Source organism: Pseudomonas sp. ES4 (assembly GCF_050586665.1).
Lineage (GTDB): Bacteria > Pseudomonadota > Gammaproteobacteria > Pseudomonadales > Pseudomonadaceae > Aquipseudomonas > Aquipseudomonas frederiksbergensis.
Genome location: NZ_JBOBDO010000004.1, coordinates 230687 through 288357 on the forward strand (window position 1 = coordinate 230687; position 57671 = coordinate 288357).

The following is a 57671-nucleotide window of genomic DNA, read 5'->3' on the forward strand; positions in this document are numbered from 1 at the left end:
CAGCTTCATGTGCATTGCGACGGTCATCAGCGGTTTCCGTGGTGATCTGAAAGTAACGCGCTTGCAGCGTCTGGTCTTCGTGCTGGTCATCGTCGGCACTGCGACCCTGATCGCGTTGCTCGGTCAGCACTCGTTCCTCGGTGCGTTCAAGTCCTTCATCCTGTTCTTGCTGGCTTTTTTCACGCCATGGAGCGCGATCAACCTGGTGGACTACTACTGCATCACTCGCGAGCGCTATGACGTGCCGGCGCTGGCCGATCCGAACGGTCGCTACGGCCGTTGGAACCCCCTCGGTATCAGCGTTTATGTCTTCGGTGTGCTGGTGCAACTGCCGTTCATCTCTACCAAGTTCTATACCGGTCCGCTGGTGGACGTTCTGGGTGGTGTGGATATTTCCTGGATCATCGGTCTGGTGCTTCCCGCCGGCCTGTATTACGTCTGCGCGAAAAAATGGCACAGCGCGGTACCCGATCACCTGATCCTGCCAGTCGAGCAGGACAGCGATGCAGCACCTATAACAAGCGGGGCCAGTCGCGCTGCGGCGCGGGCCTGATTGGACGTGGACAGGGCTGGATGCCTCTTGACTGCCGTAAGCCAACTCATGATTAGGAGCGTCACACAATGAAATCGAACAAGACCCTGCTGACCACATTACTTTCCATGGGCCTGCTGGCCGGCGCCGGAGCCACTCAGGCGGCGGGATGGTGCGAGTCGGGCAAACCGGTGAAATTCGCCGGCCTGAACTGGGAAAGCGGCATGCTGCTAACCGACGTGATGCAAGTCGTGCTGGAGAAAGGTTACGACTGCAAGGTCGACAGCCTGCCAGGCAACTCCATCACCATGGAAAACGCCCTGAGCAGCAACGACATTCAAGTGTTTGCCGAAGAGTGGGTCGGTCGTAGCGAGGTCTGGAACAAGGCCGAGAAGGCCGGCAAGGTCGTCGGTGTCGGCGCTCCGGTCGTTGGCGCGATCGAAGGCTGGTACGTGCCGCGTTACGTGATCGAAGGCGACGCCAAGCGCAAGCTGGAGCCTAAAGCCCCGGACCTGAAAGCGATCGCCGATCTGGGCAAATACGCTGCCGTGTTCAAGGATCAGGAAGAGCCATCCAAGGGCCGTTTCTACAACTGCCCGGCCGGCTGGACCTGTGAACTGGACAACAGCGAAATGCTCAAAAGCTATGGCCTGGAAAGCACCTACACCAACTTCCGCCCGGGCACCGGTCCGGCACTGGATGCCGCGGTGCTGTCGAGCTACAAGCGTGGCGAGCCGATCCTGTTCTACTACTGGTCGCCAACCCCGCTGATGGGCCAGGTTGATCTGGTCAAACTCGAAGAGAAACCAGGCGTGGACAAGAGCGTGACCATCAAGGTCGGCCTGTCCAAGACCTTCCACGAGCAAGCCCCGGAACTGGTGGCTGTGCTGGAAAAGGTCAACCTGCCAATCGACCTGCTGAACCAGAACCTCGGGCGCATGGCCAAAGAGCGGATCGAGTCACCAAAACTGGCGAAAATCTTCCTCAAGGAACATCCTGAAGTCTGGCACGCATGGGTGAGCGAAGACGCAGCCAAAAAGATCGACGCGGCCTTGTAGGTCGAGTGTCTCCGACTGTCGGCAGCGGCAGTCGGATGCTTGATCGCAACCCCTTGATTGAGAGTCTCTTATGTTTCCCGAAAGCTTTACCTTTTCCATCGCCGACTGGGTCAACAGTTGGGTCGATTCGCTGGTCACCAACTACGGCGATGTGTTCCGCAGCATCTCCGACACCCTGTTGTGGGCCATCGTCAATCTTGAAGGGCTGCTGCGTGCGGCGCCCTGGTGGCTGATGCTGGCGATCGTGGCGGGCGTTGCCTGGCACGCGACCCGCAAAGTCGTGACCACCGCCGTGATCGTTGGCTTGTTGTTCCTGGTGGGCGCGGTCGGCCTCTGGGACAAGCTGATGCAAACCCTGGCGCTGATGATGGTAGCGACGGTCATTTCGGTATTGATCGGCATTCCGCTGGGCATTCTCTCGGCGCGCAGCAATCGCCTGCGTTCGGTGCTGATGCCGCTGCTGGACATCATGCAGACCATGCCGAGTTTCGTGTACCTGATCCCGGTGCTGATGCTGTTCGGCCTGGGCAAGGTCCCGGCGATTTTCGCCACGGTGATCTACGCCGCGCCGCCGCTGATCCGCCTGACTGATCTGGGTATTCGCCAGGTCGACGGCGAAGTGATGGAAGCGATCAACGCCTTCGGTGCCAACCGCTGGCAGCAACTGTTTGGCGTGCAACTGCCGCTGGCCCTGCCGAGCATCATGGCCGGGATCAACCAGACCACCATGATGGCCCTGTCGATGGTAGTGATTGCCTCGATGATCGGTGCCCGTGGCTTGGGCGAAGACGTGTTGGTGGGGATTCAGACCCTCAACGTCGGACGTGGTCTTGAGGCCGGTCTGGCGATCGTGATTCTGGCAGTGGTCATCGACCGCATTACTCAGGCGTATGGTCGGCCACGGCATGAGGTGAGCAAATGAACAACGCAGCCATCAGCAAGATCGAAGTCAAAAACGTCTTCAAGATTTTCGGCAACCGTTCCAAGGATGCGCTGGCCATGATTGGCCAGGGCAAGACCAAAGACCAGGTACTGGCCGAAACCGGCTGCGTGGTCGGCGTGAACGATTTGTCCCTGAGCATCGGCACCGGCGAGATCTTCGTGATCATGGGCCTGTCGGGTTCCGGCAAGTCGACCCTGGTGCGCCACTTCAATCGCCTGATCGACCCGACCAGCGGCGCGATCCTGGTGGACGGCGTGGACATCCTGCAATACGACATGGAAGCCCTGCGCGAATTTCGCCGGCACAAGATCAGCATGGTGTTCCAGAGCTTCGGCCTGCTGCCGCACAAGACCGTGCTGGATAACGTCGCCTACGGCCTGAAAGTGCGTGGCGAGAGCAAGCAGATGTGCGCCGAGCGCGCGTTGCACTGGATCAACACCGTGGGCCTCAAGGGCTACGAAAACAAATACCCGCATCAACTTTCCGGTGGTATGCGCCAGCGTGTGGGCCTGGCTCGCGCCTTGGCGGCGGACACTGACATCATCCTGATGGACGAAGCTTTCAGTGCCCTCGACCCGCTGATTCGCGCGGAAATGCAGGACCAGTTGCTGGAGCTGCAAAAGACCCTGCACAAGACCATCGTCTTCATCACCCACGACCTCGACGAGGCTGTGCGCATCGGCAACCGCATTGCGATTCTCAAGGATGGCCGCCTGATCCAGGTGGGCACGCCAAGAGAGATCCTGCATTCGCCGGCGGATGAGTATGTGGACCGGTTCGTACAGCGGCGGGCTGCGGTGGTTTAAAGGCCGATCGTTCCCACGCTCTGCGTGGGAATGCATCCCGTGACGCTCCGCGTCACACATGCGCAGGGCTTGAGCCTTGCGCTGACAACGGGACGCGGAGCGTCCCAGGCGGCATTCCCACGCAGAGCATGGGAACGATCAAGTTCAAGAGGTTGAAGATGTCCCAGGCTGAAAAAATCGTTATCGCCGACGCCCCGTTGCGTTGGCAGGATGTGGTTGCCGTCGCTCGCCATGGCGCACAGCTTGAGCTGTCACCCCGGGTCTGGGCGCGGATCGAAAACGCCCAGGCCATCGTCCAGCGCATCGTCGTCAGCGGTGAGCGCGCCTATGGCGTCAACACCGGCCTCGGCGCGCTGTGCAACGTCTCGCTCAAAGACGAACAACTCAGCCAATTGTCGCGCAACACCCTGCTCAGTCACGCCTGTGGCGTCGGCGCCCCCTTGGCCGACGAACAGACCCGCGCAATCATCTGTGCCGCCATTCGCAACTACAGCCACGGCAAATCCGGCATTCATCGCCGGGTGGTCGAAGCCCTGTTGGCGCTGCTCAATCGCGGCATCACCCCGCAAGTGCCGTCCCAGGGTTCGGTGGGTTACCTGACCCACATGGCCCACATCAGCATCGCGCTGCTGGGTGTCGGCAATGTCAGCTATCGCGGTCAGATCGTTTCCGCGCAGCAGGCCCTGGCCGAAGAAGGTCTGCAACCGGTTCAACTGGGCGCCAAAGATGGCCTGTGCCTGGTCAATGGCACGCCGTGCATGACCGGCCTCAGCTGCCTGGCGCTGGCCGACGCGACGCGTCTGCTGCAATGGGCCGACGTGATCGGTGCCATGAGCTTTGAAGCCCAGCGCGGCCAGATTGCCGCGTTCGATGCCGAGATCATCGCGCTCAAGCCTCACCCGGGCATGCAGCAAGTCGGCATCAACCTGCGTGCGTTGCTCGATGGCAGTGAAGTGATTGCCAGCAGCAAAGGCATTCGTACCCAGGATGCGCTGAGCATCCGTTCGATTCCGCAAGTTCACGGTGCCGCTCGCGATCAGCTTGAGCACGCCAGAAAGCAGATCGAAACCGAACTCAACTCGGTCACCGACAACCCGATGTTGCTGGGCACGCCGGACGACTTCCGGGTGATGTCCCAAGCCAACCCGCACGGTCAATCGGTCGCGTTGGCCGCTGACTTGTTGGCAATCGCCATGGCCGAAATCGGGTCCATCGCCGAACGTCGCCTGGACCGCTTGATCAATCCGCATGTCAGCGGTCTGCCAGCCTTTTTGGTGGCGAATCCGGGAGTGAACTCCGGAATGATGATCGTCCAGTACGTCGCCGCTTCGCTGTGTGCGGAAAACCGCCAATTGGCGCAACCGGCGGTGCTCGACAACTACGTCACCTCGGGTTTGCAGGAAGACCATCTGAGCCTGGGCACCAACGCCGCGCTGAAGCTGCACCGCGCGTTGGAAAACTGCACGCAGATCCTCGCCATCGAGTACCTGTTGGCGGCTCAGGCGTTTGAGTTCTTGAAAGAGCAACGCTTTGGCGTCGGCACTGGTGCCGCCTGGCGTGTGCTGCGCGAGCGGATCCCGGCCTACGATCAGGACCGCTGGCTGGCACCGGACATCGCCAGTGCCGCCGCCGTTTTGAAAGACCCGATTTTGCTGAGCAAGGTATTACCGAACCTGAACTGATTCCCACCACACCAGCGTGCCAAGGCGCGGCTCCCCAAAAGGCGAGACGCGACGGACAACGGACATTTCCGGAGCGTCTGGTGAGTTAATAAAAGACTCTCAAAAGGAGAATGATGTGACTGCGCTTAATTTGATTCCCGGCCAACTGAGCCTTGCCCAACTGCGTGATATCTATCAGCAACCGGTCAAAATCACCCTCGACAACAGTGCCTCGGCGCAGATCGAAGCCAGCGTTGCCTGCGTGGAACAGATCCTCGCCGAGAACCGCACCGCTTACGGCATCAACACCGGTTTCGGCCTGCTGGCTTCGACCCGCATCGCCAGCGAAGACCTGGAAAACCTGCAGCGCTCGCTGGTGCTGTCCCACGCCGCCGGTGTCGGCGAGCCGATCAGCGACGCGCTGGTTCGCTTGGTCATGGTGCTCAAGGTCAACAGCCTGAGCCGTGGTTTCTCCGGCATTCGTCGCGTCGTGATCGACGCGTTGATCGCCCTGATCAACGCCGAGGTTTACCCGCACATTCCATTGAAAGGTTCGGTCGGTGCCTCCGGTGACCTGGCGCCGTTGGCCCACATGTCGCTGGTGCTGCTGGGCGAAGGCAAGGCTCGCTACAAAGGCGAGTGGATGGAAGCCACCGAAGCACTGAAAGTGGCCGGTTTGACCCCGCTGACCCTGGCCGCAAAAGAAGGTCTGGCGCTGCTCAACGGCACTCAGGTGTCCACCGCTTACGCATTGCGTGGTCTGTTCGAAGGCGAAGACCTGTTCGCCGGCGCCCTGGCCATTGGTGGCATGACGGTTGAAGCGGTATTGGGCTCGCGCTCGCCGTTCGACGCCCGCATCCACGCCGCTCGTGGCCAGAAAGGCCAGATCGATGCCGCTGCCGCTTACCGCGATCTGCTGGGCGAGCGTAGCGAAGTGTCCGACTCGCACCAGAACTGCGACAAGGTCCAGGACCCGTACTCCCTGCGCTGCCAGCCGCAAGTCATGGGCGCCTGCCTGACCCAGTTCCGCCAGGCCGCCGAAGTGCTCGCCATCGAAGCCAACGCCGTTTCGGACAACCCGCTGGTCTTCGCCGCTGAAGGCGACGTGATCTCTGGCGGTAACTTCCACGCCGAACCAGTCGCCATGGCTGCCGACAACATGGCCTTGGCCATCGCTGAAATCGGTTCCCTGAGCGAGCGTCGTATCTCGCTGATGATGGACAAGCACATGTCGCAACTGCCGCCGTTCCTGGTGGCCAATGGCGGCGTGAACTCCGGCTTCATGATTGCCCAGGTGACTGCTGCGGCACTGGCCAGTGAGAACAAGGCACTGTCCCATCCGCATTCGGTGGACAGCCTGCCGACTTCCGCGAACCAGGAAGACCACGTTTCTATGGCGCCGGCTGCCGGCAAGCGCCTGTGGGAAATGGCTGAAAACACTCGCGGCGTTCTCGCGGTGGAATGGTTGGCGGCCTGCCAGGGCCTGGATCTGCGTGAAGGTCTGAAGACCTCGCCAAAACTCGAAAAAGCCCGCGGGATACTGCGTGCCGAAGTGCCTTTCTATGAGAAAGACCGCTTCTTCGCACCGGACATCAATGCGGCGACCGAGTTGTTGGCGACGCGTTGCCTGAATGAACTGGTATCGGCGAAGTTGCTGCCTAGCCTCTAACCCCCCACCCACCGATCGTTCCCACGCTCTGCGTGGGAATGCAGCCCGTGACGCTCCGCGTCACTGGACGCAGAGCGTCCCTAGAGGCATTCCCACGCGGAGCGTGGGAACGATCAAAGACGAGGAACTCGGGATGAAAACTCTCTGGCAACACTGCCACGTCGCAACCATGGCGCAAGGCGTCTACTCGATCATCGAGGATGCGGCCATCGTGACGTCAGGAGCGCACATTGAGTGGATCGGCCCGCGTGCCGAACTGCCGGCGGGCGAGTACCCGGCAGTCAATGATCTTAAAGGGGCCTGGGTGACGCCGGGCCTGATCGACTGCCACACCCACACGGTGTTCGGCGGTAACCGCAGCGGTGAATTCGAACAGCGTCTGCAAGGCGTCAGCTATGCAGAAATCGCCGCGGCCGGTGGTGGCATCGCCAGCACCGTGCGCGCCACTCGTGCGGCCACTGAAGATGAACTGTTCGCCAGCGCCGCCAAGCGTCTGAAGAGCCTGATGCGCGACGGCGTGACCACCGTCGAAATGAAATCCGGCTACGGCCTGGACCTGGCCAGCGAACGCAAGATCCTGCGGGTCATCCGCCGTCTCGGCGCCGAACTGCCGGTCAGCGTGCGCAGCACTTGCCTGGCGGCCCACGCCTTGCCGCCGGAATACGCGGACCGTGCCGACGACTACATCGATCACATCTGCGCCGAGATGCTCCCGGCCCTGGCCGCCGAAGGGTTGGTGGATGCGGTGGACGCGTTCTGTGAATACCTGGCCTTTTCGCCGGCGCAGGTCGAGCGGGTGTTCATCACCGCGCAGCAACTCGGTTTGCCGGTGAAGCTGCACGCCGAACAGTTGTCGTCGTTGCAGGGTTCGAGTCTGGCGGCGCGTTATCACGCACTGTCGGCCGATCACCTGGAATTCATGACCGAAGACGACGCCATCGCCATGGCCAAGTCCGGCACCGTCGCGGTGTTGCTGCCCGGCGCCTTTTACTTCCTGCGGGAAACCCAGCTACCGCCGATGGAGGCGCTACGCAAACACGGCGTGAAAATCGCCATCGCCAGCGACCTCAACCCCGGCACCTCGCCGGCACTGTCGTTGCGTTTGATGCTGAACATGGCGTGCACCTGTTTCCGCATGACCCCGGAGGAAGCCTTGGCCGGGGCAACGATTCACGCCGCCACCGCGCTGGGCATGGCTGAAACCCACGGTTCGCTGGAAGTCGGCAAGTGTGCGGATTTCGTCGCCTGGCAAATCGATCGACCGGCCGACCTGTCGTACTGGCTGGGCGGCGACCTGGAAAAACGCGTCGTGCGTCACGGCGTTGAAGTGAGCATTTAGGAGAACAGTTGTGGATAAGGTTCTGAACTTCAAACAAGGTCGCGTACCGCTGCTGATCAGCATGCCCCACGCCGGCCTGCGCCTGACCCCGACGGTCGAAGCCGGGTTGATCCCCGACGCGAAAAGCCTGCCGGACACTGACTGGCATATCCCGCAGCTTTACGAATTTGCTGCCGAGCTGGGCGCCAGCACCTTGGCCGCCGAATACTCGCGTTTTGTCATCGACCTGAATCGACCGTCTGACGACAAGCCGTTGTATGCCGGCGCGACCACCGGTCTGTTCCCGGCGACGCTGTTCGACGGCATTGCGTTGTTCCGCGAAGGGCATGAGCCATCGGCCGCAGAGCGCGCGACTTATCTGGAGCAGATCTGGACGCCGTATCACAGCACCTTGCAGAACGAGCTGGCGCGGCTGAAAGCCGAGTTTGGCTATGCGCTGCTGTTCGATGCGCACTCGATCCGCTCGATCATCCCGCACCTGTTCGACGGCAAGCTGCCGGACTTCAACCTCGGCACCTTCAACGGCGCCAGTTGCGATCCACAGTTGGCCACTCAGCTGGAAGCCATCTGCGCACGCCACGGCGATTACAGCCATGTGCTGAACGGTCGCTTCAAGGGCGGCCACATCACCCGGCATTACGGCAATCCCGCCGAGAACACCCATGCGGTGCAACTGGAGTTGGGCCAGTGCACGTACATGGAAGAGTTCGAGCCGTTCCGCTATCGCCCGGACCTGGCGGCACCGACGCAGGTGGTGCTCAAGGAATTGCTGCAAGGGCTGCTGGCCTGGGGCGAAAAGCATTACGGATGACTGATCGCTGACTGATCGTTCCCACGCTCCCGCGTGGGAATGCCTCAAGGGACGCTCCGCGTCCAGTGACGCGGAGCGTCACGGGCTGCATTCCCACGCAGAGCGTGGGAACGATCGACTCGAACAGTCGCCACCGTGCAAAACACGGTCGCCACAGTTCGCTTTTGCCCTCTCGACGCTGCGTAATGTTTGGCCCACGGTGCACAAAGACACCGGCCCGACAATAATCCGCTGCCGCACGAGATCCTCCCAATGAAAAGACTGTTTACCCGCTGTCTCTCAATCCTCTGCGGCACGGCTGTGCTGAGCACCAGCGTCCTGGCCAGTGACGACGCTTCCTGCAAGGCCGTGCGCATGGGCGTGGTCAACTGGACCGACGTGATCGCCACCAGCGGCGTAGCTGACGTACTGCTCAATGGCCTGGGCTACGAAAGCAAGCAAACCAGCGCCGTGCAGCAAATCATCTTCGCCGGCATCCGCGACAAGCGCCTGGACATCTACCTCGGTTACTGGAAACCGGCGATGGACAAAAACATCGCGCCGTTCCTCGCTGCCAATCAAGTGAAAGTCATGGACAAACCGAGTCTGGCCGACGCCCAGGCAACGCTCGCAGTACCTGAGTACGTCGCCGAAGCGGGGCTGAAAACCTTCGCCGATATCGCCAGATTCAAGGATCAGCTCGGCGGCAAGATCTACGGCATCGAGCCGGGCAGCGGCGCCAACACCACCATCAAGACCATGATCGAGACCAATCAATTTGGCTTGAAGGATTTCAAGCTGATCGAGTCAGGCGAGGCCGGCATGCTGGCCGCTGTTCAGCGGGCGGTGAATCGCAAGGAATTCGTGGTGTTCGTTGGCTGGACCCCGCACCCGATGAACATCAACATGAAGGTCGCCTACCTGACCGGCAGTGAAGACGTTTACGGCCCGAACGAGGGCGCCGCCACTGTCTCCACCGTGACCGCCCCGGACTACGCCCAGCGCTGCCCGAACGTGAATCGCCTGCTGGAAAACCTGACCTTCACCGCCGCCCAGGAAAGCCAGTTGATGGTGCCGATCATGGAGCGCAAGACGCCTCAGGATGTTGCCAAGCAATGGCTGCGTGATCATCCCGAGGATCTGCAGCGTTGGCTCGCCGGTGTCAGCAGCTTCGATGGCAAGGATGGCGTGGCGACGGTTCAGGCCAGTTTGAAAAACTGATCACCAATCCTCGGCATGTACGCTGTTTGTGGCGAGGGAGCTTGCTCCCGCTCGGCGGCGTAGCCGTCGTAAACCCGGCTGGTCGGGTGTATCTGATAAAACTCGGTTGAATGGTTTGGGGGCTGCTGCGCATCCAGCGGGAGCAAGCTCCCTCGCCACAGAACTGAGTTCCAATCCCAAACCGCTGAACTGACCGGCACCTGACTCATGGCTCCTTACCCGCTTTCTGCACAGATGACAGCTTTCGTCGAGAAAACCGTCAGCTTCAACAGTACCGACAGCAGCCTCAACGGTTTGCGCCGGGCCTACAGCGACATGTGCCGGGCGTTCACTCCGTCGCGACCCGCCGGGCTTTATGTGGTGGATTTCGAATTGGCCGGCGTGCCGGTGCGGTCCTATCAGCCGCCGGTTTCGCCACCGACCGGCGGTTGCCCGTGCATCGTTTATCTGCACGGCGGCGGTTGGGTGGTGGGGGACCTGGACTCCCACGACTTCATCTGCGCCGAACTGGCGTCGACGCTCGGCGTGCTGGTGATCGCCGTCGATTATCGGTTGGCGCCGGAATATCCGTTTCCGGCGGCGTTCGAGGATTGTCTGGGTGTCTGGCGCGCGCTACGAACCGGGCCATTCCGCCTCGATCCCGAGCGAACGCTGGTGGCCGGGGACAGCGCCGGTGGCAACCTTGCGGCGGCGTTGTGCCTGGCGCTGCGCGATGCGGGCGAGCCATTGCCGGCGGCGCAGGTGCTGATTTATCCGGGGTTGGGCGGCGATCACCGATTGCCGTCGCGCAGTGAATGCACCGATGCTCCCTTGCTCAGCAGCAGCGACGTGGATTGTTATCACGCCCTGTATTTGCGCGGCACCGGCCAGCCAAGTGCCTATGCGATGCCGTTGCTCGCCGAGGATTTCACTGGGCTACCGCCGGCCTTGATCGCCGTGGCGGAATTCGACCCGTTGCGCGATGACGGCGTGCTCTACGCCGAGCGATTGAACGCAGCGGGCGTGGCTGCGACGCTTTGTTACGGTGAGGGCTTGGTCCACGGCTGTTTGCGGGCTAGGGGGCAGGTCGCCGAGGTCGACGCACTCTACGAAACGCTGCTCAGCTATTTGTCTGAAAAAACCGGCTGAAAAACTCTGACTCTGCAAGGCATGCTCATTGGCGTAATTCGGGTTTATGATGCCGGACGGCAGAATAATAGAAGTCCCCCCAGGGATGACCTCGACCCCTTACGGAGCGCGCAATGCAGACTTTGTACCCGCAGATCAAACCCCACGCCCGGCACGATCTGGCCGTCGATGAAACCCACACGCTGTATGTCGACGAAAGCGGTTCGCCGGAAGGTTTGCCGGTTGTGTTCATCCACGGCGGCCCCGGCGCCGGGTGTGATGCACAGAGCCGTCGGTATTTCGATCCAAACCTGTATCGTATTGTGACCTTCGACCAGCGCGGTTGCGGTCGTTCCACGCCCCACGCCAGCCTGGAAAACAACACCACCTGGGATCTGGTCGCCGACCTTGAGCGAATTCGCCAGCACCTGGGCATCGATAAATGGGTGTTGTTCGGCGGTTCGTGGGGCTCGACCCTGGCACTTGCCTACGCGCAAACCCATCCAGAGCGTGTGCACGGTCTGATTCTGCGCGGGATTTTTCTCTGCCGCCCGCAGGAAATCGAGTGGTTCTACCAGTGTGGCGCCAGTCGTCTGTTCCCCGATTACTGGCAGGACTACATCGCGCCAATTCCGCTGGACGAGCGCGAAGACTTGCTCTCGGCTTTCCATAAGCGCCTGATCGGCAACGACCAGATCGCCCAGATGCATGCAGCCAAGGCCTGGTCTACCTGGGAAGGCCGGACCGCCACTCTGCGCCCGAACCCGATGGTGGTCGATCGTTTCTCCGAGCCACAGCGCGCGTTATCGATTGCCCGTATCGAATGTCACTACTTCACCAACAATGCATTCCTTGAGCCCAACCAGCTGATTCGCGACATGGGCAAGATCGCCCATTTGCCTGGCGTGATCGTCCACGGTCGCTACGACGTGATCTGCCCGCTGGACAATGCCTGGGAACTGCATCAGAACTGGCCGAACAGTGAATTGCAGGTGATCCGTGACGCCGGCCATGCCGCTTCCGAACCTGGCATTACTGACGCACTGGTTCGCGCCGCCGATCTGATGGCCCATCGTATGCTCGACCTGGCCCCTGAAGAAGCATGAAGGGCCTGCTGCAGCGTGTGCGTGGCGCACGAGTCGAGGTAGCGGGGGAGGTGGTGGGTGCCGTCGATCAGGGATTGCTGGTACTGGTGGCGATTGAGCCCGAGGATACTCGGGCGAGCGCCGACAAACTTTTGCAGAAACTGCTTAACTATCGTGTGTTCAGTGACGCCGAGGGCAAGATGAATCTGTCCCTGGCGGATGTAGGCGGTGGGTTACTGCTGGTCTCACAGTTCACCCTGGCCGCCGATACCAGGAACGGGTTGCGTCCGAGTTTTTCGACCGCTGCCCCTCCGGCCTTGGGCGAGGAGCTTTTCGACTATCTATTAGGCAAAGCGAAACAGGTGCATGGCACTGTGGCATCAGGTAGATTCGGCGCGGATATGCAGGTGCACTTGGTCAATGACGGCCCGGTAACCTTCCTGTTACAGACCTGAAAGCGCTTGAAACATGTTTTTAAGGGCATTTCGACTATAAACAGGCGTTTTTCGCGATAAATACTTTGTTACCCCTGATGCGTTGTAACGCGGCCTACTAGATAATCGCGCGCTACGGGGATCAGCGTTCGTTGGTCCATTTTGACTTAGGTAGAGACTTGTCCTGAACCTCTTGGGGAATCATTTAGCCCCATAGGAGTCGGAACAATGCTCGCCAACTTGGCAAGAGTGGTCTGTAGGGTCGGTTTTTCCATGCCGCATTCCCCACTGGCACTTTAACTGGCCGTTGGTTTTTTGATCTGTTTTCGGCGAGGGTTGCTCGTGATTGTTAGTCCCTGTAATGCAAAATTGTCTGCCAAACGGTTACGAAGCGCTCTGGTAGCGGGCTCTGCACTGCTCTGCCTGCTCAGCGCCGGTCAGCTTTGGGCATTCAATCTGGATGATGTATCGGTCAAGGCAAAAGAGCTGGCCGGGCAGAAATACGAAGCTCCGCGCAGTAACCTGCCGAACGAGTTCCGCGAGATGAAATTCGCGGACTATCAAAAAATCCGCTTCCTGACTGAAAAAGCCGAGTGGGCCGATCAGAAGACTCCGTTCAAGCTGTCGTTCTATCACCAGGGTATGCATTTCGATACGCCGGTGAAAATCAACGAAATCACAGCCAACACCGTCGAAGAGATCAAATACGACCCAAGTCGTTTCGATTTCGGCGATGTGAAGTTCGATCCTAAAGCCACCGAACAACTGGGTTATGCCGGTTTCCGTGTGCTGTACCCGATCAACAAGGCTGACAAGCAAGACGAAATCATGACCATGCTCGGCGCGAGTTACTTCCGCGTTGTCGGCAAGGGTCACACCTATGGCTTGTCCGCTCGCGGCATGGCCATCGATACCGCTTTGCCGTCCGGCGAAGAATTCCCGCGTTTCACCGAGTTCTGGATTCAACAGCCAAAACCGGGTGACAAGCACCTGGTGATCTTCGCGCTGCTGGATTCGCCTCGCGCTACCGGTGCCTATCGCCTGACCCTGCGTCCGGGCAGCGACACCGTTGTCGACGTCAAGGCCAAGATGTTCCTGCGTGACAAGGTCACCAAGCTTGGCGTTGCGCCGCTGACCAGCATGTTCCTGTTCGGCGCCAATCAGCCGTCGAAGGTGCTGAACTACCGTCGCGAACTGCACGACTCCAGCGGTCTGTCGATCCATGCCGGCAACGGCGAGTGGATCTGGCGTCCATTGAACAATCCGAAACACTTGTCGGTGAGCAACTTCTCGATCGAGAACCCGCGTGGTTTCGGCCTGCTGCAACGTGGTCGTGACTTCAGCCACTACGAAGACCTCGACGACCGCTATGACAAGCGCCCAAGTGCCTGGATCGAACCAAAAGGCGATTGGGGCAAGGGCTCCGTCGATCTGGTAGAGATTCCGACTGCCGACGAAACCAACGACAATATCGTTGCGTTCTGGAGCCCGGAAAAACTGCCTGAACCAGGCCAGCCGCTGGAAGTCGCTTATCGCATGCACTGGACCATCGACGAAGCCGCGCTTCACGCACCGGACAGCGCCTGGGTTCAACAGACCCTGCGTTCCACGGGTGACGTGAAACAGTCCAACCTGATTCGTCAGCCGGACGGCAGCGTGGCTTATCTGGTGGACTTCGAAGGCCCGTCCCTTGCGGTATTGCCGGAAACTACGGAAGTTCGTAGCCAGGTCAGCGTTGGCGAAAATGCCGAGCTGGTCGAGAACAGCGTACGTTACAACCCTGAAACCAAGGGCTGGCGCCTGACGCTGCGGATGAAAATCAAGGACCCGAGCAAGCCTACCGAGATGCGTGCTGCACTGGTCAAGAACGCCGTGACTGCCGACCTGGCCAAGACATCGTCGCCAGCCTCCAACTCTTCCGTCGCCAAGGCTGACAAGATCGCCGCTCGGCAGCAGGAGAAGCTGGCCAAGGAAGCGAAGGAAACCAAGCAAGCCGAGGCCAAGCAGGTTGAAGCCAAGCCGGCCGAAGCCAAGCCAGTCGCAGATTCCAAGGACACGGACAACAAAGACGCCAAGCAGCCAGTCGCTGCCGAAGCGGTCCCAGCCACACCGGAATCGGTACCGACTGAAGAAGTCCTGACCGAGACCTGGAGCTATCAGTTGCCTGCCGATGAGTAATTCTCAAGTACAGCCAGAGACTCTTGCCGAGTATCTGGCGCATCTGCCGATGACCGACCAGCAGCGCGCGGAACTCGCGGGTTGCCAGTCTTTCAGCGAATTGCATGAGCGCCTTTCGTCCTCGACATTCGACGCGCCGACCGAGGCTGCTCAAGCTTCGGTGGGTCGTCGCCTGACCCTGAACACTGCCGAAGAACTGGCCGACGCTGAAATGCTGATGCTCGACGCCAGCGGCCGGGTTTGCCTGCGGGCGACCCCGCCGATTCGTCGGACCAAAGTCGTGCCGGAGCCGTGGCGCACCAATATTCTGGTGCGTGGCTGGCGTCGTCTGACCGGTCGCACCAATCCGCCGGCCCCGCCCAAGGATGAAAATGTGCTGCCGGCGGCTCGCTGGCGCACCGTCGGTTCGATCCGTCGCTACATTCTGTTGGTACTGATGCTCGGCCAGACCATCGTTGCCGGCTGGTACATGAAAGGCATCATGCCGTACCAGGGTTGGTCGTTCGTCGACCTGAACGAAGTGCTGCATCAACCGCTGTCGCAAACGGCTACGCAAGTGCTGCCGTATGCGCTGCAAACCAGCATCCTGATTTTGTTCGGGATTCTGTTCTGCTGGGTATCGGCCGGTTTCTGGACCGCGCTGATGGGCTTCCTCGAGTTGCTCACCGGCCATGACAAATACCGCATATCCGGTAAAAGCGCCGGTAACGAGCCGATCCCCAAGAGCGCGCGCACCGCTTTGGTGATGCCGATCTGCAACGAAGACGTGCCGCGAGTGTTTGCCGGTCTGCGGGCGACCTTCGAGTCGGTCGCGGCCACGGGTGACCTGGATCGCTTCGACTTCTTTGTCCTCAGCGACAGTAACGACGCCGATATCTGCGTCGCCGAGCAACAAGCCTGGCTGGACGTCTGCCGCGAAGCCAAGGGCTTCGGCAAGATTTTCTATCGCCGCCGTCGCCGTCGCGTCAAGCGCAAGAGCGGTAACCTCGACGACTTCTGCCGTCGTTGGGGCGGTGATTACAAGTACATGGTGGTGCTCGACGCCGACTCCGTGATGAGCGGCGATTGCCTGACCAGTCTGGTGCGCTTGATGGAAGCCACTCCGGACGCCGGGATCATCCAGACCGCACCGCGCGCATCGGGCATGGATACGCTGTATGCCCGCATGCAGCAGTTCGCTACCCGGGTGTACGGTCCGCTGTTTACCGCCGGTCTGCACTTCTGGCAGTTGGGCGAATCCCACTACTGGGGCCACAACGCGATCATCCGCATGAAGCCGTTCATCGAGCACTGCGCCCTGGCGCCGTTGCCCGGTAAAGGCGCGTTTGCCGGTGCAATTCTGTCCCACGACTTCGTTGAAGCGGCGCTGATGCGCCGTGCCGGCTGGGGTGTGTGGATTGCCTACGACTTGCCGGGCAGCTACGAAGAATTGCCGCCAAACCTGCTGGACGAACTCAAGCGTGACCGTCGCTGGTGTCACGGCAACCTGATGAACTTCCGGCTGTTCCTGGTAAAAGGCATGCACCCGGTGCACCGTGCGGTGTTCCTGACGGGTGTGATGTCTTACCTGTCGGCACCGTTGTGGTTCTTCTTCCTCGTGCTGTCGACGGCGCTGCTGGCGACCAACACGCTGATGGAGCCGCAGTACTTCCTGGAGCCACGTCAGCTCTATCCGTTGTGGCCACAATGGCACCCGGACAAGGCGATCGCGCTGTTCTCGACCACCGTCGTGCTGCTGTTCCTGCCGAAGTTGTTGAGCATCATCCTGATTTGGGCCAAGGGCGCGAAAGAGTTCGGTGGCAAGTTCAAGGTAACGATGTCGATGCTGCTGGAGATGCTGTTCTCCATGCTGCTGGCGCCGGTACGGATGATTTTCCACACCCGCTTCGTGCTCGCCGCGTTTCTCGGCTGGGCCGCGACCTGGAATTCGCCGCAACGTGACGACGACTCCACGCCGTGGAGCGAAGCGGTCAAGCGCCACGGTCCGCAAACCTTGCTGGGCTTCTTCTGGGCCCTGCTGGTGATCTGGCTGAACCCGAGCTTCCTCTGGTGGCTGGTGCCGATCGTCGGTTCGTTGATGCTATCGATTCCGGTGTCGGTGATCTCCAGTCGAGTCGGCCTGGGCCTCAAGTCCCGTGACGAAAGCCTGTTCCTGATCCCTGAGGAATACAATCCGCCACAGGCGTTGGTGGCGACCGACCAGTACACCCACGAAAACCGTTGGCATGCGCTGAACGACGGCTTCGTCCGGGCAGTGGTCGATCCACAGCAGAATGCCTTGGCATGCTCGCTGGCGACTTCACGCCACCGTGAGGCCGAGCCGATCGAATGGCTGCGGATCGAACGGGTGCGTCATGCGCTGAAAGTCGGGCCAGAGGGTTTGAGCAACGATGAGCGGGTGCAACTGCTCAGTGACCCGGTAGCGCTGGGTCGCCTGCATGAGCAGGTCTGGAACGAAGCTCACCCCGAGTGGCTGCAAGCGTGGCGTAAGTCGGTGAAAGCCGATCCCCATGCGCCGCTGTTGCCGCTCAAGCCGCTGAGTGTGCAGCCTCAGTTGGCCTGATAAAAAACCCCGCGAAAGCGGGGTTTTTTTTGCGCTGATGATCGGCATCAGGCAGCAAATCCTTCAAGGACATGGAATAAGGCTCGATCGGTTCGACCGCGTCGCTCCCATCGCCAGCAGGCTGGCTCCCACAGGGGATTTGTGTACGCCACGGATCCAGTGTGGGAGCCAGCCTGCTGGCGATGACGGTCTTCCTGGCGACATAACTTTCGGATTTTGCTAAACCCATGAAACAGAAAGAAGCCCAATGGCCGATTCTTCGATGCACCGAAGGATCCGCGGGCGCACGCCTTCTTGCGCCAGGTTCTCTTACCTCAGTGCCTGTTCGATCGCTTTCGCGAGCAAGCCCGCTCCCACATTGGCTTTGTGATCGACACATATCCCCTGTGGGAGTGGGCTTGCCCGCGAAGGTCTCACCTCGGTCCTTTGCGAACCGTGGCATTCACATCACCTCAAACCTTGAACCTGCCCACCAGCATCTGCAGATGCGTCCCCAACCGTGCCAGTTCAACGCTGGACGCCGCGGTCTCTTCACTGGCTGCCGAGGTCTGCTCGGACACGTCGCGCACGTTCAGCACGCTGCGGTTGATCTCTTCGGCCACGGCACTCTGCTGCTCGGCCGCGGCGGCGATCTGCTGGTTCATCGACTGAATCGCCGACACGGTGCGTGTGATGCTTTCCAGCGAGCCACCGGCGCGGCGGGTCAGTTCGACGCTGCTGTCGGTCAGGCTGCGGCTGTTGTCCATGATGGTCGCGACTTGCTGGGTACCGGTTTGCAGGCCGACGATCAGCTCTTCAATTTCTTCGGTGGATTTCTGCGTACGCTGGGCCAGGCTGCGGACTTCGTCGGCGACCACCGCAAACCCACGTCCGGCTTCACCGGCACGGGCGGCCTCGATAGCGGCGTTGAGGGCCAGCAGGTTGGTTTGCTGAGCCACGGATTTGATCACGTCGAGCACGCTGCCGATCTTGTCGCTTTCGCGTTTGAGATGCCCCATGGCTTCGGTGGAGTTGCCGACTTCCGTGGCCAGGCGCTCGATCTGGGCGATGGCTTCGCCGACCACTTTGTCACCTTCGCGGGCCTGCTGGTCAGCGGCGACGGCCGCTTCGGACGCTTCTTCGGCGTTACGCGCAACTTCCTGCACGGTGGCGGTCATTTCGTTCATGGCAGTGGCCACCTGATCGGTCTCGACCTTCTGGCTGTTGACGCCAGCGCGGGTCTGCTCAGTGACTGCCGACAGTTCTTCGGCAGCGTTGGCGATTTGCGTGACGCCGTCACCGATGCCACCGATCAATTCGCGCAGGCCCAGTGTCATGCTCTGCATGGAGCGCTGTAGCTGGCCGAGTTCATCCTGACGCTCAGAGATCAGGTTTTGGGTCAGGTCGCCGGCAGCAACACGCTCTGCCACCTTGAGGGTCTGGCTCAGGGGAATCACGATCTGGCGGGTGATGGCCCACGCGGCAAGCATGCCGAAGGCCAGCGCCAGGACAGTGGCCAGTAGCAACAGGTTTTTGGCGTGCGCGGCGTCGGTGTCGCGGACGATGGTTTGCGACGCGGTGAGTTTTTTGCTGACATCGAGCAGGAGATCGCCTTGCACGGCCATGCGCTTAAGCGCGGCAGCGCTGGCTACCTGAGAGTCTCGGAACTGGCTGACGGCGGCGCGATAGGCTTTGAGCGAGTCAGTGGCCTGCTGCAGGTTGGCGATGTGCTGTTCCGGCAGTTTGGAGGGCAGGCTTTCGAGGTTCTTCAGCGCGTTGTCGATGGCGTCCAGCGCCGGTTGCTCGGCCTCGGTCTTGCCGCTGTAGGTGTAACCGCGCACCTGGAAACGCGCTTGCTGGATCAGTTTGCTCAGGTCGATCACGCTGTTGAAATCGGCGACGCTGTCACCTTGCAGCATGGATTTTTCGACCTCGGCGACACGGGCCACGGCGTTGTCGGCAGTGGCGCCGAGTTTGCTGCGGGCGTCTTCGCGGTGGGCGCCAGCCTGGGTCATGGCGGTGAAGGCTTGTTTGTACTCACTGACGGCGGCCAGTTGCTGGTCGATCATGGCCGCGTCGGCCGGTTGTTCGATCAGCGTGCGCGCGGTTTTCAAGCCGGTATCGAGTTGGCCGAGCAGCTCGTTGACCGCACCGGGGCCTTGGTCGCCGCGACGCATTTCGTAATCCAGACGGGCCAGGCGCAGGTCTTTGGTCAGGTCATTGAGGCTGGCAATAAACCCCAGCTTGTCACCGCGACTCATCACGCCGCTCAGGCCGGTCCAACCGGTGAAGGTGATCAACAAGGTAAGCAGCAGCACCAGACCGAAGCCGACACTCAGTTTGCGATTGACGCTGACGTTCCCCAGTTTCTCGGCTAGCCATCGGTACATGCTGCAACTCCCTCGAACCATTTGTTGGTTTTATGGGAACTGTGTCGGCTGGCAGCCGGGAATCTGTAGGTGCTGCCCATATACGGGCAGGCAAAATCACCTGTGGCGAGGGAGCTTGCTCCCGCTCGGCGGCGAAGCCGTCGTGAAACCGGTGGATGAGTTCTTATGGAGAAAAACGGTGGCCGCTTCGCGCCCAAGCGGGAGCAAGCTCCCTCGCCACAGGTAGGGTGTTTGACCTTAGAAAAGGCGGGCGAGCAGCGCGGTGACGGCGGTTTCGACCCGCAGGATGCGGTCGCCGAGTTGCACCGGTTGCAGGCCGGACTTGCCGAGCAGCTCGATTTCGTAAGGAATCCAGCCACCTTCGGGGCCAATGGCCAGGGTTACCGCTTCGTCCAGGCCGCGAGGGCAGGGCGGGTAATTGCCGGGGTGGCCGACGAGGCCGAGGGTGCCCTCGGTAATGGCTGGCAGACGGTCTTCGACGAACGGCTTGAAGCGTTTCTCGATGACAATCTGCGGCAGCACGCTGTCCCGGGCCTGCTCAAGGCCAAGGATCAACTGCTCGCGAATCGCCTCGGGCTCCAGGAACGGCGTTTGCCAGAAGCTCTTCTCGACGCGATAGCTGTTCACCAGAATGATTCGTGGCACACCCATGGCCGCCACGGTCTGGAACACCCTACGCAGCATTTTCGGCCGTGGCAGGGCCAGCACCAGGGTCAGTGGCAGCTTGGCCGGTGGAGACTGGTCGAGTGTGACGCGCAGTTCGGCTTCATCGGCGTCCAGGCGCAGCAGTTCGGCCGAGCCCATCAGCCCGCCGATACGCCCCACCCGCAGGCTGTCGCCGACAACCGAACGGTGGACTTCCTGCATGTGCGTCAACCGGCGATCACGCAGGATCGCCCGGTCGGCCGCAATGAAGTCGGCCTCTTCGAGCAGCAGCAGGTTCACGGTTGAGTCGCTGGCGGCTGGTCGTTGGGGTCGTCGGCCGGTTGGTCGTCAGGGTGCTCGCCGCGCTTGCTGATCAGGCCGCCGAACAGAATGCCGATTTCAAACAGCAGCCACATCGGTACGGCCAACAGGGTCTGCGAGAAGATGTCCGGTGGCGTCAGGATCATGCCGACCACGAAGCAGCCGATGATCACGTACGGGCGGATTTTCCTCAGGTAAGCGACGTTGACCACGCCGATCCACACCAGCAGCACCACGGCCACCGGAATTTCGAACGCTACGCCGAAGGCGAAGAACAGCGTCATGACGAAGTCGAGGTAGCTGCTGATGTCGGTCATCATTTCCACGCCGGCCGGGGTGGCGGCGGCGAAGAATTTGAAGATCAGCGGGAACACCAGGTAATAGGCGAACGCCATGCCGGTGTAGAACAGCATGATGCTGGACACCAGCAGCGGCACCGCAATGCGCTTCTCATGCTTGTACAGGCCTGGCGCGATAAAGCCCCAGATCTGATGCAGGATCACCGGGATCGCCAGGAACAGCGAGACCATCATCGTCAGCTTCAGCGGCGTCAGGAACGGCGACGACACATCGGTGGCGATCATCGTCGCGCCCACAGGCAGGTATTGCCGCAGTGGTGTGGAGACGAAGGTGTAGATCTGCTGGGTGAAGGCAAACAACCCGGCGAAGATGATGAAGATCGCCGCTACACAGCGCAGCAGGCGGGTACGCAACTCGGTGAGGTGCGAAACCAGCGGCATGTGCTGGTCGTTTTCGGGGAGATCGCTCATGAGACTCGCGGCGGCAAAGTGGTGTCGTGAGGAGCCGGCGTTGTCGGCGCGGCGGCAGGAGCAACAGGTTCAGCCGGGGTGGTTGCAACAACGGGCGCCGGTTCAGCGGCTGCTACAACAGGTGCAGGTTCGGCAGCGGCCGGAGCATGAATCGTCTGCTCCGCCACAGGCTCAACCGGCTGAACCGGCGTGGCCTCCTGCTGAGTCGGCGTGAAGATCTTCCGCGCCTCCTGCTCCAGCGACAGAATGTGCTCGTTGTGCAGCTGCCGACGAATCTCGTCGGCACCGATTTCACGTTCAACTTCCTGTTTGATCGCGTTGAAGCTGCGCTTCAGACGGCCGACCCACAGGCCAGCGGTGCGCGCAGCACCCGGCAAACGCTCGGGACCCAGCACCAGCAGGGCCACGAGGCCGACGAGCAGCAGTTCAGAGAAGCTGATACCAAACATTAGTCAGTGCTCACACGTCTTTGCGGATCGGCTCTTCGACTTTTTGCGCCTGCACGTCGATGGTGTGCGGCTGGTTCACGGACTGAGTGGTCTGTGGCTGCGCGGGTGGAACCGGTTGGGCCGGTGTCACTGTCGGATCGGCTGGTTTGTCTTCATCGCTCATGGCTTTTTTGAAGCCCTTGATCGACTCGCCCACATCAGTGCCGAGGTTTTTCAGTTTCTTGGTGCCGAACACCAGCACGACAACAACCAGGATGACGATCCAGTGTTTCCAGTCAAAAATGCCCATGTCGCTGCTCCTCTCTAATAGTTGTTCAGGCGGACGGACGCGAGGCTTTCTCGACGTGTCCGGACAGACCGAAACGACGGTCCAGTTCATCGAGCACAGCCTGAGGATGCTGTCCCAGTTGGGCGAGCATGACCATGCTGTGGAACCACAAATCGGCGGTTTCGTAGATCACATCGCTGCAGTCACCGCTGATGGCGGCATCCTTGGCGGCAATGATGGTTTCGACCGACTCTTCGCCGACTTTTTCCAGAATCTTGTTCAAGCCCTTGTGGTAAAGGCTGGCGACATACGAGCTGTCGGCGGCGGCGCCTTTGCGCTCTTCCAGCACCTGGGCCAGACGGATCAACGTGTCACTCATGGGTGTGTCCTGCGCAGTAGATGGCGTGCGGGTCTTTGAGCACCGGGTCGACGGTTTTCCAGTCGCCGTTCTCGAAGACGCGGTAGAAGCAGCTCTGACGACCGGTATGGCAAGCGATGTCGCCGATCTGCTCGACCATCAGGATGATCACGTCGGCGTCACAGTCCAGGCGCATCTCATGCAGGGTTTGCACGTGGCCGGACTCTTCGCCCTTGCGCCACAGCTTGCCACGGGAACGTGACCAGTAAATGGCGCGGTTCTCGGCAGCGGTCAGTTCCAGCGCTTCGCGGTTCATCCAGGCCATCATCAGGACGCGCCCGGTCTTGTGATCCTGGGCAATCGCCGGCACCAGGCCGTCGGCGTCCCACTTGATCTCGTCCAGCCAGTTTTTCATCTTCGACTCCGACAGCGGTTCCACACTTCATGAGTAGAACCCAAGCGTTGAAACAGTGTGCCAGCGTGTGGGGGCGCTGGCTATCGACGAACGACCAGATACAAACCGACCGCCACCATGATCCCGGCCGGCCAATGCCCCAGTTCGTTCAGCGGCCCGCCGGCAGCGAGTATGGTGCCGCCGGCCAGGTGCGCACAGCCGAGCAGTCGCAGTAGCCAATCGTCCTTGCGCCGGTGCCACGGAGGCGGCGGGTCGTAGGCGTGGGGCTGGGACATGCGTTCGAGCAGGTCGCGGGCCATGTTGGCCAGGTGCGGCAGTTGTTCGAACTGGCTCTGCACGTTGCCGATCAAGGCTTTGGGGCTGACGCGCTCACGCATCCAGCGTTCGAGGAACGGCTGGGCGGTGTTCCACAAATCGAGGTCCGGGTACAACTGACGGCCCAGGCCTTCGATGTTCAACAGGGTTTTTTGCAGCAACACGAGCTGCGGCTGCACTTCCATGTTGAAGCGCCGGGCGGTCTGGAACAGGCGCATCAGCACCTGGCCGAAAGAAATATCCTTTAACGGTTTTTCGAAGATCGGCTCGCACACGGTGCGGATCGCCGCCTCGAATTCGTTGAGTTTGGTTTCCGCCGGCACCCACCCCGAATCGATGTGCAACTGCGCCACACGACGGTAATCACGCTTGAAAAACGCGAACAGGTTGCGCGCCAGGTAGTCCTGGTCTTCCGGGGTCAGGCTGCCGACGATGCCGCAGTCGATCGCAATGTACTGCGGGCTCCACGGGTTCACGGTGCTGACGAAGATGTTGCCGGGGTGCATGTCGGCGTGGAAGAAGCTGTCGCGGAACACCTGGGTGAAGAAGATCTCGACGCCGCGTTCGGCGAGCATTTTCATGTCGGTGCGCTGGTCGGCGAGGGTCGCGAGGTCAGTGACCTGGATGCCGTAGATGCGCTCCATCACCAGCACTTTCGGCCGGCACCAGTCCCAATAGACTTGCGGCACGTAGAGCAGCTCCGAGCCGTCGAAGTTACGCCGCAACTGGCTGGCGTTGGCCGCTTCACGCAACAGGTCGAGTTCGTCGTAGATGGTTTTTTCGTAGTCCTGGACCACGTCCACCGGGTGCAGCAGGCGCGCGTCGGCCGAGAGTTTTTCGGCGGCGCGGGCGAGGATGAACAGCCACGCCAGATCCTGCGCGATGATCGGTTTGAGGCCCGGGCGGATCACCTTGACCACCACTTCTTCACCGGTTTTCAGCTGCGCGGCATGCACTTGCGCCACCGACGCCGAGGCCAGCGGTTCGACGTCGAAGCGGCTGAAGACTTCGCTGATCTTTTTGCCGAGCTGTTCTTCGATCAGCCTGACCGACACTTGCGAGTCGAACGGCGGTACGCGGTCCTGCAGTTTCATCAGCTCATCGGCGATGTCTTCCGGCAGCAAGTCGCGGCGGGTGGACAGGATTTGCCCGAACTTGATGAAAATCGGTCCCAGGTCCTGCAACGCCAGACGCAATCGTGCGCCGCGGCTCAGGTCCAGCGTCTTGCGCGGGAACCAGCGCCACGGCAAGGCGTAGCGCAACGCCAACAGAAACCACGGCAGTGGCAGGGCGAACAACAGGTCATCGAGGCGGTAGCGAATCACAACGCGCTGGATGCGCAACAAACGGCGGACGGCAAGCAGCTTCATGCGTTATCGCTTGGGTCGAGGGATCGGGAGAGGCGCTCGAAACGCGCCTCGAGACGTTCCAGATCGAGTTTGATCTGGTCCAGTTCACTGAAACGGGCTTCGGCTTCGCGCTGACCGCCGAGGGTGCGCGATTCTTCGGCCAGGTATTCGCCAAGGTTCTGATTGAGGCTGGCGAACCCTTGCTGATACCAGCGTGCGCGACTGCGCAGGTGACCGCCGAGCAGTTGCGTGGCGACAGGCCCCAGCCAGCGCGAGAGTTCGTACTCCCAGTCCAGTTCAAGGTCCTGAAGGATCGCCGCCAGTTCCAGCAGCACGCCGCTGTCGCCATCGAGTTCGACTTCAGGAGCATGCAGGATCGAAGTCTTGTCCTTGCTCATGGCCAGTTTCAACAGGCTGGAGGCCGGTGCGCGCAAGGTGCAGTCGGCGCCGGTTTCCCACTGGGAAGCCAGCATCAGGCCTTCGTCGCTGGGCAGGATGAACAGTTGCAGTGCCGGGCTGCGGCAGTCGACGGCAATCACCTTGCCACTCAAATGCGCCAGCCGCGGCAACGCCGTGCTGTCGAGACGCAGCACCCGGTTCAGACCGAGTTCAACGCTGGCGAGCAGGCCGGCCAGCAACATCAGGGCTTGATGCCACGGTGCAGGGCGACGATGCCTGCGGTCATGTTGTGGTAGGTCACGCGGTCGAAACCGGCTTCGACCATCATCGATTTCAGGGTTTCCTGATTCGGGTGCATGCGGATCGATTCGGCCAGGTAGCGATAGCTTTCCGAGTCGTTGGTGATCAGCTTGCCCATCAGCGGCATGAAGGCGAACGAGTAGGCGTCGTAGGCTTTGGACATCAGCGCGTTGGTCGGTTTGGAGAACTCCAGCACCAGCAAACGGCCTCCCGGTTTCAGCACGCGCAGCATCGAGCGCAGGGCGTCTTCTTTATGGGTAACGTTGCGCAGGCCGAAAGCGATGGTCACGCAGTCGAAATGGTTGTCCGGGAACGGCAGCTTTTCAGCGTCGGCCTGGACGAATTCGACGTTGCCGGCCACACCCAGGTCCAGCAGGCGGTCACGACCGACCTTGAGCATGGATTCGTTGATGTCGGCCAACACGACCTGGCCGGTCGGGCCAACGAGGTGCGAGAACTTCTTGGTCAGGTCGCCCGTGCCGCCGGCGATGTCCAGCACGCGGTTACCGGTGCGAACGCCCGACAGCTCGATCGCGAAACGCTTCCACAGACGGTGCATGCCGCCAGACAGGAGGTCGTTCATCAAGTCGTACTTGGCGGCTACCGAGTGGAATACCTCAGCGACTTTTTCCGCTTTCTGGCTTTCCGGAACGTTTTTGAAGCCGAAGTGAGTGGTGGGTTCGGCATCGCTGCCTTTGCGCTGATCAGTCATATCGCTGTCACCAAAAGAGAATGCGGGACATTCTAATCCTGGTGGCCTGCTTTGTCTTGGCAAGGCTGCAGGTAAGATAGCTAACCGCCGGGACGTTTTGCCGCAGTAGCGGTCAAGATGCTTCAGGAAAGTATTCATAAAGCAGGAGTCATTCGATGGCCCGTATTAGTGTTGAGCGTGCCCATGGCCTGGGTAAGGAAGCGGCCCGCGAGAAGGCTGATCTGTTGGCGCAGAAACTGTCCGATCAATATGGCCTGGAGCCGCAATGGTCCGGCGACACCCTGAACCTCAAGCGTTCCGGTGTGAAAGGCGCGGTGTATGTGGGCGAGGACTCGATCAAGGTCGATGTCGAACTGGGCCTGTTGATGTCAGCCATGAGCGGCACCATCAAATCGGAAATCGAAAAGGCGCTGGATAAAGCGTTGGCCTGATTGAAATCCCTTCCCCTGTGGGAGTGAGCCTGCTCGCGATAGCGGTCCGTCAGTCAACATTGATTTCGACTGATAGACCGCTATCGCGAGCAGGCTGGCTCCCACATTTGTTTTGTGGTGTGCCCAAGGGTTTGTGTCAGTTGTTAGGGTGCCGTTTCTAATTATTCTCACTACTTTGTGCCTGAGCCCGACGCTTTCGCGGGCAGTTCCTCAAACCTTCTGCGCGTGAGGTGCACCATGGCCAAAGTTATTTTGAAGAAAAAAATCGACGCTTCGACGACTGCTCTGAGCGACGTTAAATCTTATGCCCGCAAGATCTGGCTGGCAGGCCTGGGTGCCTACACCAAGGTCGGCCAAGAGGGCAGCGAGTACTTTCAAGAGTTGGTAAAGGCTGGTCAAACTGTTGAAAAGAAAGGCAAAAAAGTAGTTGCCGAGAAGCTTGAAGCGGCCAATGCCGAGATCGATGAAGCCAAGAGTGAAGTGAGCACTTTCAAAGGCAAGGTCGAACTTCAACTCGACAAGGTCGAGAAGGCTTTTGACTCGCGTGTCGCAAGTACCTTGAATCGTATCGGCATTCCGTCTAAACATGACGTTGAGACACTCTCTGCCAAGCTCGATGAGCTGACGGCATTGCTCGAACGCGTCGCGCGTAAATCTTAAGGAGAACGGGATGGCTGGTAAAAAGAACACCGAAAAAGAAGGCAGCTCGTGGATTGGGAAAGTCGAAGACTACTCCCGCAAAATCTGGCTGGCTGGTTTAGGCGTGTACTCGAAGATCGACACTGACGGCAGCAAGCTCTTCGATGCATTGGTTAAAGACGGCGAGAAAGCCGAGAAGCTCACCAAGAGCGCTGTCGGCAAAAAAGTCGATGCTGCCAAGGACTCTGCTACGTCGGCCAAGTCGCGCATCAGCGGTGTGAAAGATCGCGCACTGGGCAAGTGGGATGAGCTGGAAGGGGCTTTCGACAAGCGTCTGAACAGCGCCATTTCGCGCCTGGGTGTACCGAGCCGCAATGAAGTCAAGGCACTGCACAGCAAGGTCGATACCCTGACCAAGCAAATCGAAAAACTCACCGGTGCCAAGGTAGCGCCTGTTGCGGCGAAAACCGCGGCGGCCAAACCTGCAGCCAAGTCCGCTGCCAAACCACTGGCCAAAGCTGCCGCTAAACCGGCTGCCAAACCAGCGGCCAAAACTGCCGCAGCGAAACCTGCAGCGGCCAAGGCAGCAGCAAAACCAGCCGCTAAACCGGCTGCCAAAACTGCAGCGGCCAAACCCGCTACCAAGCCAGCGGCCAAACCTGCCGCAGCGAAGAAGCCAGCGGTGAAAAAGCCGGCAGCGCCGAAAGCGGCTGCACCAAAACCAGCAGCGGCTGCCGCCAAACCGGCAACCCCGGCCCCGGTCAGTGCATCGAACTCCGCAACTGCGCCGACCCCTGCTGCAACCCCGACTGTCGCGCCAGTTCCTTCGACGCCAACCAGTCAGTCCTGATTCCAGGGCTCAAGAAAACGCCCGGCCTGCAAAGGTCGGGCGTTTTTTTGTGCACAGATTAATGAACACCACAGGGTTACTCGTGTTCTTCGAGGTATTGAAGGGCCATCTGCTCCGTCGCGACCTTGATCGGCGGCAACAGATGCGGCGCCACCAGCATCATGATCTGGTACACCACCAATCTCACCTCGCCCTCGCGATCAAGAATCCGCTGATAGTCCAGCGAGAACAGCAGCGTCATGGTGATCTGTTCCACCAACTGCCCCAACGCCTGGGTATCGCTGACCAATTGCCCCTGAGCCTTCAATCGAGCGAGCAACGAAGCCAGTGTGCGCTTCAGCGCATTGAGCAGGTTGCGTATGCCCTTGGCCAGTTTCGGCAAGCGCCCGGCGAGGTTCGACAGGTCCTGGAACAGAAACCGGTAATGGGCCAGGCGTTCGACGATCAGGTGCAGGAACAACCAGTAATCTTCCGGTGCCAGCTCCACATCGGCCGGGGGATCGAGCAGGGGCGCCAGTTCGGCCTGGAAGCGCTCGAACAGTCCGAGAATCAACGGCTCCTTGCCGTGAAAGTGGTAGTAGAGGTTGCCCGGGCTGATGCCCATTTCGTTGGCCACTTCCATGGTGGAGACGTTCGGCTCGCCCTTGTGATTGAACAACTGCAAAGCACATTCGAGAATCCGGTCGCGGGTTTTCATCCAGTCTTCTTAATGGTTCGTTGAACGTCAGCGCACACGCACGTAAGTACCGGGTGCTGCCTCCATCGGTGGATAGTTCTGGTTGCCAAGCACCATGCGTGTCTCTTTTTGCGCACCTGAACGTTCTTGAATCCAGCCCAGCCATTGGGTCCACCAACTGCCATCGACTTGCTTGGCGTCGTAATACCAGGCCCGTGGGTCAGTGCTCAGCTTCGTGCTCTCGACGAAGTGGGCTTTCGGGTTTGAGGGTGGGTTGAGAATGCTCTGCACATGCCCGCTGTTGGACAACACGAAGCGCCGTTCGCCACCCAGCAGCAGGGTCGAGCGATACACCGCATCCCACGGGGTGATGTGGTCGTTGATGCCGGCGACGCTGAAACTGTCGACGGTGACTTTCTGCAAATCGATCGGCGTGCCGCACACTTCCAGACCACCCGGATGACTCAGCGGGTTGTGTTTGAAGAAGTCCAGCAAGTCGCCGTGCAAGGCTGCCGGCAAACGTGTGTTGTCGTTGTTCCAGTAGAGGATGTCGAACGCCGGAGGTTCTTTGCCCAACAGGTAGTTGTTAACGAAATAGCTCCAGATCAAATCGTTGGGGCGCATCCAGGCGAAGACCTTGGCCATGTCGCGGCCGTCCAGCACGCCTTTCTGATAGGAGCGACGCTTGGCCGCTTCAAGCGTCTGTTCGTCGGCGAAGAGGGTCGCAGGCGAGTCCATCTGGCTGTCGAGCAGGCTCACGAGATAGGTCGCGCTGGACACCCGCCGAAGTTGTCGCTTGGCCTGCAAATGGCCTTGCAGGGCGGCAATGGTCAGCCCGCCCGCGCAGGCGCCCATGAGGTTGACCTCGCGGGCGCCAGTGATCGCCCGGCACACATTCATCGCTTCTTCGACGGCTTCGACGTACGTGGACAGCCCCCATTCGCGATGACGCACATCCGGATTGCGCCAGCTGATCATGAAGGTTTGCAGGCCGTTCTTCAGGGCGAACTGGACGAAGCTGTTGTGCGGGCTCAGGTCGAAAATGTAGTACTTGTTGATCTGTGGCGGCACCACCAGCAGCGGTTTGGAATACTGCTTTTCGCTCATGGGCTTGTACTGGATCAACTCCAGCAGCTCATTGCGAAACACCACGGAGCCCGTAGTGGTAGCGACTGTTTTGCCGACTTCGAAAGCTTGCTTGGTGACTTGTCTGGGCAGGCCGTCGTTGTGCAATAAATCATCGACCAGGTGGCTGATGCCTCGCACCAGGCTGTTGCCGCCGGAGTTGAAGATCTCCTTGATCGCCATTGGATTAAGCAGGCTGTTGGACGGTGCCATGGCGTCGTTGAGCAAGGCGAACGCGAAGTGCGCGCGGGCGCGATCGTCCGGGGTCATGTTGCTCTCGTCGATCCACTGTTTGACCTGCTTCTGCCAGCTCAGGTAGGCCTGCAAGCTACGGCGATAAAAAGGATTGAGGCTCCACGCCGGGTCGGCAAAGCGATTGTCCTGCGGATTGGTCGGGTACAAGGTTTCACCCAGCAGGATTCGGCCCAGTTGACCGCCCAGCTTCAAGGCGTGTCGGGCGGTGTGCACCGGGTTGCGCAATCCATGGGCGGCAACGCTGCGCAGGGTCGAAAACAGATCCCGACCACGCAGACCGGTAATTGCACTTTGCGCATTAATGAACGCGGCGGGAGTGGATAGAAATTCCCTCGCTGGCTTTTCGCGCATGAATCAACACTCCTTCGTCTTCAGGCCAAATACAGATACACCGAACCAGAACACCATAGACGCTGTTGCGGATTGTTGCGCGGCGCTGCGTCTTCCCGACCCCTTTTTGTAACAAAAGCCAGGGCCGATTAGCCGCCCAATGGCGCCGGATGCGGATGCATCACGGCACGCTGACGTTCTTCCTGGAGAAACTTCATGATGATCGGTGCCACTGCTTCGGCCCGGGTAATCAGGAACAGATGCCCGTCATCGATGATGTGCAACTGGGCGTTGGGAATCCGCCAGGCCAGTAAGCGCATGTTGACCAACGGGATCAGCGGATCGTCGTCACCGGCCAGTATCAGGGTTGGCTGGTGGATCTTGTGCAGCCAGTGAATGCTGGTCCAGCCGAGGCCGGCGAACAGCTGCCAGTAGTAACCGAGCTTGCCTGCCGAGCGGACCTTGGCGGCATGGCTGGCGGCCAGGGTCGGATCGCGACGGAACGCACCGCCATAGATCATCGGCGCAATGCGAATCACGTGGGATGGCTGGATATAGCGTCGTGGGCTGGCCATCATCCACAGGACTTTAGGCTTGCCCGGCACCATCACCGTGCCAGCCGCCGTGGCCGCCAGAACGAGTTTCTTGCAGCGCTCGGGATAGTCGTAGGCGAACTGCTGCGCCAGGGCGCCACCCCACGACACGCCAATCACGTTGACTTGCCCGTAGTCGAGATAGTCGAGCATCCGCGCCGTGAGTTTTGCCAGGCCCGGAAAGCGATACGGTTGCCTTGGCGTCGACGAACCGCCGACACCAGGAACGTCGAAGGCGATGACCTCAAGGTCCGGGTCCAACGCCGCGACGAACGGAAACACCAGCTCCAGGTTGGCGCCGATGCCGTTGAAAATCAGCAAGGGCGTCAAGTGAGGCTTGCCGGGGCGTACCGCCGTGCGGAGGGTCTGGCCATCCAGGTCGACGGTACGAAATATGAACGGTTGCGGCATGCTTCAAGCCCTGTGGGGTCACTCTCTCAATTTCACCCCCGATCCCCTGTGGGAGCGGGCTTGCTCGCGAATGCGTCAGGTCAGTCGACATCACTGTTGAATGATCAATCGCTTTCGCGAGCAAGCCCGCTCCCACAGGGGCGCGAGGTGTGTCAGTTACCGCTCATGCACATACGTGCCTGGTGCAGCTTCACCTGCTGGATAAGCCTTGTTGCCCAGTTTGGTCGGGGACTTTTTCAGCTCGCCCGAACGCTCGGCTTGCCATGCCTGCCAGTGCAACCACCAGGAATCGGTGTGCTTGGTGGAATTTTCTTGCCACTCCTCGGCCTTGACCGGCATTTCGGAGCTGGTCATGTAGCGCGATTTCGGATTGCCCGGCGGGTTCAGAATGCTCTGGATATGCCCGCTGCTGGACAGCACGAACTCAACCTTGCCACCGAACAGTTGTGCCGACTTGTAGCAGGACTTCCACGGAGTGATGTGGTCGTTGGTTCCGGCCAGGGAGTAGATATCGGCAGTGACCTGCTTCAGATTGATCGGCGTACCGCACACTTCCAGTGCATCAGGACGGATCAGTGGGTTGGTCTTGAACATCTCGATCAGGTCGCCGTGGAACGCAGCAGGCAACCGTGTGGTGTCGTTGTTCCAGAACAGGATGTCGAACACCGGCGGCTCGTTGCCCAGCAGGTAGTTGTTGACCCAATAGTTCCAGATCAGGTCGTTGGGGCGCATCCAGGCGAAAACTTTCGCCATGTCGCGGCCTTCCAGTACGCCGGCCTGGTAGGAGTGGCGCTTGGCGGATTCGAGGGTCTGCTCGTCGACGAACAGTGCCACGTCGCTGTCCAGGGTGGTGTCCAGCACGCTGACCAGCAGCGTCAGGGCGTTGACCTTTTTCTCGCCGAGTGCGGCGTAGTGGCCCAGCAAGGCGGTGCAGGTGATGCCGCCGGAGCAGGCGCCGAGCATGTTGATGTCTTTGCTGCCGGTGATCGCGGTGACCACGTCGACGGCTTCCTTGAGCGCTTCGATGTAGGTCGACAGGCCCCACTCACGCTGCTCCTTGGTCGGGTTGCGCCAGCTGACAATGAACGTCTGCATGTTGTTGCGCAGGCAGAAGCGCGCCAGGCTCTTGTCCGGACTCAGATCGAAAACATAGAACTTGTTGATCTGCGGTGGTACCACCAGCAGTGGGCGCTCGTGCACCTGTTCGGTGGTCGGCCGGTACTGGATCAGTTCCAGCACGTCATTGCGAAACACCACCGCGCCTTCGGTGACGCCCAGGCTCTTGCCGACCTCGAACGCGCCCATGTTGACCTGGCTCGGCATGCCGCCGTTGTGCACCAGGTCCTTGGCCAGATGGGAGAGGCCATCGAGCAGGCTTTTACCGCCGGTTTCGAAGAAGCGTTTGACCGCCGCCGGGTTGGCCGCACTGTTGGTCGGGGCCATGGCTTCGGTCATGAGGTTGATCACGAAATGCCCGCGTGCGACGTCCTTGGGCGAGAGATTGCTTTCGCCGATCCAGTCGTGGAGTTCCTTGCGCCACGCCAGGTAAGTTTGCAAATAACGTTTGTAGAGCGGGTTCTGACTCCAGGCCGGGTCGTGGAAGCGACGGTCATCGCTTGTCGGTTGCAGCGCAGATTTGCCGAACAGCACGTTCTTCAGTTCGATACCGAAATGAGCGACATGCTTTGCACTATGAATCGGTTGTTTGATGGCCTGGGTCAGCACCATACGGGCAGAGCCCAACAGATCTTTTCTACGCAGTCCAACGACGGGATTCAGCCCCAAGGTATTTTCCGAGGCCTGAAGTTTCAGGTCATCGTTATTCTTGTTACTCATCTACGACGCTCCATTGTCCTGAGACGAGTACCTGGGTCCAGCTGTGCAGTCCACAGCCAGTGCCAGGTACTACTGCTCGGGTGACCGTTAATTCTGCATCGCTGCTTTTTAGTTCAGAGAGCACTGCAGGTACCTTGCCAGCACCATTGGTTACCCGAGTTTAATTTTTTTCGCAAGCAGGCCAATCGTTGGCCCAAACGCGGAGCATTCAAACAGATGGAATTAGAAAATGCCTTCTAATGAGCGAGAGGCCCGAGTTAGAGCATCAGCTTGACGATGGATTCGTTCGGGTCGCGGGTCTTTCCGGCGGCTTTGAGTTCGGCAAGATAATCGTTCCAGAGATCCTCTTGACGCACGCCCAGCTGGTACAGATATTCCCAAGTGAACAGGCCGCTGTCGTGGCCGTCGTCGAAGGTCAATTTCAGTGCGTACTGACCGGCCGGTTCGACCTTGGTCAGGCCTACGCCGATCTTGCCAAATTGCAGGATAGGTTTGCCGTGGCCCTGGACCTCGGCGGAAGGAGAGTGCACGCGCAGGAACTCGGCGGGCAGGTGATGTTCCTCGCCGGACGCGTATTTCAGCGACAGGGTTTTCGAGGCTTTGTGCAGTTTGATGTCGGTGGGGAGTTGGGTCGTCATGGGGCCGGTCGTCCGTCTTAATGGAGGCCCTGTGTCGGCGGGTGATCCTGTGGCGAGGGAGCTTGCTCCCGCTCGGCTGCGCAGCAGTCGTAAATCCGGCGAATGGGGTCTTGCTGATAAACCGCATTCGCCGATTTTGGGGCCGCTTCGCGACCCAGCGGGAGCAAGCTCCCTCGCCACAGAAGCCCGCTCACACAGAATGTGACCTACAGGATATAACGGGACAGGTCTTCGTTCTGCGCCAATTCGCCCAAGTGGCTGTTGACGTATTCGGCGTCGATCATGATCGGCTTTTCGTCGTGGGCGCTGGCCAGATCGCCGGCGCTGAACGACACCTCCTCAAGCAGGCGTTCCAGCAGCGTGTGCAGGCGACGGGCGCCGATGTTCTCGGTCTTCTCGTTGACCTGCCAGGCGATCTCGGCGATGCGCTTGATGCCGTCCGGCTGGAACTCGATCACCAGGCCTTCGGTTTTCAGCAGGGCGCAATACTGCTCGGTGAGCGACGCGTGCGGCTCGCTGAGAATGCGTTCGAAATCTTCAGGCGTCAGCGCCTTGAGTTCGACACGAATCGGCAGACGACCTTGCAGCTCTGGCACCAGATCGCTCGGCTTGCTCAGGTGGAACGCACCGGACGCGATGAACAGGATGTGGTCGGTCTTGACCATGCCCAGTTTGGTGTTGACGGTGCAACCTTCGATCAGCGGCAGCAAGTCACGCTGTACGCCTTCACGGGAGACGTCGACGCCACCGGAGTTGCCGCGCTTGGCGACTTTGTCGATTTCGTCGATGAACACGATGCCGTGTTGCTCGACCGCTTCCAGTGCCTTGGCCTTCAACTCTTCTTCGTTGACCAGGCGACCGGCTTCTTCGTCGCGCACCAGTTTCAGCGCTTCCTTGACCTTGATCTTGCGGCTCTTGCGTTTGCCCTTGCCCATATTGGCGAACAGGCTCTGCAACTGGTTGGTCATCTCTTCCATGCCCGGTGGCGCGGAAATATCGACACCGGTCACTTCGGCGACTTCGATTTCGATCTCTTTGTCATCCAGCTGACCTTCGCGCAGGCGCTTGCGGAACAGTTGGCGGGTGTTGGAGTCAGCGGACGATCCGGCGTCTTCGTTGCTGAAACCCATGCGTGCCGGTGGCAGCAGGGCGTCGAGGATGCGATCTTCGGCGGCGTCTTCGGCGCGGTGGCGAACCTTGGTCATTTCCTGTTCGCGCAGCAGCTTGATCGCCGCGTCGGCCAGGTCGCGAATGATCGATTCAACGTCGCGGCCGACATAGCCGACTTCGGTGAACTTGGTCGCTTCGACCTTGATGAACGGCGCGTTGGCCAGTTTCGCCAGGCGACGGGCAATCTCGGTTTTACCGACACCGGTCGGGCCGATCATCAGGATGTTTTTTGGCGTGACTTCAACGCGCAGCTCTTCAGGCAGCTGCATCCGGCGCCAGCGGTTACGCAGTGCGATGGCGACGGCGCGCTTGGCATCGTCCTGGCCGATGATATGGCGATTGAGTTCGTGGACGATTTCACGGGGAGTCATGGACATAGTAATTGGCGGTCCTCAGGTAAAAGTGAGCCGTGGCGTGGTGGCCAAGACAGGCTTACTCAGCGAGGTCCTGCTCCTCAATGGTGAAGGTGTGGTTGGTGAATACACAGATGTCGCCGGCGATGCCGAGGGCGGTTTCGACGATTTCCCGGGCTGACAGGTCGGTTTTCTTCAGCAGCGCGCTGGCGGCGGCCTGGGCGTAACCGCCACCGGAACCCATGGCGATCAGACCTTCTTCAGGTTCGACCACGTCGCCGTTGCCGGTGATGATCAGAGAAGCGTCTTTGTTCGCGACCGCGAGCATGGCCTCGAGGCGGCTGAGGGAGCGGTCAGTGCGCCATTCTTTGGCGAGTTCGACAGCGGCGCGAACCAGGTGGCCCTGATGTTTCTCAAGCTGGCCTTCGAAACGCTCGAAGAGGGTGAAGGCGTCAGCGGTGGCCCCGGCAAAACCGGCGATCACCTGGCCGTGGTACAGGCGGCGAACTTTCTTCGCGTTGCCTTTCATCACGGTATTGCCCAGAGAAACCTGGCCGTCGCCGCCCATGACGACTTTGCCGTGGCGGCGAACTGAAACGATGGTGGTCAAGGGAGAGTCTCCACGCAGCGGGGCGAAAATGCCTTATTCCAACTCATATGGGGGTGGTGGAGACGATTTCAACTGCAGGAAGGGAGAGGGGACGAGCGGTGTGTCAGTGGCAAAGAAGGGGGCGGGTGAGTTCCTGTGGCGAGGGAGCTTGCTCCCGCTCGGCTGCGAAGCAGTCGTAAACCCGGCCTTCACGGTCCGTCTGACGGATCGCGGTGGCCGGATTTGGGAGTGCTGCGCACTCCAGCGGGAGCAAGCTCCCTCGCCACAAAAGCAGGCTGTTTCTGGAGGGTTAGCGGCTTTGGCGTTGTTGTAACAACAGGTTGCTGAACCCGCTGCCAGCCAGTTGTTTTTGGGCGGTGGTCAGTTGTTCGCGATTACTGAACGGACCAACCAGCACCCGATACCAGGTTTCGTCCTTCACGGTGCCGGATTCAACCGCTACCGCCTGACCGAGCAGGATGATCTGGGCCCGAACCTTGTCCGCATCAGCTTCCTTGCGGAACGAACCGGCCTGCAGGAAGAACTTGGTCACCGGCGCCGCTTTGGACACCGGTGGCGCTGGCGGCGGGGTAATCCCGGCCAGGGCGGCCTGAGCCCGTGCGGTATCGATCTTCGCCGCTTGCTCGGGCGTAACCGGTGTCGTCGGAATGGCCGGCACTTGCGGCGTCGGCAGGGTTTTCTCCGGCACCGCATCCGGCGGCACGATGACTTCCGATTCCGGCAGCAACGTGTAGAAGTCGTACTTCGGCTTCACCGGTTGCGTCGGGCTCGGCGGGGTCTTGTTGGCCTCGGCGATCTTGGCTTTCTGCTGCTCGACCTTCTCGCGCTTGACGCTCTCGCTACCCTTGCCCGGTTCCAGTTTCATCAGGAACACCAGAAAAGCGCCGACCGTCAGGCCGATGGCCATCCACAGCCAACCCGGGATCGGTTGCTTTGCAGGAGCTTGGTAACGGCTGGCGCCACGCTTGGGTGCAGGTTTTTTCTTGGCAGCCAACTTACATACGCTCCAGAGTTTCCAGACCCAAGAGTTCCAGGCCTTGCTTGAGAGTGCGGCCGGTCAGCGCGGCGAGGCGCAGGCGGCTCTGCATTTGCGCCGGGGTGTCGGCGCCGAGGATCGGGCAGTTCTCGTAGAAGCTGGAGAACAGGCCGGCGACATCGTACAGGTAGGTGCAGAGGATGTGCGGCGTGCCTTTGTCGGACACGTTGTTCAGTATTTCGCCGAACTGCGCCAGTTTCGCGGCCAGCTCATGTTCGTGCGGCGCTTCAAGGACAATCTGCCCTTCGACTTCGCTGAAGTCCTTGCCGAGTTTGCGGAACACGCCGGCCACCCGGGTGTAGGCGTACAGCAGATACGGCGCGGTGTTGCCTTCGAAGTTCAGCATCAGGTCGAAGTTGAAGCTGTAATCGCTGGTGCGGTGCTTGGACAGGTCGGCGTATTTCACGGCGCCAATGCCCACGACCTTGGCGATGTTGCGCAACTCGTCTTCGGCAAGCTCCGGGTTCTTCTCCTTCACCAGGGTGTAGGCGCGTTCCTGGGCTTCGGTCAGCAGGTCGATCAGCTTCACGGTGCCGCCATCGCGGGTCTTGAACGGACGGCCGTCGGCGCCGTTCATGGTGCCGAAGCCCATGTGTTCCATTTCCATCGGGTGCGTCACGAAGCCGGCCAGGCGCGCGACCTGGAACACTTGCTGGAAGTGCAGGGCCTGGCGCTGGTCGACGAAGTACAACGCGCGATCGGCCTTGAGCTTGCCGCTACGGTAGCGCACGGCGGCCAGGTCGGTGGTGGCGTAGAGGTAGCCGCCGTCAGCCTTGACGATGATCACCGGCAGCGGGTCGCCGTCGGCGTTCTTGAATTCGTCGAGGAACACGCATTGAGCGCCATTGCTCTCGACCAGCAGGCCAGCGGCCTTGAGGTCGTTGACCACGTTGATCAGGTCGTCGTTGTAGGCGCTTTCGCCCATTACGTCGGCCATGGTCAGCTTGACGTTCAGCAATTCGTAGATTTTCTGGCAGTGCGACAGCGAGATGTCTTTGAACTTGGTCCACAGCGCCAGGCAATCCGGGTCGCCGGCTTGCAGCTTGACCACCAGGCCGCGGGCGCGATCGGCGAATTCTTCGGATTCGTCGAAGCGTTGCTTGGCGGCGCGGTAGAAGTTTTCCAGGTCCGACAGCTCATCACTGGTGATCGGGTTTTCCTGCAGGTAAGCCATCAGCATGCCGAACTGGGTGCCCCAGTCGCCAACGTGGTTCTGGCGGATCACTTCGTCGCCGAGGAACTCCAGAACCCGGGCCACGCCGTCGCCGATGATGGTCGAACGCAAGTGGCCGACGTGCATTTCTTTGGCCAGGTTCGGGGCCGACAGGTCGACCACGGTGCGCTGCACCGGGCCGGCTTTGCGCACGCCGATGTGGTCGTCGGCCAGTGCCGCGTCCAGGCGGGTCGCCAGGGCTTGAGTGTTCTGGAAGAAGTTCAGGAAGCCAGGACCGGCGATTTCGGCTTTGGAGACGTTCTCGTCAGCCGGCAGCGCGGCGATGATTTTCTCGGCCAGGTCACGGGGCTTCATGCCCGCAGGCTTGGCCAGCATCATGGCGATGTTGCTGGCGAAATCGCCGTGAGTCTTGTCGCGGGAGTTTTCCACCTGGATCGCCGGCGACAGGCCTTCAGGCAACACACCTTCGTTGACGAGTTGGGTGATGGCTTGTTGGATCAGCTGGCGAATGGTGTCTTTCATGGTGTTCTCTTTCGACCGCAAGCGCGGCGGCGCCTGGATGCGCTAGTGGAAAAACTGGGCATTATCCGTTGCGAAGACGGGCTTGCCAACTATAGCGGGCAGGTTATGGATATGTGGTGACAAATCGACCGCTATCGCGGGCAAGCCCGCTCCCACAGGGTAAGTGGTATGACGTAGAGCAAGTGAACAACGCAGATCCCTGTGGGAGCCGGGCTTGCCCGCGATAGCGATCTTGAATTCAATACAAATCGACCGGATCCACATCCAGCGACCAGCGCACCGCCCGCCCACTCGGCATCTGCTCCAACACCAGCAACCAACTGCTCAGCAATCGATGCAGCGGCGCCCTGGCCGTGGCTTGCAGCAACAACTGCGCGCGATAACGCCCGGCCCGGCGCTCCATCGGTGCCGGCACTGGCCCCAGCAACTCAATCCCGGTCAGATTCTGCTCGGCCAGCAAACGCTCGGCCTCGCTGCACGCTTCATCGAGGAAGCCTTCGGCCTGCCCCGGTTTATGCGCTTCGGCCCGCAGCAGTGCGAGATGCGCAAACGGCGGAAGCCCTGCGGAGCGGCGTTCGCTCAACGCCTGTTCGGCAAAGGCGAAATAGCCCTGTTCGGTCAGTTGCACCAGCAGCGGATGGTCGGCCAGGTGCGTCTGGATAATCACTTTGCCCGGCTCTTCAGCCCGGCCCGCACGCCCGGCCACCTGGACGATCAACTGCGCCATGCGCTCGCTGGCGCGGAAGTCGCCGGAGAACAGCCCGCCGTCGGCATCGAGAATCGATACCAGCGTCACCCGTGGAAAGTGGTGCCCTTTGGCAAGCATTTGCGTGCCGACCAAAATGCACGGCTGGCCTTTCTGAATGGTCGTGAACAGCTGATTCATCGCGTCTTTACGCGAAGTGCTATCGCGGTCGACCCGCAGCACCGGGACGTCCGGAAACAAAATCCCCAACCGTTCTTCGGCGCGTTCGGTGCCGGCGCCGACTGGTCGCAAATCGACCTTGCCGCATTTCGGGCAATGCCGAGGAACGCGTTCGACGTAGCCGCAATGGTGGCAGCGCAGTTCGCCGGAGCGCTGGTGCACGGTCATGCGCGCATCGCAGCGCTGACACTCGGACATCCAGCCACAGTCGTGACAGAGCAAGGTCGGGGCAAAACCGCGACGGTTGAGGAACACCAACACTTGTTGTCCGGCGGCCAGCGTCTGGCCGATGGCCTGCTGCATCGGCCCGGAAATGCCGCTGTCCAGTGGACGGCTTTTAACGTCCAGGCGCAGGAATCGCGGCTGCTTGGCGCCGCCGGCGCGCTCATTCAGGCGTAAGAGCCCGTATCGACCGGTGTAGGCGTTGTGCAGGCTTTCCAGCGACGGCGTGGCGGAGCCGAGGACAATCGGGATGTTTTCCTGGCGGGCGCGCACCAATGCCAGGTCGCGGGCGTGATAGCGCAGGCCTTCCTGCTGTTTATAGGAACCGTCGTGCTCTTCATCGATGATGATCAGGCCGGGGTTCTTCATCGGCGTGAACAGCGCCGAGCGGGTGCCGATAATGATGTCGGCGTCACCGTCCCGGGCGGCGAGCCAGGCTTCGAGGCGCTCGCGGTCATTGACCGCCGAGTGGATCAGCGCGATGCGCGCATTGAAACGCTGCTCGAAGCGCGCCAGGGTCTGCGGGCCGAGGTTGATTTCCGGGATCAGTACCAGCGCTTGTTTACCGGCCTCGAGGGTTTCGCGGATCAACTGCAAATAGACTTCGGTCTTGCCGCTGCCGGTGACGCCGGCCAGCAGGAACGCGTGATAACTGTCGAAACCTGCGCGAATCGCCTCATAGGCCGCGCGCTGCTCGGGATTGAGCGGCAGTTCCGGCTGTGCCAGCCAGTGTTCGTGGCGGGCGTCGGGGGCGTGCTTGCGGATTTCGACTTGCACCAGATCCTTGGCCAGCAGCAAATCCAGGCTGTCCTTGCTCAACATCAGTTTGCTCAACAACTGATGGGCGACACCGTGGGGATGCTGGGCCAGGGTCGCCAGGGCCTCACGTTGACGCGGGGCGCGAGCGATGCGCGGATCATCGAGGCTGGCGCCGGGTGCGGCGGACCAGAAGCGTTCCTGCCGTGCTTCGGCCAGTTCACCCTGACGCAGCAACACCGGCAGCGCCCAGCTCAAAGTGTCGCCGAGGCTGTGCTGGTAATACTGAGACGTCCACAGGCACAGCTTGAACAGCGCTGGCGGCAGGGGCGGTGTGGCATCGAGCAGGGCCAGGGCCGGCTTGAGCTTTTCTACCGGCACTTCACTGGTGTCGGTGACCTCCACCAGAATCCCGATCATCTCCCGTCGGCCGAACGGCACCCGCAGGCGCATGCCAGGTTGCAACTGGGCACGCAGGACTCCGGCCGGGGCACGGTAATCGAACAGACGGCGCAGCGGCGAAGGCAGGGCGAGGCGCAAAATGGCGTCGGGCACGCGGGGGTACTCATCTTGGGCGGACGGTGAAGAAGGGCGCGAGCCTAGCAGACGAGTGGTAGGGGTGTCCCCTGTCGGGTGACGGGCTCTGTTTTAAATGGCGGCTTGCACGGCGAGGTGGTCGAGTCTTTATGCCTGAACGCTGCTCTAAGACGTTTTAATCGAGTTGGGCCACAAAGCTATTAAGCTTCTTTAATCTTGCAGGTTCTTGAACCGGATGCGATGGAGTGAAGGACGCCGGTTTGGATATCCCTCACCCTGATAAAAGTTTTCACTGTTATAAATAAGAGTGAGGGGTTATGTTTAATTTCCAGTGATACTGAAAACTATATCAACCTTGTATTGGGGTATGTCGCCGAATGCGACTGTGGTAAAGATAAGCTCTCCTTCGAGATGCCTTACACTTGAAAAGTTTTTTAGGTTTAACTGTCCTTCGATCGCATGAAACCATTTTTCGCTAGGCCAAAGGCTATAGCTGCAATTTATTTCCTCGCTCGGCCCCACCTTGTAGGTCCCGGACGCGGGCTCTGGAGTGTTGAAAGAAATCTCTATTTGGAAGGTATCCTCGATTCCCTCGGGATCGTCACCGGATAGGTGTACCCTTTGATCATAGCGGTAGAATCCATTAGCTGTTAATGGGTAAGTTTTTCCAGAGCCAAGAATCATGACTGTGCCGGTCAAAGTTCCGGTAGCCATACTTTTTGTTGGCGATGATTGGCTATGTTGCGGCTTGTCGGATATTGACATGAATATGCTCCTGCAATATTAATTTGCTGTGCTTGAGTTGTATTGCTGCAACAACAAGTACGCGCTATTTATGCAGTGGCGTCACCTGATAAAAATGACAGTTAGTTGGTCTTTTTTGTTATAGATCTCCGTGGTTTTATAATTAATACATCCCGTTTGGTTGAATTCCCCCGATTTTGCGCTTCGGTTGCACACGCGTCAGGTCGGTGTGCGGTGGTCGGCGGCTTGCGGGCAAGTCGGGACAATTTTCTGATGAAAAGGCCGGAGGGAAGCTTGCGCGTTGAAAAAGGTCTGGTAGAATCCGCGGCCTAATTATGTGCGGTATTCAACAATAGTGTTGAGTGGCGGCACACTAGCCTGAGGAATACACCATGAAAGCCGATATCCATCCAGCGTACGAAACCATCGAAGTAACTTGCAGCTGCGGCAACAAGTTCGAAACTCGTTCGAACCTGTGCAAGCCACTGGGTACTGACGTATGCAACGAGTGCCACCCGTTCTACACCGGTAAGCAGAAGACTCTGGATACTGGCGGCCGTGTACAGCGCTTCGCAGACCGTTTCGGTGCTTTCGGCAAGAAACCTGCTGCTGCAGCAGAGTAAGGTTGCAAAGCCCCATGGGCTTTACCTTGCTGATGAAAAAGGCGTCCCTCGCGGGCGCCTTTTTTGTGTCTGCGATTTGGCTTTCCGGTGCCCAGGCCTTCTGCCCGGCGCCGAGCGGGCTGTCATCCGTTGTGGTGCAGCGGGTGGTGGATGGTGACACGCTGCGCCTGAGCGATGGCCGCAGCGTGCGCATGATCGGTTTGAATACGCCGGAGCTGGGCAAGAAAGGCCGTTCCGACGAGCCGTTCGCCGTGGCGGCACGCCAACGCCTGGAAGCGCTGGTGGCTGCCAATGATGGGCGGGTCGGTTTGCTGCCCGGTAAAGAAAGCAAAGACCATTACGGCCGAACCTTGGCCCATGTCTACGGTGCCGATGGCGCCAACCTTGAAGCGCAGATGCTTGCTGAAGGGCTCGGTTTCCTGGTGGCGGTCGCGCCGAATGTCGATCTGGTCGACTGCCAGCAAGCGGCGGAACACCGTGCCCGTCGGGCCGGACTCGGGTTGTGGCGTCAATCCCCTGTGCTGAAAGCGGAGCAGATCAACACGTCCGGATTCGCGGTGCTCAGCGGCCGTGTGAGCAAGGTTCAGCGCAATCGCGGCGGGATTTGGATCGAGTTGCAGGATTCGGTTGTATTGCGCGTTGCACCCAATTTGCTGGGGCAGTTCGATGTGGCGAATCTCGAGCGGCTGAAGGGCAGGCAGATCGAGGCCCGTGGTTGGGTGCTGGATCGCTCGCGGCGTGGCGGACTGAAAGAAGGGCAGGCGCGCTGGCTTTTGCCCTTGACCGACCCGGCGATGCTTCAGCTGGCGCAGTGATAAAAAATTGTAGACATTTTTTCTGTCGATTGTGAACAGTCAATCCCTTGTGTTCCGCGGCTCTTGGTCCAAAGTCGTAGGGCCGGGCGCTTGACAGGGGTGACTGGTCAGTCTTGTGAGGACTTTGCGAGGCGAGTATCCTCGGCGGTCCGTCTGTCCAACAGTAAAAAGCGGAATGCCCCTATGTCTGATCTGAAAACTGCCGCTCTCGAATATCACGCCCATCCCCGTCCAGGGAAGCTGAGTGTCGAGCTCACCAAGGCCACCGCTACCGCCCGCGACCTGTCGCTGGCCTACAGCCCCGGCGTAGCCGAACCAGTACGCGAAATCGCCCGCGATCCTGAACTGGCCTACAAATACACCGGCAAAGGCAACCTGGTTGCAGTCATTTCCGATGGCACCGCAATTCTCGGCCTGGGTAACCTTGGCCCATTGGCTTCCAAGCCAGTCATGGAAGGTAAAGGCGTGCTGTTCAAGCGCTTCGCCGGCATCGACGTTTTCGACATCGAAGTCGACTCCGAAAGCCCGCAAGCCTTCATCGACACCGTCAAGCGTATCTCCATCACCTTCGGTGGCATCAATCTGGAAGACATCAAGGCACCTGAGTGCTTTGAGATCGAACGTGCTCTGATCGAGCAGTGCGACATTCCGGTATTCCACGATGACCAGCACGGCACCGCGATCGTTACTGCGGCCGGCATGATCAACGCCCTGGAAATCGCTGGCAAAACCCTCGCCGACGCCAAGATCGTCTGCCTGGGCGCCGGTGCTGCCGCCATCTCCTGCATGAAACTGCTGGTGAGCATGGGTGCCAACATCGAAAACATCTTCATGGTTGACCGTACCGGCGTGATCCACTCCGGCCGTGACGACCTGAACCAGTACAAGGCTGTTTTCGCTCACTCGACTGAAAAACGCACGCTGGCCGATGCCCTGAAAGGCGCGGACGTGTTCGTGGGCCTGTCCGGCCCGAACCTGCTGAGCGCTGAAGGCCTGAAGTCCATGGCGGCCAACCCGATCGTGTTCGCGTGCTCCAACCCTGATCCGGAAATCGCCCCGGAACTGGCTCACGCCACCCGTGACGACGTGATCATGGCGACCGGTCGTTCGGACTACCCGAACCAGGTCAACAACGTACTGGGCTTCCCGTTCATCTTCCGTGGTGCCCTGGACGTTCGCGCCAAGCGCATCAACGAAGAAATGAAAGTGGCTGCGGCCAACGCCCTGCGTGAACTGGCCAAACTGCCGGTTCCACAGGAAGTGTGCGACGCCTACGGCGGCATCAAGCTGGAATTCGGTCGTGAGTACATCATTCCGAAACCAATGGATGCCCGCCTGATCACCGTGATCTCCGATGCCGTGGCCAAGGCTGCAATCGAGACCGGCGTAGCGACCCTGCCGTATCCGAAGAACTACCCGCTGAAAAGCGTGGATGACGTGTTCAACGGCTAAGTCGTTGTAGCGCTTCAACCCAAAGCCCCGGCTCTTGCGAGTCGGGGCTTTTTTATGTCTGAGGGTCGCCGATCGTTCCCACGCTCTGCGTGGGATGCAGCCCGGGACGCTCCGCGTCCCTTTCCAGAGCTGGAACGCAGAGCGTCCCTTGAGGCATTCCCACGCAGAGCGTGGGAACGATCAGCCCCGCTCTTCTTTCGAAGGCGGGGCTTTTTGCAGCTTCAGGCGATCAGAACAAATCGATCGGTGCCGCTTCGTCCGCTGGCAGTGGGCTTCCCGGCGCAATGCCGTTGCCCAGCTCGTTTGCCGACGGTGGCGTGTCTTCGGCCTTGAACAGCTCGAAGTAGGCGCCGGGCGTGCCTGGGCTGGCTGCACGGCCGCTGATCGGGTCGACTCGCAGACTGAGGATGCCTTCCGGCTCCGGCTGCGTGTGGGGCGGCAGGTCTTTGAGTGCGGCGCCCATGTAGCTCATCCAGATCGGCAGGGCGACGGTACCGCCGAACTCCTTGCGACCCAGGCTTTCAGGCTGGTCGAAACCGGTCCAGACCGTGGTCACATAATCGGCGTTGTACCCGGAGAACCAGGCATCCTTGGACTCGTTGGTGGTACCGGTCTTGCCCGCAATGTCGCTACGGCCCAAGGCCAGGGCGCGGCGGCCGGTGCCGAGTTTGATGACGTCCTCGAGCATGCTGTTGAGGATGTAAGTGGTGCGGCCATCGACGATGCGCTCGGCCACGGCCGGCGTTTGTGGTGCTGGCTGTGCGGTCAGCGCTTCGCCGGGGGTGGCGCTGACGGTGAAGGCGTTGGCCGCGACAGGGGCAGCGATACCGTCGGTGACGACGTTGCCTTTGGGGACGCTCGGCGGGTTGGCGACGAACAGCGTGTCGCCATTGCGGCTTTCGATCTTGTCGATGATGTAGGGGGTGATCTTGTAGCCGCCGTTGGCGAAAGTGCTCCAGCCGGTAGCGATTTCCATTGGCGTCAGCGTCGCGGTGCCCAGGGCCAGGGACAGGTTGCGTGGCAGGTCCTGCTTGTTGAAGCCGAACTTGCTGATGTAGTCGATGGTGCGGTCAACGCCCAGCGCTTGCAGCAAGCGGATCGACACCAGGTTGCGCGACTTGTAGAGCGCCTCGCGCATGCGGATCGGGCCGAGAAAGGTGTTGGTGTCGTTCTTTGGGCGCCAGACCTTGTCCAGGTACTCGTCGACGAACACGATCGGTGCGTCGTTCACCAGGCTGGCGGCGGTGTAGCCGTTATCCAGCGCTGCACTGTAGACGAACGGCTTGAAGCTCGAGCCCGGCTGGCGCTTGGCCTGCATGGCGCGGTTGTAGTTGCTCTGTTCGAAGGCGAAGCCGCCGACCAGGGAACGAATTGCACCGTTCTGCGGATCGAGGGAAACCAGGGCGCCCTGAACCTGTGGGATCTGGCTGAATTTCAGCGAGTTGTCTGGCTGGCGCTGCACACGAATCAGGTCGCCGACCTGGGCAACGTCCGAAGGCTGTTTCGGATTGGCGCCCATGCTGTTGGTGTTGAGGAACGGCCGCGCCCATTTCATGGTGTCCCAGCTGACATGTTCCTCACCGGTACGGGTCAGCACTTGCAGGCCGGTCTTGTCGACCTGGGTGACGATGGCGGGCTCAAGGCTGCTGATGGTGCGTTGCTTGGTCAGCTCGGTTGTCCAGGCCTCGCGAGTCTTGCCCGGCAGGCGCGACTCCGGTCCGCGATAACCATGGCGCTGGTCGTAGGTCATCAACCCTTCATGGAGGGCGGTGTTGGCCATTTCCTGCAGGTTGCTCGGCACCGTGGTGGTGACGCGGAAACCCTCGGTATAGGCGTCGCTGCCATAACGGCCGACCATTTCGGCGCGGGCCATTTCAGCGATGTACGGTGCGTTCACTTCCGGGGTCGGCACGTGATAACTGGCGTTCAGCGGTTCGTTGATCGCGGTCGTGTAGTCGGCTTCGGTGATTTTGCCGAGCTTGTACATGCGCCCAAGGATCCAGTCGCGTCGCTCCTTGCTGCGGGCCGGATTGGCCAGCGGGTTGAAGCGCGAAGGGGCTTTCGGCAGGCCGGCGATCATCGCCATCTGCGCCAGGCTGACATCACGAATCGACTTGCCGTAGTAAACCTGCGCGGCGGCCTCGATGCCATAAGCACGGTTGCCCAGATAGATCTTGTTGACGTACAACTCGAGAATCTCGTCCTTGGTCAACTGCCGTTCAATCTGCAGGGCCAGGAGAATTTCAGTGGTTTTGCGCGAGAAGCTGCGTTCGCTGGTCAGGAAGAAATTCTTCGCCACCTGCATGGTGATGGTGCTGCCACCGGACTGAATGTGTCCGCTTTTTATCAACTGGGTGGCCGCGCGCATCAGGCTGCCAGGATCGACACCGTAATGATTGGCGAAGTTGTCGTCTTCAGCACTTAGTAACGCATTAATGAAATTGGGCGGAATGTCGGCGAACCGGATCGGTGTGCGGCGCATTTCGCCAAATTCTGCGATCAGCTTGTTGTCGCTGCTGTAGACCCGCAAAGGAATCTGCAACTGGATGCTTCTCAGAGCCTCCACGGATGGTAATCCCGGACTAAGGTAGAGAAAGGCGCCGCTAAGACCGAGGAGCAGTCCGCAGAAAACGGCGACGATGGACCAACCGAAAAATTTCAGCAGACGAATCAAGGCTTTTGGACATCCAGGGCAAAGAATGAATTAGGCATCAGGGTTCAGATAAACAGGAAACGACCCGCACTTGAAGTAAAAACCGGAAAAAAGCGCTGGGCATTATAAGCATTTTTCCGGCGGGAGCGTGATTTGCGCTGCTGTCAAGACGGGTGGTTTGAACGCAATGGATATTACAGAGTCCGTAAGACACGGATAGTCATAGGGAATTGGTAGTGCTAGGACTCTTCAATAAGAAAGCCAATACGCTTCTGGGGATCGACATCAGCTCCACGTCGGTCAAGCTTCTGGAGCTAAGCCGCCAAGGCGACCGTTATCGGGTCGAGGCCTATGCGGTGGAACCTTTACCCACTAATGCGGTGGTCGAGAAAAATATCGCCGAGCTCGAAGGCGTAGGGCAGGCGCTCGCCCGCGTGTTGCTCAAGGCCAGGACCAACCTCAGGAACGTCGCCGTGGCCGTAGCCGGTTCGGCGGTGATTACCAAGACCATCGAGATGGACGCCGGTCTTTCCGACGACGAAATGGAAAACCAGCTGAAGATCGAGGCCGATCAATACATCCCTTATCCATTGGACGAAGTGGCCATCGACTTTGAGGTCCAGGGCGTTTCTGCGCGCAACCCCGAGCGGGTCAACGTGCTGCTGGCGGCCTGTCGCAAGGAAAACGTCGAGGTCCGGGAAGCGGCCCTGGCCCTGGCCGGCCTGACAGCTCGTGTGGTCGACGTCGAGGCCTATGCGCTGGAGCGTTCCTACGGATTGCTGGCGAGACAGCTGGCTGCCTCTCAGGAGCGTTTCACGGTAGCGGTGGTCGATATCGGCGCCACCATGACCACCCTGAGCGTGCTGCACCAGGGGCGGATCATCTACACCCGCGAGCAATTGTTCGGCGGTCGTCAACTCACGGAAGAAATCCAGCGACGTTATGGCCTGACCATCGAGCAGGCGGGGCTGGCGAAGAAACAGGGTGGTTTGCCGGACGATTACGTCATTGAGGTGTTACAGCCGTTTCGCGATGCGCTGGTGCAACAGGTGTCGCGTTCGTTGCAGTTTTTCTTCGCCTCCGGTCAGTACAGCTCGGTCGATCACATTCTATTGGCCGGCGGTACCGCATCGGTTCCGGGGCTGGACCGCTTGATCGAACAACGTTTGGGTACGCCGACGCAGGTGGCCAACCCCTTTTCCGACATGGCCTTGAGCAGCAAGGTCAACGCCGGTGCCCTGGCCAGCGATGCGCCGGCACTGATGATCGCCTGCGGGCTGGCCCTCAGGAGTTTCGACTGATGGCACGGATCAATCTTTTACCCTGGCGCGAAGAACTGCGTGAAGTGCGCCGCAAACGCTTTCTGCTGGCGCTGGTCGGTGTGATCGTAGGGGCTGTGGGTGCTGTGCTCATCGCGAACCAGGCCATCAGTGGCGCTATCGATCGGCAAGTGGCTCGAAACGATTACATCGGCAAACAGATTGCCGTGGTTGATGAGCGGATCAAACAGATCAGCGATTTGAAGGCGCGTCGCCAGCAACTGGTCGAGCGCATGCGCATCATCCAGGACCTGCAAGGCAACCGGCCGATCAGCGGACGTATTTTCGATCAGCTGGCGCGGACGCTGCCCGACGGCGTGTATTTCACTGAGGTGAATATGGCCGGCAAATCCTTGTCCATCACCGGAGCGGCCGAGTCCAACAATCGTGTCTCGGACCTGATGCGCAATCTGGATGCGTCCGATTGGTTCGATGCGCCCAGCCTCACGGAAGTCAAGGCGATGACCGCCGGTCAGCTGGATCAGGCCAACGTCTTTCAGCTGACCGTTCGTCAGACCCAGCCCGCCGCTGCGGAGGGCGGCAAATGAGGCTGTCTGACTGGTTCGAAAGCTTGCGCAAGATCGACATCAATGACCTGGACACCAATAACATGGGTTCCTGGCCGCCAGCCATCAAGGCACTGGCGGGTATCCTGCTCATGATGCTGGTGCTTTCGCTGGGCTACAGTTTTTCCATCAGTGACCTTCAGAGCCACCTCGAACTCAAGCGCGAGGAAGAGTCGGCCCTCAAGGAGCAATTCGCCAACAAGGCCCATATGGCGGCGAATCTGGAGCTGTATACGCAGCAGATGAAGGAAATGGAGAACTCCTTTGGCGTACTTCTGCGGCAATTGCCCAGCGACACCGAAGTGCCCGGCTTGCTGGAGGACATTACTCGCACCGGCCTGGGCAGTGGCCTGGAGTTCGAAGAGATCAAACTGCTGCCGGAGAACACGCAGCAGTTCTACATCGAGCTACCGATCCAGATCACCGTCACCGGCGCCTATCATGACCTGGCCACCTTCGTCAGCGGTGTCGCCGGGCTGCCCCGGATTGTCACCCTGCATGACTTTGACCTTGCACCGGCCAACCCGGAAGGTGGCTCGAAGTTGCGCATGAGAATCCTCGCCAAGACCTACCGCTACAACGACAAGGGGCTGCAAAAATGAGCCCGATTCGTTGCTTGTCGATGGTTGTGTTGGTCGCCGGCCTGGCCGGTTGCGGCGGCGACAATGATTTCAGCGACCTGGATGCCTACATGAACGAAATGCGGTTGCGTGCGCCCGGCAAGATTGAACCAACGCCGACATTTCGGTCTTACCCAACATTCACCTACAGCGCCGCCAACCTGCGAAGCCCGTTTTCCCGACAGATCAGAGTCGATCTGGCCGGCCAGAAACACGGCTCGCGAAACGTCAAACCTGATCCGAATCGGGTCAAGCAGTACCTCGAAGGTTTCAACATCGAGCAGTTTGAAATGGTCGGAACGATCGCCAATGCGACCGGTTCCTTCGCGCTGCTGCGCGGGGCGGGCGGGGTGCATCGGTTGAAAGTCGGCGATTACCTGGGGCGTAACGATGGGAGGATCGTCGCCATCAGTGGTTCGCAGGTCGATGTGGTCGAAATCGTTCCCGACGGCGAAGGCGCCTGGCTGGAGCGGCCGCGGACCATCCCTTTGAAAGAACACTCATAGTGGAACTCGAATAATGAACAGGATTTTCTCAACCTTCGGTACTTCGCTATGGATAGCGTTGCTGTCGCCGATGGTACTAGCGGCCAACCTTGAAGCGCTGGATGTTGCGGCGTTGCCGGGGGACCGCGTCGAGTTGAAGTTGTCGTTCGATGGGCCGCCACCGTCGCCTCAGGGTTACACCACGCAATCGCCGGCACGGATTGCGCTGGATCTGCCTGGTGTCGTCAGTCAGTTGAAAAGCAAAAATCGTGAACTGGGCGGCGGAAATGCCCGCAGCGCGACGGTGGTGCAAGCCAAGGACCGTGCGCGGCTGATCATCAATCTGACCCAGTTGACGCCTTACAACGCACGGGTCGAAGGCAACACGCTGTTGGTGGTCGTCGGGCAAGGCGCCAACAAAACGGCCTCCAGCCCTGCGCCCAAAACGCCGCGTGCAGCGACTGCAACGCCAGCCCCGGCGAAAGCCTATGCGCCGGCAGGCAAGGCCATCCGGGGTGTGGATTTCCAGCGCGGCACCCAGGGCGAAGGCAATGTGGTCATCGATCTGTCGGACCCTTCCATTGCCCCGGACATTCAGGAGCGCGACGGCAAGATCATTCTCGATTTCCCCAGGACCCGATTGCCTGAACCGTTACGTGTTCGTCTGGACGTCAAGGATTTCGCCACCCCGGTGCAGTTCGTCAACGCCAGCGCCACGGGCGATCGGGCCACGATCAGCATTGAACCCAGCGGCGCCTTCGATTATTCGACTTACCAGACCGACAACAAGCTGACCGTCAGCATCCGGCCGATGACCGCCGATGACTTGCAGAAACGCAACACCGAACGCTTCGCCTACACCGGTGAAAAGCTTTCGCTGAATTTCCAGGACATTGATGTGCGTTCGGTGCTGCAACTGATCGCCGATTTCACCAACCTCAATCTGGTGGCCAGCGACACGGTGCAGGGCGGTATCACCCTGCGCTTGCAGAACGTACCGTGGGATCAGGCGCTGGATCTGGTGTTGAAAACCAAGGGCCTGGATAAACGCAAGATCGGTAACGTTTTGCTGGTGGCGCCGGCCGATGAAATTGCCGCCCGCGAGCGTCAGGAACTGGAGTCGCAGAAGCAGATTGCTGACCTCGCGCCCCTGCGTCGCGAGCTGTTGCAAGTCAACTACGCCAAAGCTGCCGATATCGCCAAGCTGTTCCAGTCGGTCACCAGTGTCGAGTCGAAAGTCGACGAGCGGGGCTCGATCACCGTGGATGAGCGGACCAACAACATCATTGCCTACCAGACCCAGAACCGCCTCGACGAACTGCGCCGTATCGTCGCGCAACTGGATATCCCGGTGCGTCAGGTGATGATCGAAGCACGGATCGTCGAAGCCAACGTCGACTATGACAAAAGCCTCGGCGTGCGCTGGGGCGGATCGATCCAGAACAAGGGCAACTGGAACACCTCGGGTGTCAGTAATAGTGGGGCGAATGCTTCATCGACCATCGGTACGCCTGGCAGCACCAGCACCAACTCGCCGTTCGTCGACCTGGGCGCCGCCGGCAATACCTCGGGGCTGGGTATCGCCTTCATCACCGACAATGTGTTGCTGGATCTCGAGCTGACGGCCATGGAGAAGACCGGCAACGGCGAAATCGTCTCGCAGCCCAAGGTGGTCACCTCGGACAAGGAGACCGCGAAAATCCTCAAGGGCACGGAGATTCCCTATCAGGAAGCCAGCTCCAGCGGCGCTACCTCGGTGTCGTTCAAGGAGGCCTCGCTGTCTCTGGAAGTGACGCCGCAAATCACTCCGGACAACCGGATCATCATGGAGGTCAAGGTCACCAAGGACGAACCGGACTACCTGAACAAGGTGCAGGATGTGCCGCCGATCAAGAAAAACGAGGTCAATGCCAAGGTCCTGGTCAACGACGGCGAGACCATCGTCATTGGCGGGGTTTTCTCAAATACTCAGAGCAAGGTTGTAGATAAGGTGCCATTTCTCGGCGATGTGCCGTATCTTGGCCGCCTTTTCCGGCGTGACGTGGTTTCGGAGAAAAAATCCGAGCTGTTGGTGTTTCTCACACCGCGTATCATGAATAACCAGGCGATTGCTGTGAGTCGTTGATTCTGTGCGAAATTTGATTCTTGTTGGACCGATGGGGGCTGGAAAAAGCACCATCGGCCGGTTGCTGGCCAAAGAGCTGCGCCTGCCGTTCAAAGATTCCGATAAGGAAATTGAATTGCGCACGGGCGCCAATATCCCGTGGATCTTCGATAAGGAAGGCGAACCAGGCTTTCGTGACCGCGAGCAGGCGATGATTGCCGAGCTGTGCGGGTGCGACGGCGTGGTGCTGGCGACCGGTGGCGGCGCGGTGATGCGCGAGGCCAATCGCCGGGCGCTGCACGCCGGGGGGCGAGTGGTCTATCTGCATGCGTCTGTCGAGCAGCAAGTGGGCCGCACGTCCCGCGATCGCAATCGCCCCCTGTTGCGTACTGCCGATCCGGCCAAGACCCTTCGGGATCTGCTGGCGATCCGCGATCCGCTTTATCGGGAAATTGCCGATCTGGTGGTGGAAACCGATGAGCGGCCGCCGCGTATGGTCGTGCTCGATATTCTCGAACGCTTGCAGCAGCTACCTCCCCGTTAAAGCGCAGCGCGAAATGCGCTATCCTCGGCGTCCTGTCGTGGCCGCTCAAGGTTGTGGCAGATGGCTACCGAACGGCGTCACACCAGCAGACGCTGTGGACATACGTTAACTCAAGGCAGGACGCCTGATTCCATCTTCACTGTGGGGACACATGCAGACACTCAAGGTCGATCTAGGCGAGCGCAGCTACCCGATTCATATTGGCGAAGGTTTGTTGGATCAGCCTGAGCTGCTGGCCCCGCATATCCGCGGACGGCAAGTGGCGATCATCTCCAACGAGACCGTTGCGCCGCTCTATCTCGAGCGTCTGACCCGCAGCCTCGCACAGTTCTCGGTGGTTTCCGTGGTGCTGCCGGACGGCGAAGCGTTCAAGACCTGGGAAACCCTGCAACTGATTTTCGACGGTCTGCTGACCGCGCGGCACGACCGCCGTACCACGGTCATCGCCCTCGGTGGCGGCGTGATTGGTGACATGGCCGGTTTTGCTGCCGCCTGCTACCAGCGCGGTGTCGATTTCATCCAGATCCCGACCACGCTGCTGTCGCAAGTCGACTCTTCGGTAGGCGGCAAGACCGGGATCAACCATCCGCTGGGCAAGAACATGGTCGGCGCTTTCTATCAGCCGAACGTGGTGCTGATTGATACTGCGACCCTCAATACCTTGCCGGCCCGCGAACTGTCCGCCGGGCTTGCCGAGGTCATCAAATACGGGCTGATCTGCGACGAACCGTTCCTGACCTGGCTTGAAGACAACGTCGATCGCCTGCGCGCCCTGGACCAGGTCGCCCTGACTTACGCCATCGAGCGCTCTTGCGCGGCCAAGGCTGCGGTGGTCGGTGCCGACGAGCGGGAGACCGGTGTTCGCGCCACGCTCAACCTGGGTCACACCTTCGGTCACGCCATCGAAACCCACATGGGCTATGGTGTTTGGCTACATGGTGAGGCGGTCGCTGCTGGCACCGTAATGGCCTTGGAAATGTCCACGCGTCTGGGCTGGATCAGCGAGCAAGAGCGCGATCGTGGCATTCGTCTGTTCCAGCGTGCCGGCCTGCCGGTTATCCCGCCTGAAGAGATGACTGAAGCCGATTTTCTCGAACACATGGCAATTGACAAGAAAGTGATCGACGGTCGTTTGCGCCTGGTGCTGCTGCGCCACATGGGCGAAGCGGTGGTGACCGACGATTATCCGAAAGAGGTTTTACAGGCCACGCTGGGAGCGGATTACCGCGCTCTGGCTCAGCTTAAAGGTTAATAAGATCCCGATGACTAGTTTGCACGCCGACGAGGCTTTCCTCGGCCATTACCAGTTGAGTCATGACCCTTTTTCTCCACGGGTGCCTGGCTTCAAATTCTTCCCGGCCCAGCGCAAACCGGTGCTGGGGCAACTGCATCACCTGGCACGCTACAGTCAGCTGCTGCTGGTTGTCACCGGCCCGCAAGGCAGTGGCAAGACGCTGTTGCGTCAGGCACTGGTGGCCAGCACCAACAAACAGTCGGTGCAGAGCGTGGTGGTTTCCGCCCGTGGCGCCGGTGATGCGGCCGGCGTGCTGCGTCAGGTGGCTCAGGCGCTGAACGTCGCCCAGGCCGAGATCGGCGCGATTCTGGCTCAAGTGGTGCAACTTGCACTGACGGGGCAGGAAGTCTATCTGCTGGTGGATGACGCCGAGCAACTCGACGAGTCCGCGCTGGAAGCCTTGCTGGCCCTGGCTGCCGGTGCACCGGAAGGTCGCCCGCATGTGTTCCTGTTCGGCGAGTCATCGCTGATTGCTCAACTGGATGCGCTGAGCCTCGAAGAAGAGCGTTTCCACGTCATCGAATTGCAGCCTTACACCGAAGAAGAAACCCGCGAGTATCTGGAGCAGCGGCTCGAAGGCGCCGGCCGGGGTATCGAACTTTTCACCGCAGATCAGATCTCTGATATTCACGAAAGCTCCGACGGCTGGCCTGGCACCATCAACCAGGTTGCCCGCGATGCGATGATCGAAGCCATGATTGCCAGCCGCTCAGCGGTGAAGCGTCCAAGTATGGGGTTCAACATGCCGAAGAAACACGTATTGGCGATTTCCGCTGTTGTCGTGGTCGCGGTAGCCGCGGCCTGGTTGATGCCGGGCCGTAGCAAAACACCGACCACTGGCGCACCTGCCAACGAACAGGCGCAACTGCCGCTCGGCCAGGGCACGCCACAACCCAACAGCGGCGGCGCGCCTGCCGTCGAATTCGCCGGTAACTCGCAGCCGATGCCATTGCCGCTGGTCGGCAACTCTCAGCCGGTCATGCGCGGTCCGCTGGCCGAAGCCGCCGGCGGCATCACCGAAGGCGATGACGGTGTGCCGGTCGAAGGGTCGAGCGCTACACCGCCAACCGTAACCACAACCGCGCCGCCTGCGGGCATCCAGCCTGGCCCGGCACCGACACCTGCCGCCAAGCCAGTGCCTGCGCCGACTCAGGTCGCGACGGCCAAGCCAGTCCCGGTTGCGCCTGCCGCGAAGCCAGCTCCAGCTCCAGTGCCAGCCAAACCAGTCGCTGCTGCCGCCAAGCCTGCCGAGAAACCAGCCACCGTGGCCAAAGCCACCGGCGGCACTTGGTACGCAGGGCAAGCGCCGGGTAACTACGTGGTGCAGATCCTCGGCACCAGCTCCGAAGCGGCTGCGCAATCCTTCGTGAAAGAGCAGGGCGGCGAGTACCGTTATTTCAAGAAAGTCCTCAACGGCAAGCCGCTTTACGTCATCACTTACGGTAACTTCGCCAACCGCGATGCAGCCGTTACCGCTATCAAGGCCTTGCCAGCGAAGGTTCAGGCTGGTAAACCTTGGCCTCGCACTGTCGCCAGCGTCCAACAGGAACTGGCAACAACTCGCTGAAGATTCGGCGGCCTTACCCAGGCCGCCTCTCCCGGCACCTCAAAATTTCTACAAGCGCATGCCGCCTCTACAGGCCGCGTGCCTTGTGGTGTCTGCGTCACAGTAGTCTTTGAGTCGTTGCGGTCAAAATTAAAAAAGTTTTGACTAGCACAGCATATCGCTTTAAACCTTTCACAAATGCGACATAGATTTGCGACAGTTCGTCGTCAAATTTGTGAGCCTCCGTGTCGGTGTGTACAATGACCTCCCTTTTGCCCCCGCAAAGCTGGCGTACGTTCGGCGCGGATGGTAAGTGGTTGAATTGAAAAGAAATTTGCCTCGACAAGAGGCAGCCTGGTGAGAAAGTGTCTATGAAAGCAGGTCTGTACCAACCAGATGAATTCAAGGATAACTGCGGTTTCGGCCTGATAGCCCATATGCAGGGCGAGCCCAGTCATACCCTTTTGCAAACGGCCATCGAGGCCCTGACCTGCATGACCCACCGCGGTGGGATCAACGCCGACGGCAAGACCGGTGACGGTTGCGGTCTGCTGATTCAAAAGCCGGACGTGTTCCTGCGAGCCATCGCCCAGGAAACCTTCGGCGTCGAACTGCCCAAGCAATATGCGGTGGGCATGGTCTTCTTCAACCAGGACCCGGTCAAAGCCGAAGCCGCTCGCGAGAACATGAACCGCGAGATCCTCGCTGCTGGCCTGACCCTCGTCGGCTGGCGAAAAGTGCCGATCGACACCAGCGTCCTCGGTCGCCTGGCCCTTGAGCGCCTGCCGCAGATCGAACAAGTGTTCATCGCCGGTGAAGGCCTGAGCGATCAGGACATGGCCGTCAAGCTGTTCACCTCCCGTCGTCGCTCGTCCGTGGCCAACGCCGCCGACGCCGATCACTACGTCTGCAGCTTTTCGCACAAGACCATCATTTATAAAGGCCTGATGATGCCGGCGGATTTGACCGCCTTCTATCCAGACCTCAGCGACCAGCGCCTGCAGACCTCGATTTGCGTGTTCCACCAGCGCTTCTCGACCAACACCCTGCCGAAATGGCCGCTGGCCCAGCCGTTCCGCTTCCTCGCGCACAACGGCGAGATCAACACCATCACCGGTAACCGCAACTGGGCCGTGGCCCGTCGCACCAAGTTCACCAATGACCAGATGGACCTGGAAGAGCTCGGCCCGCTGGTCAACCGTGTCGGTTCCGACTCCTCCAGCATGGACAACATGCTCGAGTTGATGGTGACCGGTGGCATCGACCTGTTCCGTGGCGTGCGGATGATCATTCCGCCTGCGTGGCAGAACGTCGAAACCATGGACCCGGACCTGCGTGCGTTCTACGAATACAACTCGATGCACATGGAGCCGTGGGACGGTCCGGCCGGCGTGGTCATGACCGACGGTCGCTACGCGGTGTGCCTGCTCGACCGTAACGGTCTGCGTCCGGCGCGTTGGGTCACCACCAAGAACGGTTTCATCACCCTGGCCTCGGAAATCGGTGTCTGGAACTACCAGCCTGAAGACGTGCTCGCCAAGGGCCGCGTTGGCCCGGGTCAGATCTTTGCCGTGGACACCGAAACCGGCCAGATCCTCGACACCGACGCCATCGACAACCGCTTGAAGTCCCGTCATCCGTACAAGCAATGGCTGCGCAAGAATGCCCTGCGCATCCAGGCGACCATGGAAGATAACGACCACGGTTCGGCGTTCTACGACGTTGACCAGCTCAAGCAGTACATGAAGATGTACCAGGTCA

Annotated in this window: 51 protein-coding genes and 1 pseudogene (2 of these 52 running past the window's edge); 29 read left to right on the top strand and 23 right to left on the bottom strand. The window is 60.2% G+C overall.

Going from position 1 to position 57671, the window contains the following annotated elements; genetic code table 11:
- The 14 genes from ACQ4OB_RS06935 to mdoH all read left to right on the top strand — a co-directional run.
- On the top strand, positions 1–553 hold the 3' portion of the coding sequence (locus ACQ4OB_RS06935) for a purine-cytosine permease family protein (protein WP_102614925.1). The gene continues 920 nt to the left of window position 1, outside the view; 553 of the gene's 1473 nt are visible here — the last part of the coding sequence; the start codon falls outside the window, past its left edge; its stop codon occupies positions 551–553.
- 68 nt (positions 554–621) lie between these two features.
- Complete coding sequence (locus ACQ4OB_RS06940; protein WP_074872800.1) at positions 622–1590, top strand: ABC transporter substrate-binding protein; 969 nt, start codon at positions 622–624, stop codon at positions 1588–1590.
- 70 nt (positions 1591–1660) lie between these two features.
- A complete protein-coding gene (locus ACQ4OB_RS06945) occupies positions 1661–2512 on the top strand; it encodes an ABC transporter permease (protein ID WP_074872803.1) in 852 nt (283 codons plus the stop codon).
- Complete coding sequence (locus ACQ4OB_RS06950) at positions 2509–3339, top strand: quaternary amine ABC transporter ATP-binding protein (protein ID WP_074872806.1); 831 nt, start codon at positions 2509–2511, stop codon at positions 3337–3339. Before ACQ4OB_RS06945 ends, ACQ4OB_RS06950 begins: the two co-directional genes overlap by 4 nt.
- Positions 3340–3497: 158 nt before the next feature.
- Positions 3498–5021, top strand: a complete 1524-nt coding sequence (gene hutH / locus ACQ4OB_RS06955) for a histidine ammonia-lyase (RefSeq protein WP_430955353.1) — start codon at positions 3498–3500, stop codon at positions 5019–5021.
- 115 nt (positions 5022–5136) lie between these two features.
- A complete protein-coding gene (hutH, locus tag ACQ4OB_RS06960) occupies positions 5137–6669 on the top strand; it encodes a histidine ammonia-lyase (protein ID WP_076028963.1) in 1533 nt (510 codons plus the stop codon).
- Between the two features lie 133 nt (positions 6670–6802).
- Positions 6803–8008, top strand: a complete 1206-nt coding sequence (gene hutI, locus ACQ4OB_RS06965; protein ID WP_102614922.1) for an imidazolonepropionase — start codon at positions 6803–6805, stop codon at positions 8006–8008.
- Positions 8009–8018: 10 nt separating this feature from the next.
- Positions 8019–8819 carry an N-formylglutamate deformylase gene (gene hutG, locus ACQ4OB_RS06970; protein ID WP_430955354.1) on the top strand — a complete coding sequence of 267 codons (801 nt, stop codon included), beginning with the start codon at positions 8019–8021 and terminating at the stop codon, positions 8817–8819.
- 252 nt (positions 8820–9071) lie between these two features.
- Entirely contained in the window at positions 9072–10019 is a 948-nt protein-coding gene (locus ACQ4OB_RS06975) for a choline ABC transporter substrate-binding protein (protein ID WP_074872821.1), read from the top strand.
- 207 nt (positions 10020–10226) lie between these two features.
- Complete coding sequence (locus ACQ4OB_RS06980; RefSeq protein ID WP_430955355.1) at positions 10227–11147, top strand: alpha/beta hydrolase; 921 nt, start codon at positions 10227–10229, stop codon at positions 11145–11147.
- Between the two features lie 113 nt (positions 11148–11260).
- On the top strand, positions 11261–12232 hold the full coding sequence (gene pip / locus ACQ4OB_RS06985) for a prolyl aminopeptidase (protein ID WP_074872830.1): 972 nt from the start codon (positions 11261–11263) through the stop codon (positions 12230–12232).
- A complete protein-coding gene (dtd, locus tag ACQ4OB_RS06990) occupies positions 12229–12666 on the top strand; it encodes a D-aminoacyl-tRNA deacylase (protein ID WP_074872833.1) in 438 nt (145 codons plus the stop codon). Before pip ends, dtd begins: the two co-directional genes overlap by 4 nt.
- A gap of 321 nt (positions 12667–12987) precedes the next feature.
- Positions 12988–14823: a glucan biosynthesis protein gene (locus ACQ4OB_RS06995; RefSeq protein ID WP_430955356.1), complete on the top strand. Its 1836-nt coding sequence runs from the start codon at positions 12988–12990 to the stop codon at positions 14821–14823.
- Positions 14816–17386 (top strand): glucans biosynthesis glucosyltransferase MdoH, encoded by a 2571-nt coding sequence (gene mdoH / locus ACQ4OB_RS07000; RefSeq protein ID WP_074872838.1) that lies wholly within the window; start codon positions 14816–14818, stop codon positions 17384–17386. The genes ACQ4OB_RS06995 and mdoH overlap by 8 nt, the downstream gene beginning before the upstream one ends.
- A 452-nt stretch (positions 17387–17838) precedes the next feature.
- Here the strand turns inward: mdoH and ACQ4OB_RS07005 are convergent, their stop codons facing one another.
- From ACQ4OB_RS07005 to ubiE, 11 genes and pseudogenes are all read right to left on the bottom strand, one after another.
- Positions 17839–18711: a methyl-accepting chemotaxis protein gene (locus tag ACQ4OB_RS07005; protein ID WP_404942672.1), complete on the bottom strand. Its 873-nt coding sequence runs from the start codon at positions 18709–18711 to the stop codon at positions 17839–17841.
- Positions 18697–19776: pseudogene (locus tag ACQ4OB_RS07010) on the bottom strand (methyl-accepting chemotaxis protein); the annotation flags it as partial. The gene ACQ4OB_RS07005 and the pseudogene ACQ4OB_RS07010, both read right to left, overlap by 15 nt.
- A gap of 216 nt (positions 19777–19992) precedes the next feature.
- The gene (locus ACQ4OB_RS07015; RefSeq protein ID WP_430955357.1) at positions 19993–20700 is read right to left on the bottom strand and encodes a 16S rRNA (uracil(1498)-N(3))-methyltransferase; all 708 of its coding nucleotides are present in this window, start codon (positions 20698–20700) and stop codon (positions 19993–19995) included.
- Complete coding sequence (gene tatC, locus ACQ4OB_RS07020; RefSeq protein ID WP_074872848.1) at positions 20697–21491, bottom strand: twin-arginine translocase subunit TatC; 795 nt, start codon at positions 21489–21491, stop codon at positions 20697–20699. Before tatC ends, ACQ4OB_RS07015 begins: the two co-directional genes overlap by 4 nt.
- On the bottom strand, positions 21488–21940 hold the full coding sequence (gene tatB / locus ACQ4OB_RS07025; RefSeq protein ID WP_074872851.1) for a Sec-independent protein translocase protein TatB: 453 nt from the start codon (positions 21938–21940) through the stop codon (positions 21488–21490). Before tatB ends, tatC begins: the two co-directional genes overlap by 4 nt.
- A gap of 10 nt (positions 21941–21950) precedes the next feature.
- Positions 21951–22229 carry a twin-arginine translocase TatA/TatE family subunit gene (locus tag ACQ4OB_RS07030; RefSeq protein ID WP_074872853.1) on the bottom strand — a complete coding sequence of 93 codons (279 nt, stop codon included), beginning with the start codon at positions 22227–22229 and terminating at the stop codon, positions 21951–21953.
- Positions 22230–22254: 25 nt separating this feature from the next.
- Complete coding sequence (locus ACQ4OB_RS07035) at positions 22255–22587, bottom strand: phosphoribosyl-ATP diphosphatase (RefSeq protein WP_430955358.1); 333 nt, start codon at positions 22585–22587, stop codon at positions 22255–22257.
- Positions 22580–22981 carry a phosphoribosyl-AMP cyclohydrolase gene (gene hisI, locus ACQ4OB_RS07040; RefSeq protein WP_017336101.1) on the bottom strand — a complete coding sequence of 134 codons (402 nt, stop codon included), beginning with the start codon at positions 22979–22981 and terminating at the stop codon, positions 22580–22582. Before hisI ends, ACQ4OB_RS07035 begins: the two co-directional genes overlap by 8 nt.
- 80 nt (positions 22982–23061) lie before the next feature.
- Complete coding sequence (ubiB, locus tag ACQ4OB_RS07045; protein ID WP_074872859.1) at positions 23062–24666, bottom strand: ubiquinone biosynthesis regulatory protein kinase UbiB; 1605 nt, start codon at positions 24664–24666, stop codon at positions 23062–23064.
- A complete protein-coding gene (locus ACQ4OB_RS07050; RefSeq protein ID WP_430955359.1) occupies positions 24663–25286 on the bottom strand; it encodes a ubiquinone biosynthesis accessory factor UbiJ in 624 nt (207 codons plus the stop codon). The genes ubiB and ACQ4OB_RS07050 overlap by 4 nt, the downstream gene beginning before the upstream one ends.
- Complete coding sequence (ubiE, locus tag ACQ4OB_RS07055; RefSeq protein WP_007948968.1) at positions 25286–26056, bottom strand: bifunctional demethylmenaquinone methyltransferase/2-methoxy-6-polyprenyl-1,4-benzoquinol methylase UbiE; 771 nt, start codon at positions 26054–26056, stop codon at positions 25286–25288. Before ubiE ends, ACQ4OB_RS07050 begins: the two co-directional genes overlap by 1 nt.
- 155 nt (positions 26057–26211) lie before the next feature.
- Between ubiE and ACQ4OB_RS07060 the strand changes: the two genes are divergently transcribed.
- The 3 genes from ACQ4OB_RS07060 (at position 26212) to ACQ4OB_RS07070 (ending at position 27976) form a co-directional block, all read left to right on the top strand.
- Positions 26212–26487, top strand: coding sequence for a polyhydroxyalkanoic acid system family protein (locus tag ACQ4OB_RS07060; protein WP_074872865.1), 276 nt, complete (start codon positions 26212–26214; stop codon positions 26485–26487).
- Positions 26488–26724: 237 nt separating this feature from the next.
- The gene (locus ACQ4OB_RS07065; protein WP_074872868.1) at positions 26725–27147 is read left to right on the top strand and encodes a phasin family protein; all 423 of its coding nucleotides are present in this window, start codon (positions 26725–26727) and stop codon (positions 27145–27147) included.
- Between the two features lie 10 nt (positions 27148–27157).
- Positions 27158–27976, top strand: a complete 819-nt coding sequence (locus ACQ4OB_RS07070; protein WP_074872871.1) for a phasin family protein — start codon at positions 27158–27160, stop codon at positions 27974–27976.
- Positions 27977–28052: 76 nt separating this feature from the next.
- Here ACQ4OB_RS07070 and ACQ4OB_RS07075 read toward each other — a convergent pair whose 3' ends face one another.
- The 11 genes from ACQ4OB_RS07075 to ACQ4OB_RS07125 form a co-directional block, all read right to left on the bottom strand.
- Positions 28053–28673, bottom strand: coding sequence for a TetR/AcrR family transcriptional regulator (locus tag ACQ4OB_RS07075; RefSeq protein ID WP_008149531.1), 621 nt, complete (start codon positions 28671–28673; stop codon positions 28053–28055).
- A 27-nt stretch (positions 28674–28700) separates the two neighbouring features.
- On the bottom strand, positions 28701–30383 hold the full coding sequence (gene phaC / locus ACQ4OB_RS07080; RefSeq protein WP_074872874.1) for a class II poly(R)-hydroxyalkanoic acid synthase: 1683 nt from the start codon (positions 30381–30383) through the stop codon (positions 28701–28703).
- Between the two features lie 128 nt (positions 30384–30511).
- Positions 30512–31366, bottom strand: coding sequence for a poly(3-hydroxyalkanoate) depolymerase (gene phaZ, locus ACQ4OB_RS07085; RefSeq protein WP_074872878.1), 855 nt, complete (start codon positions 31364–31366; stop codon positions 30512–30514).
- Between the two features lie 156 nt (positions 31367–31522).
- Positions 31523–33202 carry a class II poly(R)-hydroxyalkanoic acid synthase gene (phaC, locus tag ACQ4OB_RS07090; protein ID WP_074872880.1) on the bottom strand — a complete coding sequence of 560 codons (1680 nt, stop codon included), beginning with the start codon at positions 33200–33202 and terminating at the stop codon, positions 31523–31525.
- Between the two features lie 257 nt (positions 33203–33459).
- Complete coding sequence (locus ACQ4OB_RS07095) at positions 33460–33840, bottom strand: gamma-butyrobetaine hydroxylase-like domain-containing protein (RefSeq protein ID WP_033055352.1); 381 nt, start codon at positions 33838–33840, stop codon at positions 33460–33462.
- Between the two features lie 206 nt (positions 33841–34046).
- Positions 34047–35387: an ATP-dependent protease ATPase subunit HslU gene (gene hslU, locus ACQ4OB_RS07100; protein ID WP_074872883.1), complete on the bottom strand. Its 1341-nt coding sequence runs from the start codon at positions 35385–35387 to the stop codon at positions 34047–34049.
- Positions 35388–35442: 55 nt separating this feature from the next.
- Complete coding sequence (gene hslV, locus ACQ4OB_RS07105) at positions 35443–35973, bottom strand: ATP-dependent protease subunit HslV (RefSeq protein WP_007899242.1); 531 nt, start codon at positions 35971–35973, stop codon at positions 35443–35445.
- Positions 35974–36262: 289 nt separating this feature from the next.
- Entirely contained in the window at positions 36263–36967 is a 705-nt protein-coding gene (locus ACQ4OB_RS07110) for an SPOR domain-containing protein (protein ID WP_074872886.1), read from the bottom strand.
- Position 36968: 1 nt separating this feature from the next.
- The gene (gene argS / locus ACQ4OB_RS07115; protein ID WP_430955360.1) at positions 36969–38705 is read right to left on the bottom strand and encodes an arginine--tRNA ligase; all 1737 of its coding nucleotides are present in this window, start codon (positions 38703–38705) and stop codon (positions 36969–36971) included.
- A 238-nt stretch (positions 38706–38943) separates the two neighbouring features.
- Positions 38944–41163, bottom strand: a complete 2220-nt coding sequence (locus tag ACQ4OB_RS07120) for a primosomal protein N' (protein ID WP_074872891.1) — start codon at positions 41161–41163, stop codon at positions 38944–38946.
- A gap of 303 nt (positions 41164–41466) precedes the next feature.
- Positions 41467–41910, bottom strand: coding sequence for a hypothetical protein (locus ACQ4OB_RS07125; protein WP_430955361.1), 444 nt, complete (start codon positions 41908–41910; stop codon positions 41467–41469).
- A gap of 371 nt (positions 41911–42281) precedes the next feature.
- Between ACQ4OB_RS07125 and rpmE the strand changes: the two genes are divergently transcribed.
- The 3 genes from rpmE (at position 42282) to ACQ4OB_RS07140 (ending at position 44779) form a co-directional block, all read left to right on the top strand.
- Complete coding sequence (rpmE, locus tag ACQ4OB_RS07130) at positions 42282–42512, top strand: 50S ribosomal protein L31 (RefSeq protein ID WP_008149553.1); 231 nt, start codon at positions 42282–42284, stop codon at positions 42510–42512.
- 14 nt (positions 42513–42526) lie between these two features.
- Entirely contained in the window at positions 42527–43327 is an 801-nt protein-coding gene (locus ACQ4OB_RS07135; protein ID WP_430955362.1) for a thermonuclease family protein, read from the top strand.
- A gap of 183 nt (positions 43328–43510) precedes the next feature.
- Entirely contained in the window at positions 43511–44779 is a 1269-nt protein-coding gene (locus ACQ4OB_RS07140) for a malic enzyme-like NAD(P)-binding protein (protein WP_008149557.1), read from the top strand.
- Positions 44780–45008: 229 nt separating this feature from the next.
- Here ACQ4OB_RS07140 and ACQ4OB_RS07145 read toward each other — a convergent pair whose 3' ends face one another.
- Positions 45009–47450 (bottom strand): penicillin-binding protein 1A, encoded by a 2442-nt coding sequence (locus ACQ4OB_RS07145; protein ID WP_371916910.1) that lies wholly within the window; start codon positions 47448–47450, stop codon positions 45009–45011.
- 218 nt (positions 47451–47668) lie between these two features.
- Here ACQ4OB_RS07145 and ACQ4OB_RS07150 point away from each other — a divergent pair, with 218 nt between their 5' ends.
- The 9 genes from ACQ4OB_RS07150 to gltB all read left to right on the top strand — a co-directional run.
- On the top strand, positions 47669–48733 hold the full coding sequence (locus tag ACQ4OB_RS07150) for a pilus assembly protein PilM (RefSeq protein WP_102615679.1): 1065 nt from the start codon (positions 47669–47671) through the stop codon (positions 48731–48733).
- Positions 48733–49299, top strand: a complete 567-nt coding sequence (locus ACQ4OB_RS07155) for a PilN domain-containing protein (RefSeq protein ID WP_074872902.1) — start codon at positions 48733–48735, stop codon at positions 49297–49299. The genes ACQ4OB_RS07150 and ACQ4OB_RS07155 overlap by 1 nt, the downstream gene beginning before the upstream one ends.
- On the top strand, positions 49296–49919 hold the full coding sequence (gene pilO, locus ACQ4OB_RS07160) for a type 4a pilus biogenesis protein PilO (RefSeq protein WP_074872905.1): 624 nt from the start codon (positions 49296–49298) through the stop codon (positions 49917–49919). Before ACQ4OB_RS07155 ends, pilO begins: the two co-directional genes overlap by 4 nt.
- A complete protein-coding gene (locus ACQ4OB_RS07165; protein WP_074872908.1) occupies positions 49916–50443 on the top strand; it encodes a pilus assembly protein PilP in 528 nt (175 codons plus the stop codon). Before pilO ends, ACQ4OB_RS07165 begins: the two co-directional genes overlap by 4 nt.
- 13 nt (positions 50444–50456) lie before the next feature.
- Complete coding sequence (gene pilQ, locus ACQ4OB_RS07170; RefSeq protein ID WP_074872911.1) at positions 50457–52547, top strand: type IV pilus secretin PilQ; 2091 nt, start codon at positions 50457–50459, stop codon at positions 52545–52547.
- A 4-nt stretch (positions 52548–52551) separates the two neighbouring features.
- A complete protein-coding gene (gene aroK / locus ACQ4OB_RS07175; RefSeq protein ID WP_010464421.1) occupies positions 52552–53070 on the top strand; it encodes a shikimate kinase AroK in 519 nt (172 codons plus the stop codon).
- Positions 53071–53221: 151 nt separating this feature from the next.
- Entirely contained in the window at positions 53222–54322 is a 1101-nt protein-coding gene (gene aroB / locus ACQ4OB_RS07180; RefSeq protein WP_033055371.1) for a 3-dehydroquinate synthase, read from the top strand.
- 10 nt (positions 54323–54332) lie between these two features.
- Positions 54333–55931, top strand: a complete 1599-nt coding sequence (locus tag ACQ4OB_RS07185; RefSeq protein WP_430955363.1) for an AAA family ATPase — start codon at positions 54333–54335, stop codon at positions 55929–55931.
- Positions 55932–56281: 350 nt separating this feature from the next.
- Positions 56282–57671, top strand: the start of a protein-coding gene (gene gltB / locus ACQ4OB_RS07190) for a glutamate synthase large subunit (RefSeq protein ID WP_430955364.1). Its footprint extends 3056 nt past the window's final position; 1390 of the gene's 4446 nt are visible here — the first part of the coding sequence; the start codon lies at positions 56282–56284; its stop codon lies off the right edge, out of view.

Bases quoted from the DNA above. Each gene is read 5' to 3' on its own strand.
- ACQ4OB_RS06940 (WP_074872800.1), top strand. From the start codon at position 622: ATGAAATCGAACAAGACCCTGCTGACCACATTACTTTCCATGGGCCTG.
- ACQ4OB_RS06945 (WP_074872803.1), top strand. From the start codon at position 1,661: ATGTTTCCCGAAAGCTTTACCTTTTCCATCGCCGACTGGGTCAACAGT.
- ACQ4OB_RS06950 (WP_074872806.1), top strand. From the start codon at position 2,509: ATGAACAACGCAGCCATCAGCAAGATCGAAGTCAAAAACGTCTTCAAG.
- hutH (WP_430955353.1), top strand. From the start codon at position 3,498: ATGTCCCAGGCTGAAAAAATCGTTATCGCCGACGCCCCGTTGCGTTGG.
- hutI (WP_102614922.1), top strand. From the start codon at position 6,803: ATGAAAACTCTCTGGCAACACTGCCACGTCGCAACCATGGCGCAAGGC.
- ACQ4OB_RS06975 (WP_074872821.1), top strand. From the start codon at position 9,072: ATGAAAAGACTGTTTACCCGCTGTCTCTCAATCCTCTGCGGCACGGCT.
- ACQ4OB_RS06980 (WP_430955355.1), top strand. From the start codon at position 10,227: ATGGCTCCTTACCCGCTTTCTGCACAGATGACAGCTTTCGTCGAGAAA.
- pip (WP_074872830.1), top strand. From the start codon at position 11,261: ATGCAGACTTTGTACCCGCAGATCAAACCCCACGCCCGGCACGATCTG.
- dtd (WP_074872833.1), top strand. From the start codon at position 12,229: ATGAAGGGCCTGCTGCAGCGTGTGCGTGGCGCACGAGTCGAGGTAGCG.
- mdoH (WP_074872838.1), top strand. From the start codon at position 14,816: ATGAGTAATTCTCAAGTACAGCCAGAGACTCTTGCCGAGTATCTGGCG.
- ACQ4OB_RS07005 (WP_404942672.1), bottom strand. From the start codon at position 18,711: ATGCAGAGCATGACACTGGGCCTGCGCGAATTGATCGGTGGCATCGGT.
- tatC (WP_074872848.1), bottom strand. From the start codon at position 21,491: ATGAGCGATCTCCCCGAAAACGACCAGCACATGCCGCTGGTTTCGCAC.
- tatB (WP_074872851.1), bottom strand. From the start codon at position 21,940: ATGTTTGGTATCAGCTTCTCTGAACTGCTGCTCGTCGGCCTCGTGGCC.
- ACQ4OB_RS07030 (WP_074872853.1), bottom strand. From the start codon at position 22,229: ATGGGCATTTTTGACTGGAAACACTGGATCGTCATCCTGGTTGTTGTC.
- ACQ4OB_RS07035 (WP_430955358.1), bottom strand. From the start codon at position 22,587: ATGAGTGACACGTTGATCCGTCTGGCCCAGGTGCTGGAAGAGCGCAAA.
- hisI (WP_017336101.1), bottom strand. From the start codon at position 22,981: ATGAAAAACTGGCTGGACGAGATCAAGTGGGACGCCGACGGCCTGGTG.
- ubiB (WP_074872859.1), bottom strand. From the start codon at position 24,666: ATGAAGCTGCTTGCCGTCCGCCGTTTGTTGCGCATCCAGCGCGTTGTG.
- ACQ4OB_RS07050 (WP_430955359.1), bottom strand. From the start codon at position 25,286: ATGTTGCTGGCCGGCCTGCTCGCCAGCGTTGAACTCGGTCTGAACCGG.
- ubiE (WP_007948968.1), bottom strand. From the start codon at position 26,056: ATGACTGATCAGCGCAAAGGCAGCGATGCCGAACCCACCACTCACTTC.
- ACQ4OB_RS07060 (WP_074872865.1), top strand. From the start codon at position 26,212: ATGGCCCGTATTAGTGTTGAGCGTGCCCATGGCCTGGGTAAGGAAGCG.
- ACQ4OB_RS07065 (WP_074872868.1), top strand. From the start codon at position 26,725: ATGGCCAAAGTTATTTTGAAGAAAAAAATCGACGCTTCGACGACTGCT.
- ACQ4OB_RS07070 (WP_074872871.1), top strand. From the start codon at position 27,158: ATGGCTGGTAAAAAGAACACCGAAAAAGAAGGCAGCTCGTGGATTGGG.
- ACQ4OB_RS07075 (WP_008149531.1), bottom strand. From the start codon at position 28,673: ATGAAAACCCGCGACCGGATTCTCGAATGTGCTTTGCAGTTGTTCAAT.
- phaC (WP_074872874.1), bottom strand. From the start codon at position 30,383: ATGCGCGAAAAGCCAGCGAGGGAATTTCTATCCACTCCCGCCGCGTTC.
- phaZ (WP_074872878.1), bottom strand. From the start codon at position 31,366: ATGCCGCAACCGTTCATATTTCGTACCGTCGACCTGGATGGCCAGACC.
- phaC (WP_074872880.1), bottom strand. From the start codon at position 33,202: ATGAGTAACAAGAATAACGATGACCTGAAACTTCAGGCCTCGGAAAAT.
- ACQ4OB_RS07095 (WP_033055352.1), bottom strand. From the start codon at position 33,840: ATGACGACCCAACTCCCCACCGACATCAAACTGCACAAAGCCTCGAAA.
- hslU (WP_074872883.1), bottom strand. From the start codon at position 35,387: ATGTCCATGACTCCCCGTGAAATCGTCCACGAACTCAATCGCCATATC.
- argS (WP_430955360.1), bottom strand. From the start codon at position 38,705: ATGAAAGACACCATTCGCCAGCTGATCCAACAAGCCATCACCCAACTC.
- ACQ4OB_RS07125 (WP_430955361.1), bottom strand. From the start codon at position 41,910: ATGTCAATATCCGACAAGCCGCAACATAGCCAATCATCGCCAACAAAA.
- rpmE (WP_008149553.1), top strand. From the start codon at position 42,282: ATGAAAGCCGATATCCATCCAGCGTACGAAACCATCGAAGTAACTTGC.
- ACQ4OB_RS07135 (WP_430955362.1), top strand. From the start codon at position 42,527: ATGGGCTTTACCTTGCTGATGAAAAAGGCGTCCCTCGCGGGCGCCTTT.
- ACQ4OB_RS07140 (WP_008149557.1), top strand. From the start codon at position 43,511: ATGTCTGATCTGAAAACTGCCGCTCTCGAATATCACGCCCATCCCCGT.
- ACQ4OB_RS07155 (WP_074872902.1), top strand. From the start codon at position 48,733: ATGGCACGGATCAATCTTTTACCCTGGCGCGAAGAACTGCGTGAAGTG.
- pilO (WP_074872905.1), top strand. From the start codon at position 49,296: ATGAGGCTGTCTGACTGGTTCGAAAGCTTGCGCAAGATCGACATCAAT.
- ACQ4OB_RS07165 (WP_074872908.1), top strand. From the start codon at position 49,916: ATGAGCCCGATTCGTTGCTTGTCGATGGTTGTGTTGGTCGCCGGCCTG.
- pilQ (WP_074872911.1), top strand. From the start codon at position 50,457: ATGAACAGGATTTTCTCAACCTTCGGTACTTCGCTATGGATAGCGTTG.
- aroB (WP_033055371.1), top strand. From the start codon at position 53,222: ATGCAGACACTCAAGGTCGATCTAGGCGAGCGCAGCTACCCGATTCAT.
- ACQ4OB_RS07185 (WP_430955363.1), top strand. From the start codon at position 54,333: ATGACTAGTTTGCACGCCGACGAGGCTTTCCTCGGCCATTACCAGTTG.